The organism is Pseudomonas sp. TH37, from assembly GCF_016650735.1.
GTDB classification, from domain to species: Bacteria; Pseudomonadota; Gammaproteobacteria; order Pseudomonadales; family Pseudomonadaceae; genus Aquipseudomonas; species Aquipseudomonas farris.
Window position 1 is genome coordinate 54,683 of the sequence record NZ_JAEKFD010000009.1, and the last position, 57,671, is coordinate 112,353.

The following is a 57,671-nucleotide window of genomic DNA, read 5'->3' on the forward strand; positions in this document are numbered from 1 at the left end:
GCAACACGCCCAGCACCAGCGGATAGTCCAGCTTGCTCGGCAGCAGGGTGAAGATTACCGCCGCCATCAGCGACCAGTTGAGCGCGCCGAGGGCCAGTTGCAGGACCGCCATGTGCAGCGACGGCAGATTGATTTCCACGCCGCGAATCGACCATTGCCGTCGCCTGGAAAACCGACAGGCGGCCAGATACCCCGCGCTCAACAGCAGCAATAACACGCCCACGCCTTGCAGGGCACCGCTGCTCAGTTTCCAGCCTGGCGGCATTCGCACCAGTCCGCTGCTGAACACTGTGCCGGCAATCACCATGTAGCCGAACCAATTGGTCGCCAGGCTCAGCCCGAGGATTTTCGCGATGTTGCTTTTGCTCACGCCGAGCCGCGAATACAACCGATAACGCATGGCGACCCCGCCGACCCAGGCGCTCAGGTTAAGGTTGAAGGCATAGCTGATGATGCCCACCGGCAGGATCTGCCGCCAAGTCAGGTCCTGCCGGATGTAAGTACGGCCAATCAAGTCGAAACAGGCGTACACCAGAAAACTCATCAACGTCAGTCCGGACGCGATGATCAGTGTGCGCACCTTGAAATCGGCCAGGGTATCGAACACTTCGCCCCATTCGATGCGTTGGGCAAGCATCGTGAACAGCACGATCAACGCCAGAAAAAACAGCATCGTCAGCGGCTTTTTCCAGCGGTGCCAGTGGGATTTTCGCGGTGTGTCGGAGTGAGGGGCAGGCTGCGCATCAGAATGGCTCATGCCTTATCGCTCCCGGTCGGATGGATGAAGGGTTTCAGGCGCGGTTTATGCGCCGGCAGCCAACCGGCCCACGCCGGGAAATGCCGCAGGAAGTGAAACACCAGAAAACCAATGGTCATGTGCCAGACCCGTCCGCGAGGCGCCTTGTCCGCCGACATGACCTTGCAGTGGTTGCTGCTTAATTCGTCGAGACGCTCGAACAAGTCGCGGTTGAAGGCACGGTCGCGGATCAACACGTTGGCCTCCAGGTTCAGCGACAGGCTCAGCGGGTCGAGGTTACTTGAGCCTACGGTGCTCCAATCCTCGTCGACCAGGGCGACTTTGCCATGCAGGGGACGGTCGCAATATTCGTAAATCGCTACCCCGGCCCGCAGCAGATAGTCATAGGTCATGCGCGCGGCGAGCCGGGCCACCCGCAAATCCGGTTGCCCCTGAAGAATCAGGCGCACCTCGACCCCTCGGCGCGCCGCGTTGCGGATCTCCCGCAGCAGCCGATAGCCTGGAAAGAAGTAGGCGTTGGCGATCACCACGCGATGCCGGGCACTGCGCACGACCTGCAAGTACACCTCTTCGATATCGCCCGGGTGTTCGCCGTTGTCGCGATACACCAGCCGTACCTGGCCATCATGATCGCTGACCGCCAGTTCCGCGCGCCTCTGTCTGCGGCGTTGCCACCAGTACTTGGCCCGTGCCGGGCGACCGCTTTGCAGTAAGGCGAAATGATGAATATCGGCCACCGCCGGGCCTTGCACTTCAACCGAATAATCCTGTTTGGCCTCGGGGCCGAAGTCGGCCAAGTGGTCGGCGGAAAAGTTGATTCCGCCGAGGAACGCAATCGTGCCATCGACCACCACAATCTTGCGGTGCAGGCGGCGGAACCAGTTGGTGCGAATGCCAAAGTGACGCGGGGCGGGGTCGAATATTTGCAGGCGCACACCTGCATTACTCAGGGCGGCGAGGAACTCCGTACTCAATTCGCCACAGCCAAAACCGTCGAGGTTGACGGTGATGCGCACGCCGCGTTGAGCCGCTTCAATCAGGATCTGTTGAAGCTCATTGCCGACCTTGTCCTCGAACACAATGAAGGTCTCCAGCAGGATTTCACTCTGGGCCTGGCGCAGCGCTTCAAATACCCGTGGAAAGTATTCCTCACCGTTCTCCAGCAATTCGACGCGATTGTTACCGTGCCAGCCGTATTCGACGCCAACGACCGCCGGCTCACGCACGGGCGGAGGTGTGGAAACGTGTTCGATGGTGGTTTTTTCCATCAATGGGCCGGTCATAGCTCGATCTCCACCGATAGCGGTGCATGGTCGGAAAGGTGTGACCAGGGCCGTGCCGCCAGTACTTGCGGATGGCTGGCCTTGAGGTTGCGCACGTAGATGCGGTCCAGGCGCAACGCCGGTAAACGCGCCGGGAAACTACGCGCCGGTTTGCCATGCAGTTCGGCAAAGACTTCACGCAAGCCGCAGGGCTTGAGCAGCGCATCAGCGCGCAGGCGCCAATCATTGAAGTCGCCGGCGATCACCACCGGGGCATCCTCCGGCAACTCTTCCAAACGTTGGGTCAGCAGCTTGAGTTGTGCCGTGCGGTGACTTTCGCGAAGCCCCAGATGGACGCAAATGGCATGCACTTCCCGGCCATCGCCGGGCATCCGCAGCACGCAATGCAGGATTCCACGGTTCTCATGGCCGTGGATGGAAACGTCGAGGTTGTCGTGACGAATAATCTGGAATTTCGACAACAGCGCATTGCCGTGATCGCCCGCCGGATAGACCGCGTTGCGCCCATAGGCAAATTGCGGCCACAAGGTATCGGCAAGGAATTCGTACTGGGGCATCGCCGGCCAATTGAGGTAGCGCTGCGGGTGATATTCGTGAGTGCCATGCACTTCCTGCAAAAACACCACGTCAGCGGACACACTGCGTACTGCTTCGCGCAACTCGGGCAGGATGAAGCGTCGGTTGAGCGCGGTGAAACCCTTGTGGGTGTTGACCGTCAGCACGGTGAAGCGGCTCACGGCGCTGATGATGGGTTGCTGTTCATCCGTTGTGCCGACCGGTTCGGGAACGCTCATGGCAGCACTCCTTCGGCAACTGGCTCACCGGGGGCGGTGGCAAGGTCCTTGTCGAGATGGAAACGCTCAAGCAGGCGGCGGGCATCGAAGGGCGCCCGGACCTTGATGTCGTTATCGAAATAGCAGAACACTTCCCGGGATCTGCGCGTCTTGGTTTTTTGCCGGGGCGCGATCAATTGCGGATCTGCCGGTTGCTGTCCGTGATACCAGGCATCGATCCGGTCGCCCCAGCGTTTCAGCGCTTGTGGGGTGTAACCGCTGGCGTAGAGCTCTTCGGCACCGTGCAGGCGCAGATAGACGAAATCACTGGTGAGGTCTTCGCGGTACGGCCATTTACCGGCGGTGTCGGCGATGACCAGCGCGGTGTTGTAGCGTTTGAGCAGACGGACAAAGGCGGGATCGACAAAGCTTTCGTGGCGAATTTCCACGGCATGGCGCAGCGGTTTCTTGCCGTAGGCCTTCATGCTGGCGTGACCGTTCAAGCGTGGCTCATGCTGGCGGGCGAGGGCGGCGGCTTGTTCCGTGTCGTGGGGTAATTGTTCGAGAAAGCTTTCGAACAATTCAGGGTCGAATTTGAAGTTGGGCGGAAACTGCCAGAGGATCGGGCCGAGTTTTTCCTTGAGTTCCAGCACCCCGGAGGCAAAGAAATTCGCCAGCGGCTTATGAATGTCCCGCAAGCGCTTGATGTGGGTGATAAAACGCGGCGCCTTGACGCTGAACACGAAGCCCGCTGGGGTTTCGTCGTACCACTGGGCATAACGTTCTGGCCGTTGCAGGGCGTAAAACGATCCATTGATTTCGATGCTGTTCACTGCCCGTGAAGCGAATTGCAATTCGCGCTTCTGGGTCAGCCCCTTCGGGTAGAACTCCCCCCGCCAAGGCGTGTAGCGCCAGCCTGAAATACCAATATGAATCGCCGCCATGTCGCCTCCCGTCTATGTAGCCCTCGGACAGCCTCTGTCTTTTGATGACTGCCGGGTGTACGAGAAAGTTTCGACGGGGGTACGGACGGTAAATCCCAAAAACGCCACACATCAAATAATGTGGGGCTTGCCCGCGATGAGGCCAGAACATTCAACATTGATGTCGACTGTTAGACCGCCATTGTGGGCAAGCCCGCTCCCACAAGGTCCATCAATGACCGGTGGCCATACGGGCCGAACCCTCAGCCGGTTCGGCATACACCGGACCCAACCGGTCAAGACGCCCGCTCCAGGCAGTCAGTCGTCCCGATGGCGAAAGCGCTGAGGGGCAGCGCGAGCAAGGCGATGGGCATGGCTGCAACTCCGGTGGGGATTGATTGATGGAGCGCAGTGTCGGGTTTGGGTCGTGCGGAAAAATACAGGGATGGGTATTTGATATTTGCGTGCTGGTCAAATATCGAGCGGCTGCCCATCAAACCCTGTAGTGAGGGGGCTTGCCCCCGTTGGGCTGCGAAGCGGCCCCAAAACCTGCCGACCAGTTCCTCCTGACCCACCGTATTGGCTGGATTTACGATTGCTTCGCAGCCGAACGGGGGCAAGCCCCCTCGCCACAAAGTATCTGTAGTGTTCGATATCTAATGGTCCAAAACCGAACTTGGCCGCCATTTGCCAATCAGTTCCTTACAGACCCTTGTGAAGGAGCTCCGCGTTTTGTTCAAGTTCAAGACCGCGATACTACTGGGGGCGTTGCTGTTTGTGGGCAGCAACGAACTGGAAGCCGCCACGTTGCCAGGCGTTGCCGCTGCAGCTGAAGAGCCCGCCAAGGCTGAGCCGCTGGTCCAGGGAGGCCTGCTCGGGGCCATCAGCTCCAGCATCGACGACGTTCAGGACAAACTCGATCTCAACCAAAATCTGGTCGACGCCTGGCGTCTGCGCGCCGATCGGGCGGCGGATGAAGTGGACAAACTGGTGAATCAGCCATCGTCCCGTTCTTCCTGGGGCGTGGCCGCTGACTTCCTGTTGTTGTCCGGTGTGTGGCTCGGCACGTTTGCCTTGCTCACGGTGCTCGGCGGCATTCTGGCCAGGCATTTGAACCTGGGCCGGTGGTTGCGAACGCGCGAGCGCAGCCAGGACCTGCTCAAGTATTTGATGCCTTTCACCTTGCCGGCCGTGATCTGTCTGCCGCTGACCCTCTACGTCAGCCATTTTCTGCAAGCTTCGGTCGGTCGCGCCCTGGCGCTGTGTTTCGCCTACGCCACCAGCAGCGGCATTTTCTCGACCTCGATGCTGCTCTGCGTGATCGTCATGTTCAATACCGGTCATAAGCGCCCGGCGGTGCAGATTATCCGTGACTACTGCCCCAGACCGCTGTTCATGATTGGCTTCCTTGCGGCGCTGAGCGATGCCTTGACCAGCCCGCAGATCGCCCGGCAATTGGGCGGCAACATCACCAGCAGCATCGCGGTCTTCACTGGGCTGTTCGCGTCGATCATCTTCGGTTTGCTGGTGATTCGCCTGCGTCGTCCGGTGGCGCATCTGATCCGTAACCGCCCATTGACCCAACGCCTCAAACAGCCCTCATTGCAAGAGTCCCTGCGAATCTTTTCGGGGCTCTGGTACTGGCCGATCCTGCTGATGGTGCTGGTCTCGGCGATCAACCTGATCGGCGTCGGCGAGGACAATCAAAAGGCCCTGCGCTGTGCGTTATTCACCACCGTACTGCTGATTGCGATGGTGTTTCTCAGCACGATTTTCCAGCACTTGTTCAAGACTCGCCGGGCCGAAGCGATCCAGCGCAGCAGTGCTTACAAGGAGCGGTTTCTCAGCTTGCTTCACGCCTTGCTGCGGATCGTCATGGCCGTGGCGTTCATCGAAATCCTCGGGCGAATCTGGGGCGTGTCGCTGTTCGAGTTTGCTGAACGCAACTCCGTGGGCCGAGCGATCAGTAATTCGTTAAGCAGTATCGGCATGATCTTTCTGGTGACGTGGTTGCTCTGGGTGGTGCTCGACACCGCGATTCAGGAAGCCTTGAAACCACCGGTCAGCAAACGCTCGGCGCGCCAGCCGAGCACACGGGTGAAAACCATCCTGCCGCTGCTGCGCAACGCGATCAAAATTATCCTGGTGGTGATTTGCGCGATCACCACCATGGCTAATCTGGGGATCAACGTTGCGCCGCTGCTGGCCGGTGCCGGGGTGGTCGGTCTGGCGATTGGTTTCGGCTCCCAGCAACTGGTGCAGGACGTAATCACCGGATTGTTCATCATCATCGAAGACACTTTGTCGATCGGCGATTGGGTGGTGCTCGATTCCGGCCACGCCGGCACTGTCGAAGGCCTGACCATTCGCACCCTGCGCCTGCGCGACGGCAAGGGCTTTGTGCACTCGGTGCCGTTCGGTCAGATCAAGGCCGTGACCAATCAATCGCGGCAGTTTGCATTTGCATTTTTCTCGGTGCAGTTCACCTACGACACCGATGTCGACAAGGCCATAGAACTGATCCGCGAAGCCGGGGATTCGATTCGTGACGATGCGTTTCTCAAGTACAACCTGCAAGGGCCGCTGGATGTGTTCGGGGTCGACAAAATGGACCTTAACGGCGTGGTGTTGACGGCGCAGTTTCGTACCGTGTCGGGTGGGCAATATGCGGTGAGCCGGGCGTTCAATCAGCGTTTGAAAAAGCTTGTGGATAACAGCCCATGGGTGCATTTCGCGCAGACTTATCCACAGCAGGTTTTGATCCCCAAAAGGCATGTGGATGAGCCAGAAGATGATGGGCCGACGCGGGAGGATTCGCCGGTGTTGTTGCCGGATCAGCCGCGTACCCAATGATTTGTGTTGATGCGGATGGCCCTATCGCGGGCAAGCCCGCTCCCACAGTTTTTTCTGTTGTTCACAAATATTGCATTCACAGAAGATCCCTGTGGGAGCGGGCTTGCCCGCGATGGGGCCGGTCCGGACAACATCAATGCCGGATCAGTTTGCTACGCACCTCGGCATTGGCCTGCTGATCCAGTTCCAGCCAGAACTGCTGCTTGCCGGCGATCTCGGCGGCGGCCGGTATGCCGTCACGATACACCAGTCGATTGCTCGCCAGCGCCGGCACTTTCGCGCCTGGCAACAAGGTGCCGGCGAGGTTCAGTGGATCCACCCCACACACCGCGATCAGACTTCCATCGTGTGGGCGCCGCCTGACTTCGCGCAGCAAGGGAATCGCCTCGGGCAGCGCAAATTGTTCCCCCGCCAGACCACTGACAAACCGCCCGCCACGAATCTCGCCCCGAGCCTCGAGCCGATGGAATGTGCGCAGTAATTCTCGCCAACTCGGCAACCAGTCCGCCTCGCGTTCCAGCAAGCGCCAGAACACCACGCCGTAACGGCGCAGCAAGGTCATGGCGATGTGTTCCAGGGTTTCGCTGGGCGTAGGCGCGGGTCGTTGCTTATCCACAACCGGCGCGGCAGCACCGCGGCGTAGCAAGGCCCAGCGTCCGGCATCGTCCATCCCGCCGACAAACGCTCCGCGCCCGCGTCGGCTGCTGCGATTCTGGCGTTTGCTGGCCGGGGTAATCAGCGCTCGCAGTCCGGCGAAGCTGTCGGCGTTAACCAGCCCGGCACCGACCAGTTCCTGCAAGGCGATTTCCAGTTCTGAGCGCAGCAGATGGGCTTCATGAATCAGCTCATCGAAAAACAGTGCGCCATGTTGACTGAGCGCTTCATGGACCTTTTGTGTTTTGGGCGACAGTTCGCTGACCGGTGTCTGCTCGGTCAAGCTGCTCCACAGCCCGACCTGACTGCGCGGTAGCAATAGAATCGGTGTGCTGCGCAATGCCGTGCTGGCGCTCTTGTTGCGCGTGGTCAGTCGGGTCCAGACCAGTTTGCCGCTGCGGCATAACTCATCCAGCCAGCCTGCCGAATAGTCTTTGATACGTGCCGGTAGAATGTCGCTGTCCCACGCCGAAGCGGCGGCGGGGTAGCCTTCGAACTGGCTGATGATCGCCGGCAACACCGCGCGGCCCTGACCTTGGCTCGCGGTGGAAAGATGCTGCCAGTCGAACAGAAAACGCATGAAATCCTGCAACGCCACCGGCTCGATTTCCCGTCGCAGTCGTTTGACCGTGTAGCGATGAATCCGCGCCAGCAGATGCCGTTCACACCATTCTTCTTCAGGGGCGCCTGGGGTGAATTGTCCGCGCAGTACATAGCCTTCGCGCTCCAGTTGCGCCAAGGCCTGACTGACTTGAATCGCCGGCAGACCGAGCGGTTCGGCAATTGCTTTCAGCGGCAACGGACCAAACGCACTGAGCCGTGCACGAATCAGTTCCAGCACTGCTTCGTCCGGCTCCCAGGTTTCATCGAAACCGGGCAATGCCTCCAACGGTGGAGCCAATGTGGCTTGTGGATAAATCGCCCGCAGGCAGGTCAGCCGTTCCAGCGCCAACCACAGCGATTGCGCGGCGTTGATCTGCAAACGGCTGGCGCGGCCACTGTCGGCCAGGGTATTCAGCCAATCGAGCCAATTCGGGTTGGCTTGAGCCTCGGCATCGGCGATGCACGCCAGGCTCATCAGCGCTTCGTGCATTTCATCAATGCCGGTTGGCGTAGGCCAGGCTTCATCACGCACCGCGGTAATCGCCTCGGCGTCCAGCGCACCGAGATCATCGGTGGACTGCGGATCACTCCAGCGACGGCTGAGCACTGCCTGAGTACGGCGCTCTTCCAGCGGAGCATCGTCGAGAAAGGTGTAGGGGCGGGCGCTGAGAATCTCCGCCGCCAGTGGCGAGGGCGCCGGCAAATCGCGGCTGATCAGGCGGATGTCGCCTTGTTCCATGCGCCGCAACAATGCCAGCCAGCCTTCGCTGTCCATGGCTTCGTGCAGGCAATCGTCGAGGGTTTGTTCCACCAGCGGATGATCGGGAATCTCGCGCTCGCCGGCGAGGTTTTCCACGCAGGCGATCTGATCGGGAAACACGCTGGCAATCAGGTCTTCGCTTTTCATCCGCTGGATCTGCGGCGGTACTTTGCGTCCGCCGCTGTAACGCGGCAGTGCCAAAGCGACCCCTGCGTTCCAGCGCCAGCGCACGCCGAACAGTGGCGCCTCAAGCACCGCTTGAATCAAGGTATGTTCGGCACTGTTGCTGTGCAGATAACGCCAGACGTCCTCCAGTTCGAAGCTGTGACCGGTGGACAGCGACAACACGATGGCGTCCTCGCTGGCTGCGGCTTGCAATTCGAAGTTGAAGGTGCGGCAGAAACGCTTGCGCAGGGCCAGGCCCCAGGCGCGGTTGATGCGGCTGCCGAACGGCGAATGGATGATCAACTGCGTACCGCCGGACTCGTCGAAAAACCGCTCCATCAGCAGCGTGTCTTGCGACGGTAAGGCGCCGAGGGCCTGCCGTGCCCGGGCCAGGTAATCCACCAGTTGCTCGGCACTGGCGAGATTCAAGCCGAGGGTGTCGGTCAGCCAGTCGACGGCCGGCTGCAAGTTGCCGGGCGTGGCGCCGAGTCGCTCATCGAGTTGCGCTTGCAGGCGGGCCACGGCGAATGACAGTTCATCACTGCGCCCGGGTGCTTCACCGAGCCAGAACGGAATGGTTGGCGGTTGTCCCTGAGCGTCTTCGACCCGGACCTTGCCGGTTTCGACCCGCAGGATTCGATACGACGTATTGCCCAACTGAAAGATATCCCCGGCGATGCTTTCCACCGCGAAGTCTTCGTTGACGCTGCCGATGTTCAGCCCTTGAGGCTCCAGCAGAACGCTGTAGTCGGCGTTGTCGGGAATCGTCCCGCCGCTGGTCACGGCGGTCAGCTTGGCGCCTCGACGGCCACGCAGGGTGCGGCTTACGGCGTCCCGGTGCAGGTAAGCGCTGCGAATACCCAGGCGCCCGTTGTAGCCCTCTGCGAGCATTTGCAGCAGTGCCTGATAGTGCTTTTCGTCGAGCGTGGCGTAAGGCGAGGCGTTGCGCAGCATTTCCAGCAGCGCCTGTTCCTGCCATTCCTGGCAGCTGACCTCGGCGATGATCTGCTGGGCCAGCACGTCCAGTGGCGCTTCGGGGATCAGCAACGTGTCGAGTTCACCACGGCGGACGCAATCGAGCAGGGCGGCGCATTCGATCAGGTCGTCGCGGGTGGTGGCGAATAAACGGCCCTTGGGCGTGCCGCCAACTTGGTGCCCGGAGCGGCCGACCCGTTGCAGAAACCCGGCAATCGAGCGAGGTGAAGCGATCTGGCACACCAGGTCGACGTCGCCGATATCGATCCCCAATTCCAGCGAAGCAGTGGCGATCAGCACTTGCAGTTCGCCGCGCTTGAGCCGTTGCTCGGCGTCCAGGCGAAACTCTTTGGCCAGGCTGCCATGGTGGGCCGCTACCGCGTCCTTGCCGAGGCGTTCGCTCAAGTGTCGACTCAGGCGTTCGGCCAGACGCCGGGTGTTGACGAAAATCAGCGTGGTCCGGTGTTCACGGGCGAGGGCGGCGAGTCGGTCATAGACCAGTTCCCAGACGTCGTTGGCCATTACCGCCGACAAGGGCACGGGCGGCACCTCTATATCGAGATCCCGTGGGCGGGCGTGGCCGATGTCGATGATTTCGCAGTCGCGATCACGGCCGACCAAAAAGCGCGAGACCGCTTCGATGGGTTTTTGCGTGGCGGACAGGCCGATACGCACCAGCGGCTGCGAGCAAAGCGCCTGCAAACGCTCCAGGCTCAGGGCCAGGTGGCTACCGCGTTTGCTGGCGGCAATGGCGTGGATTTCGTCGACGATCACCGTGTGGGTGGTGCCGAGCATTTGCCGTCCGGAGTCGGAGCCGAGCAGCACGTAAAGGGATTCCGGGGTGGTCACCAGAATGTGCGGCGCGGTTTTGCGCATGGCCGAGCGATCTTTTTGCGGCGTATCGCCGGTGCGCACGGCGGTGCTGATCGACACGTCGGGCAAGCCCATCACCCGCAACTGTTCGGTAATGCCGGCCAGCGGATTTTGCAGGTTGATCTGGATGTCGTTGGACAGCGCCTTGAGCGGTGAAACGTAGACCACCAGGGTTTCGTCCGGCAGGCCGTCCGGGCTCTCCAGGCCACGATGGACCAGATCGTCGAGCACGGCCAGAAACGCGGTAAGGGTTTTGCCGGAACCGGTGGGCGCGGCGATCAGGGTCGAACGGCGCTGGCGGATCAACGGCCACGCCCGGGCCTGGGCGGCGGTGGCCGTCGCGAAGGTGTTGCTGAACCAGGCGCTGACGGCGGGGTGAAAGCCTGCCAGAGCAGCGTCCGTGGGGATGGGCAGATTCATGTCCTGATTTATGCGGGCGAGTCGGGGAAGATGCAAGTACCGCTCACGACCTTTGCCGGCCTTTAGGGCCCCATCGCGGGCAAGCCCGCTCCCACAGTGTTCTCTGTTGTTCACAAATATTGCATTCACAGAAGATCCCTGTGGGAGCGGGCTTGCCCGCGATGAGGCCAGTAGCAGCACCACAATTCCCAGGGATCTACACTTTACGGATGACGGTTGCGCACTAAACCCGCAAAATGCAACGATTCCGGCAATTATTGAGGACATCGCCTGCGGGCGCTGTCGATAAAGCCATCGTTCCAATCAGACTGGGCCTGCTGACTCTATGCGAATGCGCCTTATGTTACTGGGCGGCGGAAATGCCCTTGGGCAGGCGCTGATTCGCCTCGGTGCGGAGGAAGACATCGGTTTCCTCGCCCCCCGCCCACCGCAAGACGGCTGGGACGCCGCGAGCCTGACGCAACTGCTCGACGATACTCGTCCGGATGCGTTGATCAATCTCGCCTATTACTTTGACTGGTTCCAGGCGGAGGCCGTCAGCGAACAGCGTCTGGCCGGGCAGGAGCGAGCCGTCGAACGGCTGGCCGAGCTGTGCCAGCATCACAACATTGTGCTGCTGCAACCGTCGAGTTATCGCGTGTTCGATGGCTCCCGGGCGACCGCTTACAGCGAAAAAGATGAACCGGTACCGCTGGGCCTGCGTGGTCAGGCCTTGTGGCGAATCGAACAAAGCGTACGGGCCACCTGTCCGCAGCACGTACTGCTGCGTTTCGGCTGGCTGCTCGATGACAGCCCCGACGGTACCCTCGGGCGATTCCTGAGCCGGGCCGAGAAAGCTGAAGAACTGCTGATGGCCGATGACCGCCGCGGTAATCCGACGCCGGTGGACGATGCCGCCCGGGTGATCATTTCGGTGCTCAAGCAACTCGATTGTTCCGCGCCGCTGTGGGGCACTTACCACTACGCCGGGCATGAGGCGACCACGCCGCTGGCACTGGGGCAGGCGATCCTTACCGAAGCACGGGCCCTGCATCCGCTGGCCATTGAAACACCGACCGCCCAGGCTCACGCCGCGCGGCCCGACGCCGCCGAAGAACCGCAACACGCGGTGCTGGCCTGCAAGAAAATTCTGCACACTTTCGGGATCAAGCCTCGCGCCTGGCGCGCGGCACTCCCGGGCTTACTGGATAGGTTTTATCGCCATGGCTGACAGCCCTGTTTTAATCACCGGCGGTGCCGGTTTCATCGGTTCGCACCTGACTGACGCCTTGCTTGCCAAAGGGCATTCGGTGCGCATTCTCGATGACCTCTCTACCGGCAAACGCAGCAACCTGCCGCTGGACAACCCCCTCGTCGAACTGATCGTGGGCGACGTCGCCGATGCCGCTCTGGTGGCGCAGGCAATGGTCGGTTGCAGCGCTGTGGCGCACCTGGCCGCGGTGGCCTCGGTGCAAGCTTCGGTGGATGACCCGGTAAAAACGCATCAGAGCAATTTCATCGGCTCGCTGAATGTCTGCGAAGCCATGCGTCAGACCGGCGTTAAACGAGTGCTGTACGCGTCCAGCGCAGCGGTCTACGGCAACAATGGCGAAGGCGAGTCGATTGACGAAGACACGCCCAAGGCACCGTTGACGCCGTACGCGGCAGACAAGTTGGCGAGCGAGCATTATTTCGATTTCTATCGCCGTCAGCATGGTCTGGAACCGGTGGTTTTTCGCTTCTTCAATATCTTCGGCCCGCGCCAGGATCCATCCTCGCCGTATTCCGGGGTGATCAGTATTTTCAGCGAGCGTGCGCAGAAAGGCTTGCCGATCACCGTGTTCGGCGATGGCGAGCAGACTCGGGATTTTGTCTACGTCGAGGACCTGGTGGACGTGTTGGTGCAAGCCATCGAGAAGCCGCAAGTCGAAGTCGGCGCGGTGAATGTCGGCTGGAATCAGGCTACGACTCTCAAGCAAATACTTGAAGCCCTTGAAGCGGTGGTCGGCAAGCTGCCGCCCGTGAGCTACGGCCCGGCGCGTTCCGGTGATATCCGCCATTCACGCGCGAACAACCGACGTTTGCTGGAGCTGTTTACCTACCCGGAGCAAACACCGATGAGCGTCGGCCTTGCGCGGTTGCTGGGTCACTGAAGTTTTACACTGCCATGAAAAAGGCGCCGTTGAAGGCGCCTTTTTTGTGTGTCGAATATTACGGTTATGGCGGGTGCTGTCCCTGTGGCGAGGGGGCTTGCCCCCGTTGGGTTGCGGAGCAGCCCCACCGCATTTTGACTGACAGTCCTCATCGACTGGATGGCGCCTGCTGCGCAGTCGAACGGGGGCAAGCCCCCTCGCCACAGGAATCGCTTTCGCCATTACAGCGGTGGGTTGCTTAAAACTTGTAACCCAAACCAACCATGTAAATGAACGGGTCCACATCAACGTCGACCTTGGCCCGGGTGCCCGGTGCGACGGCGTTGTTTTCCACGGTCGCGGTGGTGTCGATGTCGATGTAACGTACTTGGGCGTTGATCATTACGTTGTCGGTCAGCATGTAGTCGGCACCGATCTGCCAGGCCAGACCCCAGGAGTTATCCGCCTTGAAGTTGCTGAAGCCATTGGCGGCGGCTTCGCTGCCGACGTGCTCGTCGTAGATCCAGGTGTAGTTGATACCGCCGCCGATGTACGGCTGGAACGCGGACTTGGCGTCCAGCGGGTAGTAGACCAGGCTCAGGGTTGGCGGCAGGTGTTTCAGGGTGCCGAGTTTGCCGTTGGCGGCGCCGAGGGCGGTGCCTTTGAGCTTCACGTCATGCTCGAACGGCGAGGCCGCGAGCAATTCGATCCCCAGGTTATTGGTGATCATGTAGGCGAAGTTCAGGCCCAGTTGCGTGTCGCTGCTCATGGTGGCCTTGCCACCCAGATCGGCGCCCTTCAACGGGCCTTGATCGACCTTGACGCTGGAGCTGTCGGCTTCCGGGTTGACGGTGATCGCACCTGCCCGAACGATGATGTCACCGGCGGTGTGAGCATGGGCGAGCGGGGCTGCGAGCGCGAGGGCGAACAGCGAAGCGCAGAGCAAGGACTTGTGCATGGAAGCTCCAAAGGACGTCAAAAATGTTCGATGTCCAATGGTAGGGATCCAACTGATAGGGTCTTTTGATTCAGCTCAATGAAACAGTGATGGGCCGGATTTTTGCGGAACCTTTGATGGCCTCATCGCGGGCAAGCCCGCTCCCACAGTGATCTCTGTTGTTCACAAATACTGCATTCACAGAAGATCCCCTGTGGGAGCGGGCTTGCCCGCGATGGCAATTTTGTTGGCGACACATAACCACCGGATTTACTCCGGCAGCTCATACACATAAATCTTGTCCGCCTCCATCTGATACCCGGCATCCGCCAACTCGCTGGTGGATGCCTTGACCTGCAATGCGCCTTCGATCCAGTACGGTTGATACAGCTCATCAAGCTTCACGCCGACTTCGCTTTTGACATGCACGATCTGGTTCGACGGAGGCGGCGGTACGTGGATGCAGGCGCCGAAATACGGCACCAGCAGAAACTCCGTGGTGCGGCCTTCTTCACTCACTTCCAGCGGCACGATGTACCCCGGCAAACGAATATTCTTGCCGTCGAGGCTCTTCACCACCGGCGCGTTCGGCATGTCCTGCTTGGCCGCTGGAGCCGATTCTGCGGATAACGCATCGCTCATCTTCGACAGGTCATGCAGCGGCGTCATGTTCGGCACTTCTGGCGCGGCATCCGGCGGGATCATTTCCGACCAGGTCAGGTCTTTCGGCTCGGCCGCCCACAACGGAAGGGCAACCAGCATCAATAGCGCAAGTACAGCGCGGGGCATCATTAATGTCCTCATAGACGGATCGACAGGCCATCGGCCAAGGATTGGCGATACGCGCGCCAGGCCGGCACGCTGCCCATCAGCAGCGCGGCGATCAGGATGCCACCGAGTAGCGTCCATTCATATTCACTCGGCCAGGCCAGCGGCAAGTACAAGCCATAATTCGCCTGCACGTAACCCTGCGCCACAACGATGCACACGTACAGCAGCGCCACACCGGTAATCACTCCGAACAACGCCAGGGCAAAGGCTTCCAGCACCAACAAGGTCGCGATGTGCCACGGCCGAGCGCCGACCGAACGCAGAATCGCCATCTCACGGCGCCGCTCATTGAGGCTGGTGAGGATCGCCGTGAGCATGCCGATCAACCCGGTGAGCACCACGAACAGCGAGACGACGAACAAGGCTTTTTCCGCCGTACTCATCAAACTCCACAGCTCTTGCAATGCCACACCCGGCAGGATCGCCAGCATCGGTTCGCCACGGAATTCGTTGATCTCCCGTTGCAGTGCAAACGTCGAAATCTTGCTGTTGAGGCCGAGCATGAACGCGGTGATCGCTTGCGGCGTCAGGTCCATGTTGCGCGCCTGATCGGCACTGATTCGGCCGTTACCACGTGCCGGCACGCCGTTGTGCCAGTCGATGTGGATGGCTTCCATCCCGCCGAGGCTGATGTGCAGCGTGCGGTCCACCGGGGTACCGGTACGTTTGAGAATGCCGACCACGGTGAATGGCTTGTCGTCGTGTTTGACCAGGCTGATCACCGCCACGCCATGGGCCAGCACCAGTTTGTCGCCGAGCTTGTAATGCAGCGCATCGGCCACTTCGGCGCCGAGCACCACTTCGAACGGATCGCTGGCGAAAGCGCGGCCGTCGGCCAGTTCGAGGTGCTGTTGATGGCCGTACTGGTAGTGCTCGAAGTACGCCTCGGTGGTGCCCATCACCCGATATCCGCGATGGGAATCGCCGAGGGACATCGGGATCGCCCACTTCACTTTCGGGTTGTTGGCGAAATGTTCAAAGCTGTCCCAGCGGATGTTGTTGGTGGCGTTGCCGATGCGGAACACCGAATACAACAGCAGGTTCACCGAACCGGAACGCGCGCCAACGATCAGGTCGGTGCCGCTGATGGTGCTGGCGAAACTGGCCTTGGCTTCGGTGCGCACCCGCTCCACGGCCAGCAACAGGCAGACCGACAGGGCGATGGCGAATGCGGTAAGGATCGCGGTGAAGCGACGGTTAGCCAGACTGGCCATGGCTAGACGAAACAAATACATCTCAGACCTCGGACGGGGTGGCGGCGCGATTGAGATCGGCCAGCGACAGGTGGCGATCGAACAGCGGCGCGAGACTCTGGTCATGGCTGACAAACAACAGGCTCGACCCGGCTTCGCGGCATTCGGCGAACAGCAGGCGAATGAAGTTCTCGCGGGCGTCGTAGTCCAGCGCCGAGGTCGGTTCGTCGGCGATTACCAGTTCCGGCTGACCAATCAACGCACGCGCGGCGGCGACCCGTTGCTGCTGGCCGATGGACAGCGAATCGGCGCGGCGGCTGAGCAGGCTTTGATCGGTCAAACCCAGGTGGGCGAGCAGGGTGGCTGCCGCCTGATCGACACTGCCGTGACGCTGTTTCGCCCGTTCGGCCCGCAGCTTGGAGAAGTGACAGGGCAGCTCAACGTTCTCACGCACTGAGAGAAATGGCAGCAAGTTGAACTGCTGGAAGATGTAGCCGGTGTGATCGACGCGGAAGTGGTCGCGTGCGCCGGCAGAGAGCTCTGTCAGCTCCTGGCCGAGCAGGCGAATGCTGCCGTGATCAGGCTTTTGCACGCCACCAAGCAGGCCCAGCAGGGTGGTCTTGCCGCTGCCGCTGGGGCCTTTGAGGAACAGGGTTTCACCTGGCATGAGGCGAAACGCCGGGATGTCCAGCAGCGGCGGATGACCGGGCCAGCTGAAGTCCAGGTCGGACAGTTCGATGAGTGCTTGGGTCATAGCGCCAATTTCATGGGTTTTGGGTACTTGTCTCAATGTCACACTCAACACAAACCCCCGGTGGGAGCGAGCCTGCTCGCGATGAGGCCGTCACCTTCAACATAGATGTCGACTGTTCGGCCGCTATCGCGAGCAGGTTCGCTCCCACGGGGGATCTTCGGTGAATTCAGAATTTCAGGGCGGCAGCCTTGGCCGTCACTTCAACCCCTTGCTGCCCGCTCGGGCTGATCAGTTGTACCTGAATTTTCTGGGTGGCCGGGAATGTGTTGAAGATATTCGCCAAATCCAGGGTCTTCAGCGCGCCCGGGGTCGAGCAGCTGAATTGGTAATGGGCATGGATCTCGCTGTGATCTTGGTGATGTTCGTGACCGTCATTGGCGTCTTCTTCGTCATGGTCATCGGCATCTGGCTTGTCACCGAACAGCGGGCTTTCCAGTTCCTGAGTCGCGACCACGCAACCGGCGGCTTTCGGCAGGTTGAACAGCACCAACGGTTTTTCCAGCTGCGCGCGGACGGCGGCGACTTTGGCCTTGTCGGCGTCGGTGGTGGCGGCGTGTTCGAAACCCACCAGGTTCATCGCCGGGCTTTCCAGTTCAAGTTCCAGAGTCTGGCCATCCAGCGCCGCGTTCAGGCGACCGACGCCATGTTCGTGGGCGCTGAGGCTGCCGTGTTCATCATGATCGTGATCATGCTCGACCGCCGCATGGGCGACAGCCAGCGGCAACAAGGCAAACGGCAAAGCGAGCAGCAGACGGCGCATGGCGGGTCTCCGAAAAGTAAAATGAAAAATTTGTTATGTAATCTTATAACGAAAGCGTCGAGAGTTTGACCGTCTGCTTGGCGTTGCGCAAGAGCCATGGGAGCATGCGAGTCAGGTATGTGCAGGAGCAGACTTATGTTGCGAATACGCGGAAGCATCGGCGACTGGCCGGTGGATTTGACCCTGGAACTGGATGAGGGCGACTGGGCGCAGCTTGGTGCGCAGTTGCAGGCAGCAAAGCCCGAGGCGAGTGCTACGCCCGCCAAACCGGTGAATCAGGACGATGCGCTGTGGCAGATCGCCCAAGAGCTGCTGCGCAAGGCCGGGCAATTGAGCGGGCCGGATCTGCTGGAGCAGCTGGAAGGGCTGACCGGCAGCGCTGCGGTGGGCAAACGCTTGTTGGTGCGCTTGCGCCACTGCGCAAACGTCAAAGTGGTGAGCGGCGGGGATACGCCGCTGTACCACTGGATTGAGCCAGCGTAGGAATCGGGTTCACACGGCTGGATCGAGTAAGCCGCAAAAAGATCGCAGCCTGCGACAGCTCCTACACGGGATTTGTATTCCCCCTGTAGGAGCTGCCGAAGGCTGCGATCTTTTGATTTTAATAAAGCGCAGCAAACAACTTGCGACGGTACGTGGTCACCAGCGGGTGATCGTTGCCGAGCAGTTCGAACACCTGCAGCAAGGTCTTGTGCGGCAAGCCTTCGCTGTAGCTGCGATTGCGGATGAACAGTTTCAGCAAGGCATCCAGCGCCGCGTCGTATTGCTGACGGGCCAGTTGCTGGATCGCCAGTTGATAGACCGCCTCATCATCCTGCGGATTTTTCGCCAGACGCGCTTTCAGGTCTGCCGCATCCGGCAAATCCCTGGCCTGACCGAGAAACTGAATCTGCGCCTTGGCGCCGGCCAACGCAGCCTTGTGCTCATCGGTCTTGACCGCGTCGAGCACGATTTGCGCTTCACCCAGCTCGCCGCGCTCAGTCAGGCAGCGGGCGTAGAGGATCAGCGCCTTGGCGTTGGTGTTGTCTTCAGTCAGCAGTACTTTGAGCGTGGCTTCGGCGTCGGCATAGCGGCCGTCATCGAACAGCGCCTGAGCCTGTTCGAACGGGTCGGCCGCAGCGGGCGGCGGCATTTGCACGTGGGGTTCGAGCATCGTGCGCACAGCCGATTCCGGTTGTGCACCGGCAAAACCGTCCACCGGCTGACCGTCCTTGAACAGCACCACCGTCGGCAGGCTGCGAATGCCGAAGCGCGCAACAATGTCCTGCTCGATGTCGCAGTTGACCTTGGCCAGCAGCAACTCGCCCTGATAGCTCTCGGCGATGGTTTGCAGCATCGGCATCAAGGCCTTGCACGGCGCACACCATTCGGCCCAGAAATCCACCAGCACCGGTTTGTGAAAAGAGTTCTCGATCACCGACTGGTCGAAATCGGCAGTCGTGGCGTCGAAAATGTACGGCGTTTCCTGACTCATGGGGGATCTCGTAAAAGCGTGAATGTGGTCACTATAAGGCTTGGTGGGGGGTGGCTGAAAGCGGGGTGGCCATTGAGTGATGTGTTGCCTGACGGGACGCCTTCGCGGGCTTGCCCGCGAAGCTTTTAGCTAACCACGCCGCGCGTGATAAAGACTCACATACCGAAACTCTTCAGGTTCGGCCAGATCCGGCAAGGTCATCGCTTCCAGCATTTCAAGGCGCTGATACAACGGATGGCGAAAATCCCTCACGCGCGAATCCGCCACCAACGCTTCCCGGCCACGGCTGAGAAACTCGTCGAGCAACGGCAGGTTTGCCCGGTCGTACAACACATCGGCCACCAGAATCAGATCAAACCGATCGGCCTCGGCGAAAAAGTCTGTCGAGTAGCTGAGTTGCACGCCATTGAGTTCGGCATTCGCTCGACACGCGGCAATCGCCAGCGGGTCCAGGTCACAGGCCACCACTTCCAGTGCCCCGGCTTTCACCGCCGCAATCCCGGCTATCCCAGAGCCGGCGCCGAAATCCAGCACCCGTTTACCTTCGACCCATTGCGGGTGCTCGGCGAGATAGCGAGCCACGGCCAGCCCACTGGCCCAGCAGAAACTCCAGTACGGCGGCTCGTGGAGAATCCGCCGGGTTTCTTCCGGGCTGAAGGCACGGTCCATGTTATCGCCGTCGATCAGCCAGAGTTTCAGTTCGGTGCCCGGTAACTCACAGGCTACAAGCTGTGCGTCGCCGAGCAGTTCACCTAACGCCTGTTGCAGGTCGAGCGGTGCAATCATGGTGCTTTGACGAATTGCAGCTGACCCAATACCTGGGTGGTTGGCTGTGTGATCATTTGCGCCGGCAGATGCAGAATCAACTGTCCGGACTGGCTGGCGCGGCCGCGAAGCTCGACGCGGGCACCGGTTGGAAAGGTTTCAGGGTTGAAGCGCAGGCGAAACGGCAACGCCTGATTGGTGCCGATCAGGTTGGAACTGGCGAGCAATAGTTGCGGACGATCCTTTTCGTCGACCACCAGCAACGCCAGTTCGACTTCGGCACCGGCCGGCACGCCCTGCAGGGTGCCGCTCAATTCACGTTGATAAGCCGGCAGGGGGCCGAGCTCGGCCGACGCCTTGGCTTTCTTCTGCGCCTGTTGCGGTGCAGGGCCGGGCGTTGGCGGCTGGGGCTTGGGCGCATCGCTGCCACAGGCCACCAACAGGCTGAAAAGACTGAGCAAAATGAGGGGTCGTAAAGACATTGGCGGCTCCAGCAAGCGAAATCCATATACAGCCAGTCTGTATACCGCAAACCCTATGGCTTGTCTTGCCACGGGGATGCGCTACCATGGCCCTCCCATTTTTTGTTGCCTGCCACCATGCACTGTCCCTTCTGCGGTGCCAACGACACCAAGGTCATCGACTCGCGTCTGGTCGCCGAGGGCGAACAGGTGCGCCGCCGGCGTGAATGCCTGGCCTGCGGCGAACGTTTCACGACGTTCGAAACCGCTGAACTGGTGTTGCCGCGCCTGATCAAAACCGACGGCAGTCGCCAGCCGTTCGACGAAGAAAAACTCCGTGCCGGCATGCAGCGGGCGCTGGAGAAGCGCCCGGTGAGTGTCGAGCGCCTCGAATCGTCGCTGGTGCACATCAAACACAAGCTGCGCGCCACCGGCGAGCGCGAGGTCAAATCCCTCGTGGTTGGCGAACTGGTGATGGCCGAGCTGAAGAAGCTTGATGAAGTCGCCTATATCCGCTTCGCTTCGGTGTACCGACGCTTCCAGGACCTCAACGAGTTCCGCGAAGAGATCGATCGCCTCGCCCGTGAGCCGGTGAAAGAATGACCACACCTCCCGAACAAGCCATCCTCGACGCGCATTACATGGCCCGGGCTCTGGAACTGGCGCGCAAAGGTCATTACACGACGCACCCCAACCCTCGTGTTGGCTGCGTGGTGGTGCGTGACGGGCAGATTGTCGGCGAAGGCTGGCATGTGCGCACCGGCGAACCGCACGCCGAAGTCCACGCCCTGCGCGCCGCTGGCGACAAGGCGCGGGGCGCCACGGCTTACGTGACCCTCGAACCTTGCAGCCACCACGGCCGCACGCCGCCTTGCGCCGATGCGCTGGTGAATGCCGGTGTGGCGCGTGTCGTTGCGGCGATGCAGGACCCGAACCCGGAAGTCGCCGGTCGTGGTCTGCAGCGCCTGGCCCAGGCCGGTATCGCCACTGAAAGCGGCGTGCTGGAAGGCGAGGCGCGCAAGCTCAATAAAGGCTTCCTAAAACGCATGGAACACGGCTTGCCGTTTGTGCGGGTCAAGTTGGCGATGAGCCTCGACGGTCGCACGGCGATGGAGAGCGGCGAGAGCCAGTGGATCACAGGTACAGCGGCGCGTTCGGCGGTACAGCGTTTGCGCGCCGAGGCCAGCGTGGTGCTGACCGGCGCCGACACGGTACTGGCGGACAATGCGCGCTTGACCGTACGTGCCGACGAGTTGGGTCTGGACGCTGAACAAACCGCGTTGGCCATGAGCCGTCCGCCGCTTCGCGTGCTGATCGACGGTCGCCTGCGGGTGCCGCTGAATGCACCGTTCTTCAAGGCGGGTCCGGCACTGGTCGCCACGTGTGTCGCGGTGGAAGAACAGTACGCCAACGGCCCGGAATGCCTGATCGTGCCGGGCGATGATGGCCAGGTCGATCTGCATCAGTTACTGGTCGAACTCGCCAACCGTGGCGTCAATGACGTGCTGGTTGAAGCCGGCCCGCGACTGGCTGGCGCGTTTGCCCAGCTCGGGTTGGTGGATGAGTTCCAGATCTTCATCGCCGGCAAGTTTCTCGGCTCCTCGGCCCGACCGTTACTGGACTGGCCACTGGCGCAGATGAAAGACGCCCCCGAGCTCAAAATCACTGAAATTCGTGCGGTTGGCGATGACTGGCGAGTCACTGCCATCCCTGCGCCATCGGCGAGCGTATAATTCCCGGCCATTGCTCTAGCGCTGGCCCTGTTCTCGAGGAGGACTCCATGTTTACCGGCATCATCGAATCCATCGGCAGTATTCGCGCATTGACCCCAAAAGGCGGAGATGTGCGGGTTTACGTAGAAACCGGCAAGCTCGACCTGAGCGACGTCAAGCTGGGCGACAGCATTGCCGTCAATGGCGTGTGCCTGACCGCGGTTGAATTGCCGGGCAATGGCTTTGCGGCAGACGTCAGTCGCGAAACCCTCGACTGCACCGCAATGAATGACCTCAAAAGCGGCAGCCCGGTCAACCTGGAAAAAGCCCTGACCCCGACCACCCGTCTCGGCGGGCATCTGGTCAGCGGTCACGTCGATGGCGTAGGCGAAGTGGTTGCCCGCACCGAAAATGCCCGCGCCGTGGAATTTCGCATCCGTGCCCCGAAAGACTTGGCCAAGTACATCGCCCATAAAGGCTCGATCACCGTCGACGGCACCAGCCTGACCGTGAACGCAGTCGATGGCGCCGAGTTCTTGCTGACCATCATTCCGCACACCCTGAGCGAAACCATCATGGCGTCGTACCAGCCAGGTCGCCGGGTGAATCTGGAAGTCGACTTGCTGGCACGTTATCTGGAACGCCTGTTGTTGGGCGATAAGGCCGCAGAGTCTGACTCTTCGCAAAGGCCGTCCAGTAACATCACCGAAAGCTTTCTGGCCGCCAACGGCTACCTCAAATCCTGACCCAAGGGGGTGCCTTGTGGCGCTCAATAGCATCGAAGAACTGGTTGAAGACATCCGCCAAGGCAAGATGGTCATCCTCATGGATGACGAAGACCGCGAGAACGAAGGCGACCTGATCATGGCCGCCGAGTGCTGCCAGCCTGAACACATCAACTTCATGGCCAAGCACGCCCGTGGCCTGATCTGCATGCCGATGAGCCGCGAGCGCTGCGAACTGCTCAAGCTGCCGTTGATGGCGCCACGCAACGGTTCCGGTTTCGGCACCAAGTTCACCGTGTCCATCGAAGCTGCCGAAGGCGTGACCACCGGTATCTCCGCGGCCGACCGTGCGCGCACCGTGCAAGCCGCTGCCGCCAAAGACGCCAAGGCTGAAGACATCGTCAGCCCCGGCCACATCTTCCCGCTGATGGCCCAGGCCGGCGGTACGCTGGCCCGCGCCGGTCACACCGAAGCTGCCTGCGACCTGGCGCGCATGGCCGGTTTCGAGCCGAGCGGTGTGATCTGCGAAGTGATGAACGACGACGGCACCATGTCCCGTCGCGCCGAACTCGAAGCGTTTGCCGCTGAACACAACATCAAGATCGGCACCATCGCCGACCTGATTCACTACCGGATGATCCACGAACGTACCGTTCAGCGGATTGCCGAGCAGCCGCTGGACAGCGAATTGGGCCAGTTCAACCTGGTGACCTATCGTGATTCGGTAGAAGGCGACGTGCACATGGCCCTGACCCTGGGCACCGTGTGCGCCGAAGAGCCGACGCTGGTCCGGGTGCACAACATGGACCCGCTGCGTGACCTGTTGATGGTCAAGCAACCGGGCCGCTGGAGCCTGCGCGCCGCCATGGCTGCGGTTGCCGAGGCTGGCAGCGGCGTGGTGCTGTTGCTCGGTCACCCGCTCGATGGCGACGTATTGCTGGCGCACATTCGCGAAACCGCGGATCACAGCGCAGTGAAAAAACCGACCACCTACAGCATCGTCGGTGCCGGTTCGCAGATCCTTCGGGACCTGGGCGTGCGTAAAATGCGCCTGATGAGTGCGCCGATGAAATTTAATGCGATATCCGGTTTCGATCTGGAAGTTGTAGAATACGTGCCCTCCGAATAATGACCGGCAATTTGCGGGCCTGTATTCGCGGTTAACACATCACTGAGGGACGCGTAGAAAACGCGTCCCGGCTCTTTAAGAGATCTAACGAATGACCCTGAAGACCATCGAAGGTACCTTCATCGCCCCTAAAGGCCGCTACGCTTTGGTAGTGGGCCGTTTCAACAGCTTCGTCGTTGAAAGCCTGGTCAGCGGTGCAGTTGATGCCCTGGTTCGCCATGGCGTGAGCGAAAGCGACATCACCATCATCCGTGCGCCTGGCGCCTTCGAAATCCCGCTGGTTGCGCAGAAAGTCGCTCAGAAGGGCGAGTTCGCGGCAATCATCGCCTTGGGCGCAGTCATTCGTGGCGGTACTCCGCACTTCGAATACGTGGCTGGCGAATGCACCAAGGGCCTGGCCCAGGTGTCCATGGAGTTCGGCGTACCGGTCGCTTTCGGCGTACTGACCGTTGATTCCATCGAACAAGCCATCGAACGTTCCGGCACCAAGGCCGGTAACAAAGGTGCTGAAGCTGCCCTGTCCGCCCTGGAAATGGTCAGCCTGCTGGCGCAGTTGGAGGCCAAGTGATTAGCGACGATAGCGATCGTTTCAACCCGCGCGATCCAAAGCCTGCGGATGCCGGCAAGCCATCGAAAAGCGTCAAGCGTCGCGAAGCACGTCAGCTCGCGACTCAGGCGCTGTACCAATGGCATATGGCCAAGCAATCGCTGAACGAGATCGAAGCGCAGTTCCGGGTCGATAACGATTTCAGCGATGTCGATGGCGCCTACTTCCGTGAAATCCTGCATGGGGTTCCGGCTCAGAAGGACCGGATCGACGCCGCACTGGCGCCATGCCTGGACATCACCATCGAAGAGCTGGACCCGGTTGAACTGGCGGTTCTGCGCCTGTCCACCTGGGAGCTGCTTGAGCGCGTTGATGTGCCGTACCGCGTTGTGATCAACGAAGGTATCGAACTGGCCAAGGTCTTCGGTTCCACCGACGGCCACAAGTTCGTCAACGGCGTGCTCGACAAGCTGGCCCCGCGTCTGCGTGAAGCTGAAGTGAAGGCGTTCAAGCGCTGATCGGCGCTTGAGTTTGCGATGGGCGAGTTTGAGCTGATCCGCAATTTCTTCGCCGCCGCGCCTTGTGCGCAAGGCGGCGAAGGCGTTGCCCTCGGGATCGGCGACGACTGCGCCTTGCTGGCTGTTCCCCCCGGGGAGCAGTTGGCGATTTCCACCGACACACTCGTGGCCGGTGTGCATTTCGCAGACCCCTGCGACCCGTTTCTGCTCGGTCAGCGCTCGCTGGCTGTGGCTGTCAGTGATCTGGCCGCCATGGGCGCCACTCCCATTGCCTTTACCCTTGCCCTGACCTTGCCGACGGTGACCACCGATTGGCTGGAAGCCTTCGCTCGTGGTTTGAACCTCATGGCGCAAAATTGCGGTGTGGCGCTGGTGGGTGGAGATACCACCCGCGGGCCGTTGAGCCTGACCATGACTGTGTTCGGTCGAGTGCCGGCCGGTTTGGCGTTGACCCGCAGCGGCGCACAGCCGGGCGATTTGCTCTGCGTGGGCGGTGAGCTGGGGAACGGTGCGGGCGCATTGCCGCTGGTGCTCGGTCAGCGAATGGCTGACCCGGCCATCGCTGATCCGTTGCGTGCCCATTACTGGTCGCCGCAACCGCAGCTGGGTCTGGGCATGGCGTTGCGCGGCAGAGCCACAGCGGCGCTGGACATCTCCGACGGCCTGCTCGCCGACTGCGGGCACATTGCCCTGGCGTCGAAAGTCGGGGTTCAGGTAGAGCGCAGTAAGCTGCCGTTGTCGAAGGCGCTGCTGGCCTTCCTCGGTCAGTCTGGCGCTGAGCAAGCCGCTCTGAGCGGCGGTGACGATTACGTGCTGGCCTTCACCTTGCCGCCCGCCGAGTTGCCATCGTTGCTGGCGGACGGCTGGCCGATCCATGTGCTTGGGCGGGTCGTAGCAGGGCAGGGCGTGACACTGCTGGATGCCGACGGACACGACATCACCCCGCCAATCCGGGGTTATCAACATTTTCGGGAGACACCGTGACAGATCATCCCAAACAGGTCCCGGCGGAGTTCGTACCGCCGTCGGTCTGGCGCAATCCTTGGCATTTCCTGGCGTTCGGCTTCGGCTCGGGCACCCTGCCAAAAGCGCCGGGCACCTGGGGTTCGTTAGTGGCGCTACCCTTCATTCCGTTGTGGCAGATGCTGCCCGACTGGGGCTACTGGCTGATGCTCGGCATCACCATGCTGTTCGGCTTCTGGCTGTGCGGCAAGGTCGCCGATGATTTGCGCGTGCACGACCACGAAGGCATCGTCTGGGACGAAATGGTCGGGATGTGGATCACCCTGTGGCTGGTGCCGGAAGGTTGGTATTGGTTGCTGGCGGGGTTCCTGATGTTCCGCTTCTTCGACATCCTCAAACCTTGGCCGATTCATTGGATCGACCGGCATGTGCACGGTGGTGTCGGGATCATGCTCGACGACGTGCTGGCAGGCGTATTTGCGTGGTTGGCGATGCAAGGGCTGGTGTGGTTTTTCGTCTGAGGCGTCAAGTGGGAAAACCGGGGATGGCGCGACGCGGGTTGCTGCTGATGGTTTTCGCGGTGTTTTGCTCGCTCGCCCGGGCGGAGGATGCACCGACGCCGTCCGTGATTCATCTGGCCAGCGAAGCCTGGGAAGACTATACCGCCGCCGATGGTCATGGCTTGGGCTGGGACGTGTTGCGCAAAGTGTTCGAGCCGGCGGGCGTCAAACTGGATATTCGAACCGAACCTTATACGCGCGCCATGGGCCTGGCACAGCGTGGCGAAGTGGACGCTTGTGTCGGTTCTTATCGGGAGGAGGCGAGCGATCTGCTTTATCCGCGCTGGAATTTCGATACCGATCACATCTACGCATTGGGCCTGGCCAGCAATCCGGCACCGACCCTGGATACCTTGGGCGACTACCGATTGGCGTGGGTGCGCGGCTACAAATATCAGGCTTATCTGCCCAATGTGCAGCGCTATAACGAAGTCGTGCGGCGTACCGGGATTCTGCCAATGCTGACCCACAACCGCGCTGATTACTACGTCGACGCGCTGACCGAAGTCGATTACGTCGTTAGCCGAGCCCAAGACCCATCGCAGTTTCGTCGCACGCATATTGCGGAATTACCGCTGTTTCTGTGCTTTGCCGATACACCTCGGGCCCGCACGTTGATGGCGCTGTTCGATCAGCGCATGGAAGTGCTGGTAAAAAACGGCCAGTTGAAACCGATCTTTGCAAAGTGGAAACAGCCGTACCCGTTTGGCACAGACTGAATACGGTCAATGTGGGAGCAACTGTCTTGATGACCTTTATTTTGAAGGCATATTGATAGACAGCTGAACTCCCACAGCTTTAGGCCATGCGATGCCCTACAGGAACACCGCGACCCGTTTAGGCCAAGGGTTCTTTCCACTCAGTTCGGTCTCGGATCATGGCGTTCAGCCGTATCAACAACACGCGCATACAGGCGATGAGCGCTACTTTTGCGCATTTGCCCTTATGACGCAGTGCGTCATACCGCGCTTTGAACTCAGGCTGTCGCTGAATCACCACCCAGCACGCCATGTACATCGCCCGACGCGCAGCAAACCTGCCACCGCCAATGTGGCGGGGGCCTTCATGTTTGCCGCTGTCGTCGTTGTAGGGGGCTATGCCTGCCAGCGCTGCGATCTCGTGCCGTCCAACCTCGCCCAGCTCAGGTAAATAGGCCATCAAGCTGGCTGCCGTCACGAGCCCTATACCCTTGACCGAACACAAACGGGCCGTTTTATCACTGTCCAGGTCTTTAGCAGTTTGACGGATCAACCTTTCTATCGACTTTATTGCTTGGCATAAATAGTCGATATGACTTCGCAGACAGGGTTTTACCGTGTCAGCAGAGGCTGTTTTGAGGCGCCGTAAATCGTCGCCATGTTGCTGAACAAAGTTTTCACGTTGCTGTACCAGCGCACGTAAATTGTCCTGTTCAGGGCTGGTGATTCGGTTGCTTGGCGACTTTATGACTTCGGCAAACTGCGCGAGCAGCCGCGCATCTATCGGGTCGGTTTTAGCGCGCTGCCCCATGGCCTTGGCAAAGTCTCTGGCTCGGCGAGGGTTGATCCGCAAGACTTCGAAGCCGGCAGCCTGAAGCGCTTTCATGACCTCTCGCTCATAGCCGCCGGTGGCTTCCAGCAATACGCGGCTGACCTGGTAGCGCTTTAACCAATCAATCAGCCCAAGGAAGTCACTGGCGGTATTGAGGTAACTGGCGCCAATGTCTTGCGGGTTAATCCAAATTTCAAGGGTATCTTTGGAAACATCGATGCCTGCGCAGGAAAACATAGCCGAACCCTCTTACACTCAAAGGTGAGAGCGCTCTGGCTGGGCACCACGCTTGTAATGTTCGAGGTCGGCTCGTTCAACTGTTCGGGCTCAATAACCAGAGCGGAGAGGTGAATGGCAGCATGGGCTCCCACACGTGCTTTAAGCACTCCGGGCATTCAGCTTGCCACTCACCGCTCTCACCCTCAGTCTAATTCCTGCCCAAGACACAAGCGGGCTTGCCCGCGAAAGCGGTATATCAGGCTACTCATATGTTGAATGTGAGTCCGCTTTCGCGAGCAAGCCCGCTCCCACAGGGTCGTTGGCTTGGTCTCTTGATCAAACATTTTGATCGTTATGCCCCATAATTCAGCCTAAGCGTCTGCAGGAACGTGCTGTTACAATGCCGCCTCTGCGAATCTTCAGTACTTATAGATCAGGAGCACACCGGTGCCTGTCGTTTTTGTCGCCGCTTCCAAGCTGCCAACGCCTTTTGCGCAATTCACCATGCATGGCTTTCTCGATGAAGAGAACGGGCGCGAGCACGTAGTACTGAGCCTGGGTGAGTTCGCCGACGGTGCTCCGGTACTCGGCCGGCTGCACTCCGAATGCCTGACCGGCGATGCCTTGTTCAGCCAGCGCTGCGACTGCGGTTCGCAACTCGAGGCAGCCTTGCAGGCAATCGCCCGTGAAGGCCGTGGCGTGTTGCTCTACTTGCGTCAGGAAGGTCGCGGCATTGGCCTGTTGAACAAGATCCGCGCCTATGAATTGCAGGACGGCGGTGCCGATACTGTTGAAGCCAACGAGCGTCTGGGTTTCGCCGCCGATCAGCGCGACTACGCCATGTGCCTGCCGATGCTGGAGCACCTGGGCGTGAAGTCCCTGCGTCTGATGACCAACAATCCACGCAAGGTCAAAGCCTTGACCGACATGGGCATCGTGGTTGCCGAGCGCGTGCCGCTGCACACCGGGCACAACCCGCACAACAAACTCTATCTGGCGACCAAGGCCAGCAAGCTCGACCATATGATGGGCAACGAACATCAGGGCGAGGTTGACCGGGCGTGACCCGCGGTCAGGTACGGCGGCGACTGTCCGTCAACTGGTGGCAATACCTGGCGCTGGCCTTGGTGCCACTGTTCGTGATCAATGGTGTATTCGGCCAAAGCGAGGCGATTCTGCCGGTGCTGGCCATGCCGTTGTTCATCGCCGGTGTGGCCTCGATGTTTGTCAGCCTGAAGTTCTTTGGCGGCTACAAGCACGCACTGATCGCCACCCAGAAAGCCCTCGATACCCCTGAAGAACCCGATGCCTGGATCGCCTTGGCCGCGAAACGCCGTGCCGCGTTTCTGGTCGCCGGCCTGCCCGCCTGGATCGGTGCGCTGGCGGTATTCGTCGGTCTTGAAGCTGTGCCACTGGTGCTGCTGGCGCTGTCGACTGCGGTGCTGTTCTACCTCTACCGTATCCCGCGTCAACTCGGCTGATGCGCAGCGTCTGGCTGGCGGTGTTGCTGCTGGCCGTCAGCGGTTCGGCGACTGCGGTCGAGCGGGTTGTCAGTCTGGCACCGTCGCTTTCTGAAATTGTCATTGAGCTGAACTCGGCTGACCTGCTGGTCGGTGTGCTGGATGCCGGCGAACGTCCCGCTGAACTCAAAGACATTCCTTCTGTTGGCAGCTACGGTCAGTTGGACATGGAACGACTGCTCAGCCTCAAACCCGATCTGTTGCTGCTCTGGCCGGGCAGTGTGGGGCCGGCTCAGCGTGAGCAGCTAAAGCGGCTGAACATTCCCACCTATGTCGCCGAACCTCACAACCTCGAACAACTTGCCGCCCAGATTGAAGTGATCGCTACGCAGCTCGGCAGAGCGGAGCGTGGCGTTTCATTGGCCGAAAATCTGCGTCAACGACTCGATTCCCTGCGCCAGCGCTATCGAAGGGATGAGCCGTTACGGGTGTTTTATCAAGTCTGGGACCGGCCGCTGTACACCGTGGGCGGTGGGCAGATCATCAGTGATGCGCTGGAGGTGTGCGGGGCGCGCAATGTGTTTGCCGACCTGACGCAGCCTGCTCCGCAGGTCAGTGTGGAGGCGGTGCTGCAGCGCAATCCTGAGGTGATTCTGGCCAGTGATCAGGCGCAGCTCGATGCGTGGAAGACCTGGCCTCAGGTGACGGCGGTGGCGCAGGGGCAATTGCTGCCGGTGACGGACAAAGGCCTGGAGCGGCCGAGTGGGCAGATGATCGAAGCGACTGCCAAGTTGTGCCAGTTGATCGCGCCCGACCATTAAGACCGAAGTGCATTCATCGCGGGCAAGCCCGCTCCCACAGGTTCAGTGTGATCCCTGTGGGAGCGGGCTTGCCCGCGATGAGGCCGGTTCAAACACCACAATCTCTGGTCAAAACCCCGGCGTCCAGGTCACCCCGAACATCCACGCCCGGCCTTCTTCGCGATACCCATACTGACTGCCGTCGTGGCTGTACAACGCCCGGCTGTAGCCCTTGTCCAGCAGGTTGTCGACCTTCAATTCCAGCTTGATCTCGCGATTCAGCGCCCAACTGCTACGCAACCCCAACAACGCATACCCGCCTAACGGCTGCTGGTTGTTCTCGTCGTCATAACTGCTGCTCACCGCTTGCCAACTGGCCCCGAGGCCGAGCCGGTTGAACTGCCGATCCAGATCCAGGCTCAAAGTCCGCCGTGCACGGCGGGCGAGGGTGTGACCGCTGTCGCGATCCCGTGGGTCGATGATCGCCACGCCGAGGTTGCTCTGCCAGCCGAACAGCTCTTGTTTCAAGGCCGCTTCAAAACCGTTGATGCGCGCCGAAGCGACGTTCGCCGGACGATTGTTGCTGCCGAAAATAATCGCGTCTTCCAGATCGGTGCGGTACAGCGAAGCTTCCAGGCGACTGGTTTCTGTCAGCTGACTGCGCCATTGCAGCTCATAACTTTTCGAGGTTTCGGGCTTCAGGTCCGGATTGCTGAAGTCCGGGTAGTACAGATCGTTGAAGGTCGGCGCGCGGAAGCCTTCACTGTAGGTCAACAGCAGATCGTTGTCCGGGTTCAGCGGCAGGGTGAGCGTGCCGCTCCAGCTGTTCTGGCTACCGAACTGCTGGTTCTGGTCGCGACGCAGGCCCAGTTCGGTAGAGAAGCTGTCCGCCTGATAGCGATGCTGGATAAACGCTGCGCGGTTCCAGCGGCTGTCTTCGTCGAACGCTGTGCTGCTGTTGATTCGGTCTTCGTACCAGTCGCCGCCGAGGATCAGGCTGTTGCGCTCATCCAGGGTCAGGTCGTTCTGCCAGTTCACCGAATCGCGGTAAGTGTTGAACACGCTGCGCTCGTCGCTGAGCTTGTCGAGCGTCTTCTCGCGGTTTTCGCTGTGTCCGAACTCGACGCGGGTTTTCCATTGGTCATTGATCCGCGCGTCGACATAACTGCTGACGCTGCTCACAGAGAACTCGCTGTAGGGCTGCTGCTGGAGCGATTCGAAGGTGTTCATGTCGAAGCGGCCGAACGGGTTGTCGAACGCGCTTTTGCCTTGGTTGTCCAGCAGGTTGGCGCCGACTTCGATGTCATCGGTGAGGGCGTGACTCAGGCTTAAGCTGACTGATTTATTGCGGTATTCATCGTGATCGCCATCACTGGGATAAGACTGGTGGGTGCGATTGATGCCTGCCGTTTCATCAAGGCTGGCACCGAGATTGAAGCGTGTCTGCGCGTTGCCGCCGGACAATCCGAGGCTGCGCTCCCAGGTCTGGTTGCTGCCAACCCCAACGTGCATGCGTGGTTGCAGGCCTTGTTCGTCGCCACGGCGGGTGAAGATCTGGATCACCCCGCCAATCGCATCGCTGCCGTAAATCACCGAGCGGGAGCCACGCAGCACTTCCACGCGCTCGACCTGTTCGATGTTGATGTGTTGCAGGTTGCTGTCGCCGGAGGTCGAGTTGCCGATGCGCTGGCCGTCGACCAGCACCAGGCTTTGCGCCGACTTGGTACCACGAATGTAGACCCCCGGCAGACTGCCGCGCCCACCGGTTTGCCCGACCTGCACGCCCGGTACGCGGCGCAGCAGGTCAGTGACACTGCTCGGTTGCAGACGATCGATGTCTTCGCGGGTGAACACCGTGTTGGCAGCGCTGCTGTCGTTGCGCGCTTCGACCTGACGGTTGGCGCTGATCAGTACGTCCGGCAGTTTCAGGGCCTGGTCGCGTTCGAAGGTGTCGGCCAAGAGTTGGCCGGCCGGCAGGAGGGTCAGCATCAGGGCAAAAGGGGAGAGTTTCATGAGCAGTCCGTTGACACACTTTAAAGCGAACACATTCTGAAGGTTGCATAAAACCAATGTGGGAGCGGGCTTGCCCGCGATGACGGTGTGTCAGTCAATGAATAAGTTGACTGTCATTCCGCTATCGCGGGCAAGCCCGCTCCCACAGGGTTTTGCGTATGCCTAATGTTTAGATATTCAGCAGTTGCAAGCGCTGACGCACTGCTTCTTCGATCCCAACCTCATCCAGCCCACACTCCGCCAGCATTTGCGCAGGCTTGGCGTGCTCGACGTAGATGTCCGGCAAGCCCAGATGCAGCACCGACTTGAGGATGTTTTCGCGGGCAAGGAACTCGCTGACCGCGCCACCGGCACCGCCCATGATTGCGTTCTCTTCGATGGTCACCAGCAGTTCGTGACTGCCAGCGATTTCGCGAACCAGTGCTTCGTCGAGCGGTTTGACGAAACGCATGTCGACCACGGTCGCATCCAGTTTCTCGGCGACTTTCAGTGCCTCGGCCAATTGCACGCCGAACACCAGCAGGGCGACTTTGCTGCCCTGACGGCGAACGACACCCTTGCCGATTTCAATCGGTTCGAGGTCTTTCGCGATCGGCGCATTCGGGCCGGTGCCGCGCGGATAACGCACCGCCGCCGGGCCGTTGTACAGGTGGCCGGTGCTGAGCATTTTGCGCAGTTCGTTTTCGTCGCTCGGGGTCATCACCAGCATGCCGGGGATGCAACGCAGGAACGACAGGTCGAAGCTACCCGCGTGCGTCGGGCCGTCTTCACCCACCAGGCCAGCGCGGTCGATGGCGAACAGAACGTCGAGGTTTTGCACTGCTACGTCATGAATCAGTTGGTCGTAAGCGCGTTGCAGGAACGTCGAATAGATCGCCACCACCGGTTTGGCGCCTTCGCAGGCCATACCGGCGGCGAGGGTCACGGCGTGTTGCTCGGCAATCGCCACGTCGAAATAACGCTCCGGGAAGCGCTCGCTGAAGGCCACCAGATCGGAGCCTTCCTTCATCGCCGGGGTAATCCCGACCAGACGCGGATCGACCGTGGCCATGTCGCACAGCCATTCACCGAACACACCGGAATACTTCGGCCCGCCGGCTTTCTTCGGCGCCGCGGCTGGAGCATCCACAGGTTCGAGTTTGGTGATGGCGTGGTAACCGATCGGGTCGACTTCCGCCGGAGCGAAGCCTTTGCCTTTCTTGGTGACCACGTGCAGGAATTGCGGGCCTTTCAGATCACGCATGTTGCGCAGGGTGGCGATCAGGGTCGGCAGGTCGTGGCCATCGATCGGGCCGATGTAGTTCCAGCCCAGCTCTTCGAACAGCGTGCCGGGGACCAGCATGCCTTTGGCATATTCTTCGGTACGACGGGCGATTTCCCAGGCGCCAGGCAGGCGCGACAGGACCTTTTTGCTGCCTTCGCGCATGCTCGCGTAAGTGCGGCTGGAAAGGATTTTCGCCAGATAGTTCGACAGCCCGCCGACGTTGCGCGAGATCGACATGTCGTTGTCGTTGAGGATCACCAGCATGTTGGCGTCCACTTCCGGCGCGTGGTTCAGCGCCTCGAAGGCCATGCCCGCGGTCAGTGCGCCGTCGCCGATCACTGCAATCGCCTTGCGATCACTGTGTTGCAGGCGGGCGGCAATCGCCATGCCCAGCGCTGCGCTGATCGACGTGCTGGAGTGGCCAACGCCAAAGGTGTCGTACTCACTCTCGGAACGACGCGGGAAGGCGGCAACGCCGTCCTTCTGGCGCAGGGTACCCATGCGCTCGCGACGGCCGGTGAGGATTTTGTGCGGGTAGGCCTGATGACCCACGTCCCACACCAACCGGTCATCCGGGGTGTCGAAGACGTAATGCAACGCGATAGTCAGCTCGATGACGCCGAGGCCGGCACCGAAATGCCCACCGGTCTGACCGACCGTGTAGAGCAATTCCAGGCGCAACTCATCAGCCAGGGTTTCCAGCTCGGCTTCGCCTAACCGGCGCAGGCCGTCCGGCGTGTTGGCACGGTCGAGCAGGGGCGTGGTCGGGCGCTTGCGGGGAATCTCATGAAACGTCGTGGGCATCAGGCGAATCGTTATAGGTATAAAAGATGCGGCAGTTTACCTGATGCATCGCCCCCTGCCCACGCGTTGGTTTTTTTTGGCGGATACGCCGTCAGCTGCGGCGATCGACGATGTACCGGGCCAGATCGCGCAATGGCTCGGCCGCCGCGTCAAACGGTCGCAGCGCGTGCAGGGCCTGGTCGCGCAGTTCCAGGGCATAGGCCTTGGCCGCGTCGAGACCGAGCAGGGCCGGGTAGGTCGGCTTGTCCCGGGCGATATCGGCGCCCTGGCGTTTGCCGAGGGTTTCGGTGTCACTTTCGACGTCAAGAATGTCGTCCTGGACCTGAAATGCCAGGCCAATGGCCTGTGCATAACTCTGCAGGGACTTCAGTTCGTCCTTCGCGGCATGACCGCTGGCCAGGGCACCGAGCTTGACGCTGACTTCAATCAAAGCGCCGGTCTTGCGCCGATGCATGTATTCAAGGGCTTTTTGATCGAGCTTCAGGCCCACCGAGCCGAGATCGATGGCTTGCCCGCCGACCATGCCCGCCGGGCCTGCCGCCAACGCCAGGGCGCTGACCATTTGCAGACGGGTTTCGGCGTCGCAACTGCTCAGGCGCGGGTCGAGCAGGGCGCTGAAGGCCAGACTCTGCAAGCCGTCACCAGCGAGGATTGCACAGGCTTCATCGAATTTTTTATGCGTAGTCGGCTGGCCGCGACGCAGATCGTCGTCGTCCATGGCCGGCAAATCATCGTGCACCAGCGAATAGGCGTGGATCAGCTCCACTGCACAGGCCGCGCCGTTGGCTTGCTCGGCCTTGCCACCCAGCGCCTCACACGCGGCGTAGGCCAGCAACGGACGCACACGTTTGCCGCCGTTCATCACGCTGTAGCGCATGGCTTCGTAGAGGCGGGCAAGTTCCGGGCCTGGCGCGTTGAACAGGGTTTCCAGTGCTGCATTGACGCGGGCCTGGCTGGTCGCCGAATACGCCGCAATCATTCTGGCTGATCCGCGTCGAAGGGTTCCTCGGCCAGCTCACCATCACGCTCGAGCAGCACTTGAACCTTCTGCTCGGCCTGAGCCAGCGCCGCCTGGCAATCGCGGGTCAGCCCGATGCCCTGCTCGAAAGCGGTCAGCGAGTCTTCCAGCGACAATTCGCCGTTCTCCAGACGCTCCACCAGCGTTTGCAGGTCAGCGAGAGATTGTTCGAAATCCAGTGCAGCTTTTTTGCGGGCCATGGCGGCTATTTCCGGTTGACGTTAAACCGGCGCGACACTAGCAGACATAGGGGCTATGGGCAAATGAGCGGGGTGTTTTGGCCAACGCGTTTTGGGCGTCAATGCGACCGTTGTGGTGAGGGGGCTTGTCCTAAAGCCGGCAAGTTAAACCATTTCAGCAGCGACGCACTCCTTGTAGCAGCTGCCGAAGGCTGCGTTCGGCTGCGAAGCAGTCGTAAAATCAGAGATTGCGGTACGTCAGGCATACGGCATTAGCCGGATTCACGACTGCTACGCAGCCGAACGCAGGCTTCGCCAGCTGCTACAGATCGCATTACGGCTTAACTCGCCGGCATTAGGGCAGCGCAGTGTCGATCATGATTAATGTGTTGAGTCATCGGGATAGCTGATTTGATATCGAGTACTGCGCCCGCCGCCGGGCAGGCGTTTCAGGCAGCCCTTCTCCAGCAGTTCGGCCAGATGACGGGTTGCGGTGGCTTTGGAAACCTTTGCCACTGCCTGGTATTGAGCGGCGCTGATGCCATTATCGAAACCTCGTTCCCCGCCATCGAGCAAGCGATTCAGTACTTTGGACTGCTCGGCCGACAGTTCAGATTCCCGATGCGCCTGCCAGAAACGCGCCTTGCCCAGTACCGACTCGATCCGCGTCATGGCTTGCTGCAAACTGCGCAACAAGGTTTGCAGGAACCACTCCAGCCACTCGGTGATATCCAGCGTGGCTTTCTGGCTGGTTTCCAGCACTCGGTAATAGCCTGAACGATCATCCAGAATACTCGCCGACATGGCGTAGAAACGGATGGCCTGAACCTCACCCTGAGCCAGGGCCAGATCAGTGATCGTTCGCGTCAGGCGACCGTTGCCATCGTCGAAAGGATGCAACGTCACGAACCAGAAATGCGCGACGCCGGCCCGCAGCAAAGGGTCGAGGCCGACCTGATTTCGGCTGGCTTCAAACCAGGTCAGGAAGGTATCGAGTTGTCGTTCAAGACCAAGGCGAGGTGGCGCTTCGAAGTGAACGGTCGGCCTGTCGAGTCGCCCTGAAACCACTTGCATGGGCTCGTCGCCGCGCAGGGCACCGACACGGATCGACCGGGCGGCGAAATCAGTGTCTTGCTCAGGAAACAGCCATTTATGCCAATCCAGCAATCGCACCAATGTCAGTGGTTCAGCGAAATGCCGGGTCGCGTCGAGCATCAATTGCGCAAGGCCCTCACTGCGCTGGCTCACCTTATCGCCATCGACCAGGTCCAACCCCAACCGTCGCGCCAGAGAAGAGCGTACGGAGCCAACATTCAGTTGTTCACCCTCGATAGCGGACGAGGTCACGATGTTCTGCAACAACGCATCCAGTTCGTTTTGCGCGCTCAACGAACTGCCTACCGAACTGGCCATCCCCATCAACCGACCCTGCGCCTGAACGCAGTCGCGCAGAAGTGGCGCCAAGCGCTCGGCTTGCCATTGGAAATTCGGCCAATCAGGCTGCTGCCAGATCCAGTGAGGTGCCATGGAGTCGGTACTCTTGGAATGAGTGAGCCGATTAAAAATGCTATTCGGCTCATATAGTGAGCCGAATATGACGCCTATTCGGCTCACCGTCCAGTTGTCGGACAGCATGTGGCCTCACGTGCGGCTGCGATCGAATCGCGCAGCAAGTCAATTGGTTGTTCAGGTTTTATTTTTAGGCATTAAAAAGCCGGCTTGTGGTTAGCTTTTTATCCGTGTAGGTATTTGAAAATAAATAATTTATGGCTTTTATAAAGCCTTCGGTTCCCCCATTTATTCCCCCACTTTTTAGCGTTTTTTTCTGATTTTTTTCCGGCAAAGACCGGCTTTCTTAAGCCGTTTTTACTTCGCTTTTGCTGCCCAAGTCGGTCGACTATCTATTCCCTGGCCATCAAGTAGATGGAAACGAGTGTTTTTGTACACGAGCCCTATATACCAAGCTCCGGCATAGCGGTGCGATCAGAGATCGCTTACTGGGTTGATATATTCAGCACCTGACCTATCCGAGCCCGTCTGCGGATGAAAATGATGTCCTTCTGATGTCAATAGAAGGTGTTTGGGTTATGTTACTCGCTGGTGAAGTGAAGGCAGCCAGGGAATCAGTGATGACGGATCGACAATCAAACTTCTCTCATCTGGTCACGCTGAGTCCAGAGCTGGCAAAGCTTGGCTCCCGTTCAGAGCAGTATTTCAAGGACGACCCTAACACGAGCTTGATCAAATCTCGCCAGTTTGCAGAGCTTTTAGCTCAAGAGACGGCAGCTCGCCTTGGAAAGCTAAAAGAAGATTCTGAACAGACCCAAATGGAGTTGCTCCTGCAGCTCGGTCGGTTAGGCGTGCCACGCCAAGTTCTCGATCTATTCCACGTCGTTCGCAAGCTTGGCAATCAAGCTAACCACCGTTTTGCCGATGATCTACGTATGGCCCTTCAATCGCTGAAGTTTGCTGCGGAGCTAGGAGTTTGGTTCCAACGGACGTTCGGTCGTGATGATTACAAATCAGGTGTTTTCCTGATCCCTGAAGTGCCGCAGACAGTTCCAGATGACGTCCAGGCAGAGCTGTCTAACCTCCGAGAGCAAAAAAAGCAGTTCAATGTCCAGCTAGCGGCCGTTCAATCTGAGGCAGAGCAGGCAAGCCAGCGTGCTGAAACGATGCAGACGATTGCCCTTCGTGCGGAAGAGGATGCTCAGCTCTGGGCGTTACTAGCGACCGAAGAAGAGTCCAGCAAGCAGCAACTGCAAGCAAAACTGGCAAGTTTGCAGGCACTTGGTACCGTTAGTGACTCTCTGCTTTACATCCAACGGGCTGTCCAGGCTTCCGCTAAGGTCCAAATGGACGAATCTGCGACTCGAGTACTCATTGATGCTCAGCTCGCCGCAGCCGGTTGGGAGGTAGATACCGTCAACCTGCGTTACAGCAAGGGAGCTCGCCCGCAGGCCGGCCACTACCGAGCGATTGCTGAGTGGCCAACCGACAACGGCCCAGCAGATTACGCGTTGTTCCATGGCCTAGAGTTACTGGCTGTGGTCGAAGCGAAGCGCGAGAGCCGTAATGTGTCCGGCGATATTGATCAAGCTAAGCGCTACGCTCGAGGCGTCAACGCTTTTGACTGCAAGCTGGCCGGCGGTCCCTGGGGTGAGTTCAAGGTGCCTTTCGTTTTCGCCAGCAATGGGCGGCCCTACTTGAAACAGCTAGAACACTTGTCCGGCATCTGGTTCTGCGACGTGCGCCAAATCACTAATCTGCGCCGCGCATTGGATGGATGGTATAGCCCCCAAGGTTTGAAAGAGCTGCTCAAGCAGGACATTCCTCAAGCCGAAATCGAGCTTGAGCAGATGCCCTTCAACTTCGGTTTCGATTTGCGTAGCTACCAGCGAAAGGCTATCGAAGCTGTGGAAGACAGTCTGCGTCAGGGCAACCGCTATTGCCTCCTAGCTATGGCCACCGGTACCGGTAAGACTAAGACCTGCATTGCTTTGATCTATCGCCTGCTCAAGACTCGCCGTTTCCGCCGCGTGCTATTCCTTGTCGATCGCGCGGCATTAGGGGAGCAGGCCTCAAACAGTTTTAAGGACACTCGCGTCGAAAGTTTGCAGACCTTTGCCGATACCTTCGGTATCAAGGAAATCGACGATGCGGTGACCGATCCGGAAACCTGCGTGCACATCGCTACGGTGCAGGGCATGGTCAGTCGCGTCCTCGCCAACGAACCGGGTAAGGTGCCGCCAGTCGATGCTTACGACTGTGTAATTATTGATGAATGCCACCGTGGCTACCTTCTCGATCGCGAGCTGTCGGAAACAGAGTTCAGCTTCCGAGACCAGCAGGATTACATCTCCAAGTATCGCAAAGTGGTCGAGCATTTCGACGCTGTGCGTATCGGTATGACCGCAACACCGGCCCTGCACACTTCGGAGATCTTTGGTCACCCAGTTTACTTCTACAGCTACCGCGAGGCGGTGTTAGATGGTGTGTTGGTCGACTATGACCCACCTCTGGTGATCCAAACTGAGCTTTCTCAAAGCGGTATTCACTGGAAGGCTGGCGAAAAACTCGAGGTCTACCGCACTGATACCCGCGAAATTACCCTGTTTGACACCCCGGACGAACTGTCCTTTGATGTGGCCGAGTTTAACAAAAAGGTCATTACGGCATCGTTTAACGAGGTTGTTTGTGGTGAACTAGTTAACCATATCAATCCCTTTGGTCCTGACAAGACTTTGATCTTCTGCGTGACCGATGAGCATGCAGATTTGGTAGTGGATCGCTTGAAAAAGGCCATGGTTCAGCGCTACCCAGGAGAAATCAGCGATGATCATATCCGCAAGATCACTGGCAAGTCGGATAAACCTCTGCAGCAAATCCGCAACTTTCGAAACGAGCGTCTACCAGCCATAGCCGTTACCGTCGATCTGCTCACCACCGGCATCGATGTGCCGTCCATCTGCAATCTGGTTTTCCTACGTAAGGTCAACAGCCGGATTCTCTTCGAGCAAATGCTCGGCCGTGCCACGCGCCGTTGCGAGGCGATAAACAAGGAGGAGTTCCGTGTTTTCGATGCAGTGGGTACTTACAGCGACATGTTACAGAGCACCAGCATGCGTCCAGTGGTGGTCAATCCGAATATTAGCTTTGCCCAGCTTAGCGAGGAAATGCGCGAACAACAGGATGAGCAGGCCCAGGGATTGATCCGCGATCAGTTCCTCGCCAAGTTCCAGCGTAAGGCTCGCCATCTGGACCCGCGCCAGCAGAGCTTACTGCGGGATGGCGCTGGAATGACGCCCGAGGAATTCGGCAGTTTCCTTAGGCAAACCTCATTGCCCGAGATCGCCCGCTGGTTCTGCGACAACTCCTGGGTGGGTGAGCTGCTGGATGCCAAATCGGAGAAGTTGCGCGAGGGTATTCCAGTGTCTCAGCACCTGGATCAGGTGGTGGAGGTGGCACCGTTTTTTGGCGAGCCGGAGGATTATCTGGAGCGTTTCGCCAGCTATCTCAAGGAGCACGGCAACGAAATTCCGGCATTGCTCGCGGTGCTGCAACGTCCGCGGGAGCTTACCAGGGCTGACCTGAAGAAACTGGCGGTGACCCTAGACTTGGCTGGTTTCGGTGAGCGCTCTCTGGGCACAGCCTGGGCGCAACATAGCAACGAGTCCATTGCTGCTGGAATCATCGGTTTTATTCGGCAGGCCGCCTTGGGCGATCCGCTGGTACCGTTCGAGCATCGTGTCGACCAGGCGCTCAATCGTATTCGTCAACGTCACCCGGAGTTCAGTACCCTGCAAAAGCAATGGTTGGACAAGCTAGGTAAGCAGCTCAAGCGCAACATAGTGCTCGATCGCGAGGTATTAGACAGCGGGCCTTTGGCTGAAGAGGGCGGCTTTGGTCGTATCGACCGCTTCTTCGACGGTCAGTTGCAGGAACTGCTGGCCGAACTGAACGAGGCTGTTTGGGCGCGCGAAGCCTGACCGTGATATAAGGCGCACCATTGCGGGTCCGCCCGATTTTTTTCTTATGCCCGATCGGGCCCAGTTGTAGAGAGCCCTATGAGCCAAGTGACCCACGACATCGTCCAGAAACTATGGAATCTTTGCCATGTCCTGCGTAGCGATGGTGTCACCTATCACCAGTATGTTACTGAGCTGACCTATCTACTTTTCCTCAAAATGGCTAAGGAAACCGGTCGCGAAGACCAGTTGCCCGAAGGCTATCGCTGGGATGACCTGGAAACAGCTGCTGCCCGAGCCGACCTGGATTTCTATCGTGCTCTACTGGCTCACTTAGGCAGCAAGGAAAGTCAAGGCAGTGCTATAACCCGGCAGATTTTCGCCAGCGCCGGTTCCTTTATCCGCAAGCCGACCACGCTTACCAGTCTGGTAAAGGCCATCGACGATCTGGATTGGTACTCTGCCCGAAAAGAAGGTCTGGGTGACCTCTACGAGGGGCTACTGGAGAGAAACGCCGGGGAGGTCAAGTCCGGGGCCGGACAGTATTTTACCCCGCGCCCTTTGATCGACAGCATCGTTACCTGCATTAAACCGCGGCTGTTCGAGGTCATTCAAGACCCGGCCGCGGGAACCGGCGGCTTCCTTATCGCCGCCAACCACTACCTGGCCGAGCACGCCGACCTCAGCGGGCTCAGTGTCGAGGAGTTCCAACGCTATCGACGCCAGTTTCACGGTATCGAGCTGGTGTTGGATACTCACCGCCTGGCGTTGATGAACCTGATGCTGCATAACCTGCAGTCCGACGGAGAAACCGGGGTGCGCTTCGGCGATACCCTGTCGCCGGATGGCGAGAATCTTCCAGCCGCCAATCTGATCCTCAGTAACCCACCCTTTGGTACATCCAAGGGTGGTGGTTTGCCGACACGTACTGATTTGCGATACCCAACTGGCAACAAGCAGCTAGCCTTTCTTCAGCACATTTACCGCGGCCTTAAACCCGGTGGCCGCGCAGCCGTTGTGTTGCCGGACAATGTGCTGTTCGAGGCCGGCATGGGTGCCGATATCCGTCGCGATCTGATGGACAAATGTAACCTGCACACAATTTTGCGGCTCCCTACTGGAATCTTCTATGCCCAGGGGGTGAAAACCAATGTGTTGTTCTTTCAGAAGGGCAGTCCAAGTGACTCGCGGCAAGATACAGGTTGTACCCAGCGTGTGTGGATCTACGATATGCGCAGCAATATGCCCAGTTTCGGCAAACGTACGCCCTTCGGGGCTGTGCAGCTTAGGCCGTTCGAGGAGGCCTATGGTGATGACCCTAACGGCAACAGTCCACGGGCCGAGAACGTAGAAGGCATTGGCGAGCTGAGTCGCTTCCGCTGCTTTACCCGTGAGCAGATCCGCGAGCGCGGCGACTCTCTTGATATCAACTGGTTGAAGAGCGCCGACAGCCTTGACGCCAATGACCTGCCTGCCCCGGAAGTACTTGCCGGCGAAGCCATGGCGGAATTGACCGAAGCCCTGCATGAGCTGGATGAGTTGATGAAAGCGCTGGGCGCAGGCGATGAAGTCATCGCGCAGAAGCAGCTGCTTGCGGAAATGCTAGGGTTGGAGATGGTGGAGGTTGAGGCGAATGAGTAAGTTGCCGGAAGGTTGGACTGAATGCCTACTTGAGGATCTGCTTGCTTCACTTGACGACGGAAAGATACTTCATCAAGGCTGGAGTCCTCAGTGCGAGGGAGTTCCTGCACCTAACGGGGAATGGGGTGTTCTGAAAACGACAGCCGTCCAAGATGGCTATTTTCTTGAGTTTGAAAACAAAAAGCTGCCAATGCATCTTCAGTCGAAACCGGAACTGGAGGTAAAAGCTGGTGATCTTTTGATGACTTGCGCAGGGCCCCGAAATAGATGTGGTGTCATATGTCACGTTTTGAATGTTCGTGAAAAGCTAATTTTTTCTGGAAAAATTTATCGTTTTAGGCCAGATCCAAAGTTCGTTGATCCTAAATTTTTGTCTTATTTGCTAAGGACCTCTGAACTAAAAGAGAAAATTGATGGAATAAAGACAGGTATAAGTGATAGCGGCATGAATATGACCCGCGAGCGCTTTTTCTCTCTAAATGTTCGGCTTGCTCCGGTCAACGAACAAGCCCGTATCGCTCATAAACTCGATGAGTTGCTGGCCCAGGTTGTTACTCTTAAGTCTCGTCTCGATGCTATCCCTTTAATGCTTAAACGCTTCCGTCAATCCGTTCTTGCCGCCGCCGTTTCTGGGCACCTCACAGAAGACTGGGATAGAGTTCATAGTGCTAGCCCAGATATTGTGCTGAACACTAAGGCACACGGCGTGAGGCATGATGAGTTGGAGTCGGCTGAACAGATTCTGGGGAAACCATTACCTGAGTTCTGGCCTAAATATGCATTAGAACAACTTGTTGATCCGATTCGAGGAATACCGTATGGGATCGTTCAGACAGGGAGTGCTGTAGAACAAGGTGTTCCAACTGTTCGGTGTGGTGATGTAAAGAAACTGTTTGTTGATACTTCAAATTTGAAGGTCGTCTCTATTGAAATTGAGCGAGAATATCAACGAACACGCCTCAAAGGCGGAGAAGTATTGCTTGCAATACGCGGGTCGGTAGGAAATGTTAGTGTCGCACCTCAGTCGCTGCGTGGCTGTAATATAAGCCGTGAAGTCGCTATGATTCCAACATTAAACTCGGTTGTTCCTTTTTATCTTGCCTGCCTTCTTCAGAGTCCCATCGGTCAGCAATTGTTAGTTGGGAAAGTGCGTGGTGTTGCACAAAAGGGAATTAACCTGGCGGATGTAAGAAGGCTGATTGTAGCCTTACCCCCATTTGAAGAACAAATCGAAATAGTCCGCCGTGTTGAGCAACTGTTTGCCTTTGCCGACCAACTGGAAGCCAAGGTGGCCAGCGCTAAGGCACGGGTTGATCTGTTAGCCCAGAGCATTTTGGCCAAGGCATTCTGTGGCGAGTTGGTTCCGCAAGACCCCAACGACGAACCAGCCAGCGTACTGCTGGAACGCATCCGCACTCAGCGAGCGGGGCAGCCTAAGGTGCGCCGTGGTCGAAAGTCCGTAGAGGTAAGTTGATCTAGACCGCCCCATGGGGTAAACGGGAGAGTAAAATCGATGGCCATATGGCTGGTGCGGGCGGGCTCTACTGGGGAGTTCGAGGATAAGTTTATCGGTGAGGGCCGTGTATACCTGACCTGGGATAGGTTGGATGCGGATTTGAGTGGTCTCAAGCAGCGCGAGCACGTACAGGCGCTCTTGACCGAGCGGTACCCTGATGCCAAGGCCAAAACCCTGCAGAACTGGAGCAGTCAGATTTGGCCCTTTGCTCAACGCATGCAGATAGGTGATTGGGTAGTATTGCCGCTCAAAACCCAGCCGGTTGTCTATATCGGAGAGATTGTTGGAGACTACCAGTTTGCGGGCGAAGGCCCGACCCCATTCTTCCACTGGCGTACGGTGAGTTGGATTGGTGAGGCGATTCCTCGCTCGTATTTCTCCCAAGACCTGCTCTACAGCTTTGGCGCTTTCATGACCATCTGCCGCGTCCAGCGCAATAATGCCGAGGCGCGACTCAAGTCCATGGGGAGCAATGGTTGGCAGCCAGAGACTCTGCAGCAACTGGTCAAGGATGTCACTACAGCTTCTGACGAGGCTGCGGTGGAGCAGGCAGAAACCGACTTGGAGCGAACCGGCAAAGACCATATTGTACGGCTGATCGAGGGGCGCTTCAAAGGCCATCGTCTAACCACTTTAGTTGCTGCCATTCTAAGGGCTCAAGGCTTCAGCGTTTGGCAGAGTCCGGAAGGGGCCGACGGCGGTGTGGATATCCTGGCCAGCAGCGGGGTGATGGGATTTGGAGAGCAGACTATCTGTGTCGAGGTGAAGTCCGGCACCGGCTTGGTCGATCGGCCTACGGTGGACAAGTTGCTGGGGTCCATGAGCAAGTTCAACGCCAGCCAGGGCCTGTTCGTGGCGTGGGGTGGCTACCGCAGCAATGTACAGAAGGAACTGGCTTCTAGCTTCTTCCGCCTGCGCCTGTGGAATCAGAACGACCTTCTGGAGCAGTTGTTCCTGAATTACGATCGGCTGGACGAAAGCATCAAGTCTGAACTACCGCTCAAACGTATCTGGACGGTTGCACTTACCGAAGATGCTTGACCGGTAGTCAGGAGAGTTGCGGCTGGTGGCATCATCCAATGCCAGTTCGATGAACTGAACCTCCGCTACACGTACATCCTCCACTACATTCGCTTGACCGAGGGCGACCATTGGCGGTGCCGTGTGGCTCTCTACCTCTTTAGCCGAAATGCTGCTTTGCTTGTTTTTTATAAATAAGCTACGTGCCGTGATTCGTTGGATCAGCTGCACCTGTCACCGTCTTGGCATTCCAAGCAGAAGGGAAATATGTGGCGATATAGATGAAACTCTATATTGTCGTCCATGATCTTCCTGTTCGAATTGCTATCAGCTGGAAAGTCAATCGATAGTAGTACTGTGTTCCCTCTGCGCGTTTTCCCAAGTAATGGTTCAAAAACCAAATCACATGCTTTTGTTTCCACGTCCATGGATTCTCTAGTTTCCAGCGATGGTAAATCGCCGCCTGGATAATTCTGGCTTGCCGAAGATGCCGGTAGCGCGTGGCATATGAGCCTGTCAGCACCCCGCTTAGAAATAGTTCGATGCCAACTTTCTTGCTCATCTCTGGCCCCCAATGTAAGCGGAGACAACATCGATACGGTTGTGTCCTAGTTCATGACTGATCTGCTGTCGGGCATTCCGGTCTAGGGCTCGGTCTTGTAGGTAACCGTCGCCGCCGTTAGTTGGGGCTGGGTACCCGGTGATCTGCTCATAACGCTCACAGGCATAAGCCGCACGCAACTCGTGAAAACCCTTGAGGTCGAGTTCGTGTAGGAGATCTCTTGCTGGACGTACCGTTTGCCGCATGAACTGTATGTAGCTTTCATTACGAGCCAGCAGATTGCGGCTTCCGATAGGGGATGTGCTGCGGGCGATTTTGATCGCAACTCTGACTTGCTCTGTCGCGGGAATCCATCGTGGGGCCGATGCACCTGATCGGCCACCTTTGGTCCCATCTTGAATGTTGATCCGGCCGAGTCGTTCGGCTTCCCGTTGCAACCTGGGCAGGTCGGCCAAGATCGCTTCGCGCAAACGCATGCCAGTTTCGCGGGCCAAGTGAATGATGGCGCAGACGCGATGGTGTGCCTGATTGCGGAGTGCCTGAGTAATGCGCTCAATCTGCTGCCGATCCTGCCCTTGAGGCGCGAAGGTGCGGGTCGTCGAGCGCTGCTGCCCTAATGCCTGGCTGGGACTGGGGATTTTCACATACTGATCACCGCGCAGCGCCGCCAGCGTTCGGTTGACGCTGGACAACCGGTTTTGCGCGGTGGCGATGCGGAGGTCGCCGTGGTCGATTTGCTGGCGAAGGTACTGGGCATAGTCGAGTAGCGTCTGCCGATCGATTTGCCGCGCATCGTTGTAGCCAGGGCCTTGCTCGGACCGGCACCACTTAACGAACGCCAGCCAACGATCACTGTGGGCTTTGACCGTGGCGAAATGGCCGCCGCCGAACAGATCCTTGAGCGCCTGCGGACCGGCTTAGCTCAGTTGGCGACCATAACCAAAGTTGCGACCGTCACGCCTGCCGACCAGGGCCATCCTGGAGCTCCTTCGCCTGTTGGCGTAGGTAAGCCAATAGCTCGCGCCACTGGCCGTTCACGGGGGGAAGTTGGCCCCAGTCACTGGGACGAAAACACAGCCGGTTGTCCAGGCAGAACAACTCGGCACCTTCCTGGTGTAGGCGCTCAATCAGGTCGCTGATGTGTGAGTTTTTGGCGACAGCGGCGACAGCGGCGACAAGCCCTGTGGTACCTGGCGTGGAGCGTGGCGACAATGTGGCGACAGTGGTGGCGACAAGTTGTAAATGATGAGCGTTTTTCGCCTGGGCGCGCCGGTTGCGTAGGGCTTCATTGAGTCGAAACATGGCGCACCTCGAAGTGGTGGCCGTCGGTGCCCAGCCATTGATGAGTGATCAACTCGACCAGCAGGGCCAACGTGTGATCGCTGCTTTTGCGCGCGAAGCGCGGGCCGTTGCGTAACAGATCTCGAACCGTGAAAGGTGGCCACTGTTTTTCCTGCAGCCAGCGCAGCAGCCGATCGGCTTCTTCCCGCTGGGTGTTGATCGGCTTCTGCTCAGTCAGCCGTTGGATCTCGGTCAGGTAGTAATCCATCAGCGAGGAAGCGCGCCGGATGTGGGTAACTTCGATCATTTCGCGGTCTTCCAATACCGCAAAGACGCCGGCGATCCGTAGCAGATTGTCCGCGGCCTTGGAGGCGCTGGGTCGCACGTTGGCCAGTTCGTCGAACTCGCCGAGTTGGGCTTCGATAGTGTCATGCAGGTTGATCCAGGTTTGCCGGGCCAGGCTTCTCAGGGGCAGGGCTTTGGGGTGTAACGCGCCATCGCTGCCGATTGCCCAGGGACGTTGCAGCAGGTCGGTGATTCGTTGGGTGTAGCGTTTGAGACTGATGTCTTTGGTGAGATCCACCGGCTGATAAAAACGCTGTCCGGCCAAGCTCTGTGGCCAGGTGATCAGGCAACGGGCGAAGATGCCTTGGCCGTTGAGCAACGGATCCTTGAGCAGTTGTCCCGCCAAGTAAGGTTGCAGCATCAAATGCAGACTCAAGCGCCGGTCATAGGCGCGCAGGCTTTCTCCGACCATGGAACGAGAGCGATCGATGGGGTTACCGTCCCACAGCGAGGACAGAGTGGTCACGGCCTTGAGGCGGTTGTCCCGGCTCATAGTGCTGCTGCCGAGGAATTGGCCGCCCTCATCGCTGAACAGCCCCATGCTGGGCAGACCCAAACACAGGCTTTTGGTCAGGGCCTCGATAGTCGGTTCACTGCTGATCAGTCTTGGTGCTACGGGCTCTGGCTCTATCTGGATTGGCGTGTCGGTGTGGCTATCGATCGTTGCCATCTGCTTCTGAGATTGCACCAGCGTGGCGCGGTAGCGACTGAGTTTTTCGCGGTAGGCCTGCCACTGCAGGCGTTCCCATTCGCGGGCTGGCTGCAAGGCCAGCTTATCCACCGCCGTCTTGCGATCACCGGAAGCCGCAATAGTGAGTAGGTACAGCGACAGCGGATAGACCCGGCCATCCAGCTGCACATTGGCATGCCCCTGCGTGGCCAAGGCCGAGGTCGCGAGCACCGATTGCGCGGCCATGGCCTGCGGCACACCCATCACCTCGGCCATGCGTTCGACGGCCGGCCCCAGCAGATCACCGAGGGCAGTCACCGGATAATCCAAGGGCGCCTGGCTGGTCTCCAGCAAGGGTTGCGGCGGCAAGCTCCAGGTTGATTGCAGCATCACCTTTCTCCTGTTCAGCAGTTGTTTCCCTCACGTTCCCGCCACGGATGTTGAGTGTTATCAGGGATAAAGGCCCCTGCGACCTGTGAGGGTGTTCACTGACGCGGAACGGACGGCTCTGTACGACCAAGAGCGCGGGCACTTCCCATCGATCTGGCCTCCTGAACGCATCCGAAGATGCGGGCGGGTGGAGGCTGCACCGGCTGACGAGTCCGGTGCCGCGAGATCGTGGGCGGAAAAAAGCATCAACGTTGCGAGCGGGGCATGCCTGACTGTCAGTCAGGTGCAGCCTGTCCTGGGCTGCTGCACCGTCGCCAGGGTTAATGCGAGACGTGTCGAATCGATTTTGTCACACCGATTGTCACGCGGTGAGTTGCCGCAGAGCCCGATCAGACGTGGGCTGCAGCAGGGTGAGGAGCGCCCGTCTCTTTCCGGGAGAAAGAGACGGGGCGCAGTCTGGCGCAGCGAGATGAGCCAAGGGAGGAGGTTGCTGCAGGGCAGAAGTGACGAAGCAGGCAGTCTGCGGCGCAGACGCTTTGGAACAGTGGGCATCCATCACAACTGTGTTGTGATCGTGCGAGCCACCGGACGCTGATCGCACTTAGGGAGAACCACCACGCAGTGGCGTAACCTTGAAGGTCCTGGTTACCTGGGCCGGTGCTGTCAACGACAGCGATCCGTGCACCAGTAACTACGCCTGTGAATAAAGTCGGTCAAGCCTTTAATCGACGCAGGCGACAAAAGTGGCGACTGTCGCCACCGGTGTCGCCAGCCTCAAAGCCACGGCTGACGGGATTTGTCGCCGCTGTCGCCGCTGTCGCCAGTATCCTTAACAATTAGCAGTTCGCCGGTAGGAGAAGTGGAAGGTCAACCCACCGCCGTCGTTCCTATGAATCCCACGGAGATGCGAGGAATGCATAGCGCTTGAATGTCGTGGTGATCTTGATCTTGCTAGGCTAAATCTCCGGCACGCGGCGTGAGCAAGCTCACTTGGCCGGAGCTTTTTGAGTAAAACGCACAGGGTCAGACGTGTCTGGCCCTGTGATTCTCATGCTTCAAAGCGGGTGGATGTGGGAGGTGGAGAAGACTGCAATTGCACCAGTCGTTGCTGCAAACGTAACAAGAAGCCTGCTTCGAAGGAGTCCTGGCAATCGCCCGCCCAATGTCTTTTACGGTGGTGGGAAAAGGCCCACCACAGGGGAAGCGACGATGAGTCCTCCAGCCACTCTTCTGCACATCGCACGCCGTCTTCGATCATGGGGGCGTAGTCGCTACCCCAAGGCGTTCGGATGCCGGGTCTGCCATCTGCTGCGGGAATCGAGTAGTACTCTTTATGTTTTCGCCTCGCGCGTTCGGGAGGGCGTCCCAACAAGCGTTGGAGGGCCATGTCATACAGCACGGCCGCATCGTCGAGCAATTCAACCGCCAAATCCTCCTGTCCTGTGGCATGTAGGATTAGGCTTTGAGCACCATTGAGGCGAAAGGAGGCAGATCGGCGCAATGTCAAAGCCGCCTCTTCTTGGCTTAACGATGAGGTATCGATGGTTTTGGGTTTGGGCAGGCTGCTCAGGAGAGAGTGATCAATCATGGGGATGTCCTCCCCAATGGATCGCAGCGATGATTAACAACAGGTGGTGCGCGGGCGTAAAAGGGGGATAGGCCATTTTCCTTATCTCCTCGGACAAGTAAATACTGCCATCAGCCGTTGTCACGCGGTTGGGTGGCAGACCGTACGGGGGTGACAAACCGGCGTCCGAGGGAACCGGCCAGGCCTAAGCCTGCCCCGCACGATCTGCCATAGAAAAGCAGCAGCTAAGCCTGTGTGAGCACTTACTACTAGCTATGACGCCATGCGCCTCGAACATTTCAGGTTGTCACACCCGGCCACGGGATAGACCGCGGCGGTAAAAGCCTAATCGGTAAACGTTACGGAAACAAGGATCGAGGTGAAGGGTGTAATGTCGATTCTCTTGCCAAGCATGTCGTGCTAGAAGTTCACACTCCCAAAAAGGTTTAGCTGCCTAACATTGGAAGAGATGCGAGCCTGTCGAAACTCGGAGCGTGGCGAGCGGGACTCCCTGCCTCATAGCCATTGTGTTCAGCTGGATCAGCCAGGCCCATTGCCCCAGAATCAACTCAGAATTCCCACATTCGACCAGGTATGGCTATGAAATTGTCATGGAGCGTATTCCCCTTACTTGCAACAGCGGTATCGGTTCCGGCCTTCGCAGCTGACCAGGTCGAGTGTAAGCAGATCGGTCAACAGATGGTCGTCACGACGAAGGCAGGCGCCGCGGTTTACGCCATCAATGGAACGGCCAGATCCATGGCAAGGGAACAGGGATGGATTGACGGTAAGTCGAACTATGAGCCAGCTGAGATGACCAGACTTCTTCAGCAAGGCTTGGCCAACTGTGCATCCAATTCATCAGTTGAACAGTCTGCCTCTCTATCTGCTGCTCCTACCACCACCGAAATCCAACCCTCTAGCCAGAATTCCCCCATGACGACCGACGTGTTTATCAGCGCCGCGGTCGCAGGTGATATTCCCACGCTGAAGCGCTACATCGATGCAGGCTTTGACGTGAATGCAAAGGGCACGGGTGTGCCGGCGCTAGGCATCGAAGGAAGCCCAGCGATAAACGGGGCGGCTGCCAGCGGCCAATGTGCTGCTCTGGACTTCCTGCTTGCGGCCGGGGCCAAGGCCGATCTAAAGGAGAAAAGGGTTGGGGACACCCCGCTGAGCAGTGCCGCCCAGAAGGGGGCGCCCCGGTGTGTCCGTTCACTGCTTGCAAAGGGTGCCCGGGTAGATATCCGGACTGAGGCAGGCGGCGATACTCCGTTGATCCTGGCTGCCTATTATGGCCATCTTGAAGTTGCGAAGCTCCTGGTGGAGCACGGGGCGAGCCTGAAGCTGAAGAACAAAGACGGTGATACCCCATACCGCGCTGCTGTAGTCATGGGAAATAATCAAGTTGCGCAGTATCTGAAGTCCAAGGGAGGAAACTGATCTGGTCCATTTAGGTGGCCGGTCATGGATGAAGATCTCAGGCACGCTACAGGGCAATGACGTCACGAGACCTGGATCACGATGTCAGCGCCACCGATGCGAAACACCACCCAGTACATCGCTGGAGGAGCTCAAATGAGTAGATGTCCTGACGGTGAAAGGTACAGATGTATCCTACGGCGCCCGAGAGGCATCACCCCAAAACAGAAGTTGGCACTCGCTGTCTGAGCTCTACTTTTGGCAAACACTAGAAATGGGGAGATTACTCCTCCTCAGTTCTTTTTTTATCGGGCATTACGTTCTACAACTCGCATGCCACAGGCCATAGCAGGATCAGGTCGGTGAGTAATGGCTTGCGAAATGGCAGATTAAGTGTGTCGACGGCAGCGATGGCATGGTGCCGAGCCTTATCCAACCATAGCTCTATTGCTTCGGGCGCAATGGCGATCGAATCGGGTTGTAGTTCGCCTGACCCCGATTTCAATCCATTCAATATCTCCAGCACCTCCTCATCCCGCACCAAGCGCAGGCTTCCGTTGCTGTTGGCGGTGACGCCCGCTACGACCTGACGCACCTGCCCGGTCTGGCTAGTGATTGCATCCTGAAACCGGAAGAGGGCTAGCGGTGCGAGTCCTTCATCAATCAAGGCCAAAGCAACTTCCCATTCAATGGCCTGCGCGACGGCTTGATCGAAGACCTGATGCCCAACACCGACAATTTTTTTTGCTTCGTCACTGTCACGGGGATTTCGATGAAAGATCAGCCCTTCATAGCGGGAGCGGATACCCGGCGCTTTCTGCCAGGCGTCGGGCGTGATGAAGCTGAATACCCCATCTTCTCGATCGGGTCGCCGACGATTGCGCACCAACATGCTGTGGAAGAAGGGGATCAGGTCCGGAAGATCCTTTTTTGGTACATCATCGAGCTGAGAGAGATCGAAACTTTGGCAGTGCCCCACAAGATCCGTGACAGTGGAGATTGCCGAACGCCCACCAAGGCTGCGAGCCTTTTCATCAAACCAGTCCGCGAACCGATCAGAAGTAACTTGCTGTCCTTCTGTGAACAACTCGTTGAAGAAACGCGGTCCCGCCATACCGAGAACCATCTGCATCAAATCCTCCGGCTCGTCCATGGCGTGCCCCAGGGCCTCCATGATGTGCGTGATCTTCTGCTCCAATTTGCCCCAGATCCGCGACTCCACTGTCCCCGGGTTACGGATGGTCACAACCTCCACGGGATGACGCTGACCATAGCGGTTGAGCCTGCCCACCCTTTGGTGCAGCCTCATTGGGTTCCAGGGTAGGTCCACATGGATCAGCGTGTAGCACTGCTCTTGAAGGTCGATGCCTTCCCCCCCGGCTTCGGTGGAAACTAGAAAGCGGATGTGCCCCCGATTGAAGGCATCAGCGGTGTCCTCACGGCGGCCTGTTAGAGCCACTTCTCGTCCAGATGGCAGGCGCACTCCCTCTAGCCGATCATCACCATTGATGAAGCCAACGGTATTCTCGCCAAAGCGCGCTATCAGGGTGGAGATCATCAGGGCTTGAGTGGCCTTGTATTCGGTAAACAATAGGATCGATCGCTCCGCAAACTTTTCCTCGATGATTGTTCCGATCCGCAGGATTTTGCTCTCGTTGACGATTGCCGTTGCCGCATCAAGCAACGCCTCCAAGTGCGGGATCTCGTCCTCCATGAGCTTGAACTTGGCCTGACTCATCCAGCTATTGAGAGCCTCAAGCAGGTCCGCGTCTTCCTCCTCATCAGCCTTCGTGAAGTCGACCTGCTCAGCGCGCATTTGCGCAATATCCTTGCGAATACGAACCAGCCGCGTGCGTAGGGCCGCGCGGATCGCCGCCACCGAGCTGGAGGCTATTTTCTGCATGGCGATCAGTACCAGCGTAACCTGGTTGCGGCCGGTCTTGTCCAGTCCAGAGGCATAAGCATTGCCGGCCAAGATGAAGCGGGTTAGAAGCTGATAAAACGCCGCCTCATTCTCGCCATAGCTATAAGTTTCGGGGTGTTGTGTCACCGGCTGGAACAGGCGCTTGCCCGCCATGTCTGTAACCTTTTGCTTGAAGTTGCGGATTAGTACTTGGCGTAGCAGATGCAGTTGCTCCTTCTCAGGCCGTAGAGGGCTGAACGAATCCGGGCGTAGGAGCGACATCAGTGACCAGAAGCCATAAGGCTTTCCACGATGGGGCGTACCGCTGAAAAACAGGCAGGACTCCACCTTTTCTTCCGCAACCAGTTTCTCCACCAGTTGGTAACCTAGGGTCTTGCCAGTCTGTTCGTCGGCATTGAGATGATGAGCTTCGTCGACGATCAGCATGTCCCAGCGTGGTGCATCCAGCAGCCGCTCGTGGCGACCCTTGCGGTCGCTACGCAGGGTAGGCAGTGAGGCGACGATCTGATTATGGGTACTCCAGAAATCGGCCCGGGGGGTGTCAACCTCCGGCCGGTACATGCCCAATCGGATATCAAACAGGGTGCGCAGTCGGTATTGCCATTGCTCCACTAAGGACGCTGGGGTCAGGATTAATAGGCGCCTCACCTGGCCGCTGGCCAGCAGCGGCCAGAGGATAAGTCCCGCCTCAATCGTTTTACCCAGGCCCACGTCGTCGGCAATCAGCAGGCGGATTGGCCATTGCCGCAATGCTCGATGGCAAACCCAGAGCTGATGGGGCAACAGGTCAATGCGCGAGCGGGAGAACACCCCCCAAGAGTCATTCAGCGAACGGATGGCGGTAGCCTGGGCTTTGAGCACGACGTCGAGCGAAGGGGACCACTGCCCCATGCGCACCGCCTCCACCAGTCCGATGCGGCGAGTGAGGAAGGTGGCCTCACAGGACTCAATATGGTCGCCGAAGCGGACGATGACCGTCTCGCCCTGGTCCAGAATTACGCTGCCTGTGCCGAAGCGGGGGTGCTGGACCTGCTGGTCTTTCGAAAACATGATGTGCCTCGCACTCCGTCCTAATTGAACAACTTGGATTGCAGATCGTCGTTTTCGGCGATGATGCGCAGAGGGATGTCATAGAAGTCGCCGAAGGTGGCCCGCTCCGCTCCGAGGTGCTCGCGGAGGAGTTTGTAGATATCTTCCGATGTGCAGATCTGATGGTCGAAAGACCCGAACAAAATTTTGATGCGCTCGATCGGTGCGTAGGCGTGCGGGATAGCAAGAGGGGTGTGGATGACTCCATGGTGGAGCAACTCGCGCATCACCAAGTGAGCGCCGACCTTCAAGGTGCGGTTGATAGGCGGGGCGTCGATACCACCACCTTGATATAAGGCATTCGCCCTAGGTGTCCGCAGTTGCTCCAGTGAGAAGGGCTTAGTGTACTTATCTACAGATTTGAACAATTCAACATAATCATCCAGCCAACGGGCAAGCCGGTAGAGCTTCGGGAATTGACCGATCCACAGGAGCCACTTCTCATCGTCATGTTGGCTCTCAGCATAATCCTCGATGATCCACATCCAGTCGTCCGGCTGCTCCTTGGGGTTCCTCTCCGCAAAAATTTTCCACCAGCCGCGTTGCTGACAATGGTCAATGAACCCGCGATGCTGCTTTTTGCCAGTTTGGCCGATGCTTTGAAAAGCCCCGAGAGCGAAAAGGGTCAGCCAAGAGGAACGGTCAAAACGTCCGGTCTCCGGATTTTCTTGCAGATCAACGGTCCCGCAGGGATAGAGGTCCTTGTGATAATTCGATCCGTAGGAGGCCGCGCCATCTGAGGAGGACCACCAATCGTGTATCCGCACAAGGGCAGTAGGCAGGTCGATGGACGAGCGAAATGCCTTCTTGGGCTTATCCCAATCGTCTAAGACGACACGAGCGATCTGCTCGTCGGTGGCTAGAAAGCGGTTCAGCACATCGCGTTCGTCTTGCTGCAACATTCTCAACGAGGTCTCGTCATTGAGTACATCAGCCAACCAGCCCTGGCCACGCACCTTCTGACTGACCTCTATTCGAAGATTGCCTTTGCAGAGGTAGATCAATGCGGCTCTTTTTGTCTCCTCATCTTCGGGTGAAAGTACCCACTTCGCCATATCTTCGGCCGGTGCCGCCATGCCTCCACGACAAAGGCGGAAGAACTCCAGCTCCACGGCTGTGGCATCCTCGTCACTGAAATAGTAGTCCTTGTGCAGACGTAATTGCGATGGTGCGAGATTGTGGCGCAGTGACTCCTCCTGTTCGATGAGACTGCCATCGTTGGCGAGCAGGCGTCCAACCTCTGCCCAACTGTTAGCCTGGGTGCGGAACTGGAGCTTTTGCAGACGTTCCCTCAACCCACGGGAGTCTGACTCGGATGCGATCGAATCCCGAGAAATGATGTGCCCCAGTACCAGGGCGTCTTCTGGCTCAACACGGGGTGGATCGAGTAGTCCGACAAGCGCTGTCACCCCTAAAGTTGCAGGCTTGGCCATCGTCCCTTGCTTGAGGATGGTGCCGATCTCCCGCGACACCAAGCTGATGGCGGGGTACCGTTGGTTGAAACGCTTCCAGTCAAATAAGAGTGCCAACACCTCTGGCGTGACCAGTTCGTCCGCCATCTCGTAGCGGATATCCTGCGCAGAAATAAGCCTTTGGGCTGGGATCGGCAGGCCGTTGGGGATTGCCTCCGGCATATCACTGAGGCATTTCAACAAGTCCAAGGCCACGGCACGGGTCAACTCGACCGCAGCATCGTGGGGGCGGTTGAGCCAGCCTTGGGTCAGCAACCTCCATAGGCTGATCCAAAAGCCGTGGCTAGTGAGATCTGCCGCCAGTCGCAGTCGCTCGCGCATCGCCGGCCAATTTGTCCCCGCTTCGTCGAGGAGCCGGCTCAGGGTCTCCCCCGCTTGCCGCCCAATGTTCCTGGCGAGGGTCTTGTTGCTGTCGCTGTTGCCGGCCAGTCGCCCCCGACCGGCGTCCAGATCAAAGGCTCCGTTGACCGCGAAGCCCAAGTAAGCTTGCTCGCGCGTGGGTGCCGTGACCCAGAGAGCCGGCAGATCCTTGGGCAGTGGTCTGCAGCCGACGGGGCCGAGGGCCAGAAGCACGCTGCCGTATGTGCCTCGCAGGCACAGGGCGTCTGTATTCGTGCCCCATGCCTTGTCACTCACTGCGAGTTGGCCGTGCTCCAGCCCAGGGACGACCTCACCCGGGGTCCATTCAAACTCTTCCTTTTCAGCTCGGTTAATGACGATGAATCGGATAGTCTGGCCGAACACGCACGAGAGTCCGGCAAGCCGCCGAAAGCGCTGCAGGATCTTGTCTGGTTGCATCTCTGGCAGCAGTGGCAACTCGATTAGGGTGCCTGGCAGCCGTTGATCGAGGCTGTGCCGGGCCAGACATTCCCGGGCAGAACCGGCTGCCTCCCAGGGTTGAGGCAGGATGCCGGCGACCACCTCTACCGCCATACGGCCGCTGACAATGCGCGGCCGGTCGCAGGCCAGTAGTACGCTCTTGAAGCCCAGACCGAATTTGCCGGTGACCCCTTGAGATTTCTGCTTGTCCGAGGCTGAGAGGATGAGCATCTTTTCCAGGTCGTGGCCATAGCCGCGGGCGTCGCCACCGAAGCCCACAGGTCCTCTAGCATTGATGGGTCGCCCCCAATGCATGAAGCGCAGCGTATCGCCGTCTACTTCGACTATCAGTCGGCGGGAGGCGTCCGGGATTTCAATGCCCTCGGCGGGATAGGCCACGATCTGCCCGAGTTCCATGACGGCATCGTCGGCATTCTGGAACAGCTCGAAGGGGATGCTAGTCGAATCGTACTGGTAATCCTCGAGCTTACTCCGTACACCATGCAGCACGGTGGTCTGTATCTCCCGATCCTTTCCGATGAGTTCCGCCAGGGACTCCATGGCCTTGCGCTGGGCTGCCCGCGCTTCGGGTGCATCCCTTTGATCTGCTTCGGCTTCGGCTATCTTTGTGCGTTCGATATCACAGGCACGTAGTGCTGTCTTGATCGCTTCGCTGCCTACCGACAACTGTCGTAGATAGAAGTGGAGCGAATCCAGAA

Annotated in this window: 44 protein-coding genes and 1 pseudogene (2 of these 45 running past the window's edge); 21 read left to right on the plus strand and 24 right to left on the minus strand. The window is 58.9% G+C overall.

What is annotated here, in order from left to right:
- The 4 genes in view from JFU11_RS21410 to JFU11_RS21425 are tightly spaced (each overlapping or abutting the next) and all read right to left on the minus strand, a layout consistent with a single transcriptional unit that may run on beyond the window.
- Positions 1–757: the 5' portion of a lysylphosphatidylglycerol synthase domain-containing protein gene (locus tag JFU11_RS21410; protein WP_123720579.1), read on the minus strand. 230 nt of this gene lie to the left of the window's left edge; 757 of the gene's 987 nt are visible here — the first part of the coding sequence; the start codon lies at positions 755–757; its stop codon lies off the left edge, out of view.
- Entirely contained in the window at positions 754–2,040 is a 1,287-nt protein-coding gene (gene clsB, locus JFU11_RS21415; RefSeq protein ID WP_201062033.1) for a cardiolipin synthase ClsB, read from the minus strand. The genes JFU11_RS21410 and clsB overlap by 4 nt, the downstream gene beginning before the upstream one ends.
- The gene (locus tag JFU11_RS21420; RefSeq protein ID WP_123720577.1) at positions 2,037–2,834 is read right to left on the minus strand and encodes an endonuclease/exonuclease/phosphatase family protein; all 798 of its coding nucleotides are present in this window, start codon (positions 2,832–2,834) and stop codon (positions 2,037–2,039) included. Before JFU11_RS21420 ends, clsB begins: the two co-directional genes overlap by 4 nt.
- A complete protein-coding gene (locus JFU11_RS21425) occupies positions 2,831–3,757 on the minus strand; it encodes a DUF72 domain-containing protein (protein ID WP_123720576.1) in 927 nt (308 codons plus the stop codon). The genes JFU11_RS21420 and JFU11_RS21425 overlap by 4 nt, the downstream gene beginning before the upstream one ends.
- Before the next feature lie 711 nt (positions 3,758–4,468).
- Between JFU11_RS21425 and JFU11_RS21430 the strand changes: the two genes are divergently transcribed.
- Positions 4,469–6,589 carry a mechanosensitive ion channel domain-containing protein gene (locus JFU11_RS21430; protein WP_201062034.1) on the plus strand — a complete coding sequence of 707 codons (2,121 nt, stop codon included), beginning with the start codon at positions 4,469–4,471 and terminating at the stop codon, positions 6,587–6,589.
- A gap of 133 nt (positions 6,590–6,722) precedes the next feature.
- On the opposite strand, the gene JFU11_RS21435 is transcribed toward JFU11_RS21430, so the two are convergent.
- Complete coding sequence (locus JFU11_RS21435; protein WP_201062035.1) at positions 6,723–11,039, minus strand: DEAD/DEAH box helicase; 4,317 nt, start codon at positions 11,037–11,039, stop codon at positions 6,723–6,725.
- Between the two features lie 325 nt (positions 11,040–11,364).
- Between JFU11_RS21435 and JFU11_RS21440 the strand changes: the two genes are divergently transcribed.
- Both JFU11_RS21440 and JFU11_RS21445 read left to right on the plus strand, forming a co-directional pair.
- A complete protein-coding gene (locus tag JFU11_RS21440) occupies positions 11,365–12,249 on the plus strand; it encodes a sugar nucleotide-binding protein (RefSeq protein ID WP_123720572.1) in 885 nt (294 codons plus the stop codon).
- A complete protein-coding gene (locus JFU11_RS21445; protein WP_123720571.1) occupies positions 12,242–13,171 on the plus strand; it encodes an NAD-dependent epimerase/dehydratase family protein in 930 nt (309 codons plus the stop codon). Before JFU11_RS21440 ends, JFU11_RS21445 begins: the two co-directional genes overlap by 8 nt.
- A gap of 238 nt (positions 13,172–13,409) precedes the next feature.
- Here the strand turns inward: JFU11_RS21445 and JFU11_RS21450 are convergent, their stop codons facing one another.
- The 5 genes from JFU11_RS21450 to JFU11_RS21470 form a co-directional block, all read right to left on the minus strand.
- Complete coding sequence (locus tag JFU11_RS21450; protein WP_123720570.1) at positions 13,410–14,108, minus strand: OmpW family outer membrane protein; 699 nt, start codon at positions 14,106–14,108, stop codon at positions 13,410–13,412.
- Between the two features lie 249 nt (positions 14,109–14,357).
- Positions 14,358–14,876 carry a DUF3299 domain-containing protein gene (locus JFU11_RS21455; protein WP_123720598.1) on the minus strand — a complete coding sequence of 173 codons (519 nt, stop codon included), beginning with the start codon at positions 14,874–14,876 and terminating at the stop codon, positions 14,358–14,360.
- Between the two features lie 11 nt (positions 14,877–14,887).
- Positions 14,888–16,153, minus strand: coding sequence for an ABC transporter permease (locus tag JFU11_RS21460; protein ID WP_201062037.1), 1,266 nt, complete (start codon positions 16,151–16,153; stop codon positions 14,888–14,890).
- 1 nt (position 16,154) lies between these two features.
- Complete coding sequence (locus JFU11_RS21465) at positions 16,155–16,865, minus strand: ABC transporter ATP-binding protein (RefSeq protein WP_201062038.1); 711 nt, start codon at positions 16,863–16,865, stop codon at positions 16,155–16,157.
- 166 nt (positions 16,866–17,031) lie between these two features.
- Positions 17,032–17,625 carry a DUF2796 domain-containing protein gene (locus tag JFU11_RS21470; RefSeq protein WP_201062039.1) on the minus strand — a complete coding sequence of 198 codons (594 nt, stop codon included), beginning with the start codon at positions 17,623–17,625 and terminating at the stop codon, positions 17,032–17,034.
- Positions 17,626–17,760: 135 nt separating this feature from the next.
- Between JFU11_RS21470 and JFU11_RS21475 the strand changes: the two genes are divergently transcribed.
- Positions 17,761–18,108: a hypothetical protein gene (locus JFU11_RS21475; RefSeq protein WP_201062040.1), complete on the plus strand. Its 348-nt coding sequence runs from the start codon at positions 17,761–17,763 to the stop codon at positions 18,106–18,108.
- Positions 18,109–18,226: 118 nt separating this feature from the next.
- On the opposite strand, the gene trxA is transcribed toward JFU11_RS21475, so the two are convergent.
- The 3 genes from trxA to JFU11_RS21490 form a co-directional block, all read right to left on the minus strand.
- The gene (gene trxA / locus JFU11_RS21480) at positions 18,227–19,099 is read right to left on the minus strand and encodes a thioredoxin (protein WP_201062041.1); all 873 of its coding nucleotides are present in this window, start codon (positions 19,097–19,099) and stop codon (positions 18,227–18,229) included.
- A gap of 129 nt (positions 19,100–19,228) precedes the next feature.
- On the minus strand, positions 19,229–19,885 hold the full coding sequence (locus tag JFU11_RS21485) for a 50S ribosomal protein L11 methyltransferase (protein WP_123720564.1): 657 nt from the start codon (positions 19,883–19,885) through the stop codon (positions 19,229–19,231).
- Entirely contained in the window at positions 19,882–20,346 is a 465-nt protein-coding gene (locus JFU11_RS21490) for a YbaY family lipoprotein (RefSeq protein WP_201062042.1), read from the minus strand. The genes JFU11_RS21485 and JFU11_RS21490 overlap by 4 nt, the downstream gene beginning before the upstream one ends.
- A gap of 117 nt (positions 20,347–20,463) precedes the next feature.
- Here JFU11_RS21490 and nrdR point away from each other — a divergent pair, with 117 nt between their 5' ends.
- From nrdR to JFU11_RS21535, 9 genes are all read left to right on the plus strand, one after another.
- Entirely contained in the window at positions 20,464–20,928 is a 465-nt protein-coding gene (gene nrdR, locus JFU11_RS21495; RefSeq protein ID WP_007906838.1) for a transcriptional regulator NrdR, read from the plus strand.
- Positions 20,925–22,058 (plus strand): bifunctional diaminohydroxyphosphoribosylaminopyrimidine deaminase/5-amino-6-(5-phosphoribosylamino)uracil reductase RibD, encoded by a 1,134-nt coding sequence (gene ribD, locus JFU11_RS21500; protein WP_201062043.1) that lies wholly within the window; start codon positions 20,925–20,927, stop codon positions 22,056–22,058. Before nrdR ends, ribD begins: the two co-directional genes overlap by 4 nt.
- 47 nt (positions 22,059–22,105) lie before the next feature.
- Entirely contained in the window at positions 22,106–22,783 is a 678-nt protein-coding gene (locus JFU11_RS21505; RefSeq protein WP_123720561.1) for a riboflavin synthase, read from the plus strand.
- Between the two features lie 16 nt (positions 22,784–22,799).
- Entirely contained in the window at positions 22,800–23,891 is a 1,092-nt protein-coding gene (gene ribBA, locus JFU11_RS21510; RefSeq protein ID WP_007906834.1) for a bifunctional 3,4-dihydroxy-2-butanone-4-phosphate synthase/GTP cyclohydrolase II, read from the plus strand.
- A 91-nt stretch (positions 23,892–23,982) separates the two neighbouring features.
- Positions 23,983–24,459: a 6,7-dimethyl-8-ribityllumazine synthase gene (gene ribE, locus JFU11_RS21515; protein WP_003228649.1), complete on the plus strand. Its 477-nt coding sequence runs from the start codon at positions 23,983–23,985 to the stop codon at positions 24,457–24,459.
- Positions 24,456–24,956: a transcription antitermination factor NusB gene (gene nusB, locus JFU11_RS21520; protein ID WP_038981348.1), complete on the plus strand. Its 501-nt coding sequence runs from the start codon at positions 24,456–24,458 to the stop codon at positions 24,954–24,956. The genes ribE and nusB overlap by 4 nt, the downstream gene beginning before the upstream one ends.
- Positions 24,957–24,974: 18 nt before the next feature.
- Positions 24,975–25,940 carry a thiamine-phosphate kinase gene (gene thiL, locus JFU11_RS21525; protein ID WP_123720560.1) on the plus strand — a complete coding sequence of 322 codons (966 nt, stop codon included), beginning with the start codon at positions 24,975–24,977 and terminating at the stop codon, positions 25,938–25,940.
- The gene (locus tag JFU11_RS21530; RefSeq protein WP_008073949.1) at positions 25,937–26,440 is read left to right on the plus strand and encodes a phosphatidylglycerophosphatase A; all 504 of its coding nucleotides are present in this window, start codon (positions 25,937–25,939) and stop codon (positions 26,438–26,440) included. Before thiL ends, JFU11_RS21530 begins: the two co-directional genes overlap by 4 nt.
- Positions 26,441–26,463: 23 nt before the next feature.
- Entirely contained in the window at positions 26,464–27,198 is a 735-nt protein-coding gene (locus JFU11_RS21535; protein WP_201062044.1) for a transporter substrate-binding domain-containing protein, read from the plus strand.
- 118 nt (positions 27,199–27,316) lie between these two features.
- Here the strand turns inward: JFU11_RS21535 and JFU11_RS21540 are convergent, their stop codons facing one another.
- Positions 27,317–28,246, minus strand: coding sequence for a transposase (locus tag JFU11_RS21540; RefSeq protein WP_123719003.1), 930 nt, complete (start codon positions 28,244–28,246; stop codon positions 27,317–27,319).
- Between the two features lie 429 nt (positions 28,247–28,675).
- Here JFU11_RS21540 and ribA point away from each other — a divergent pair, with 429 nt between their 5' ends.
- Genes ribA through JFU11_RS21555 form a run of 3 tightly spaced genes read left to right on the plus strand, consistent with a single transcriptional unit; the run spans position 28,676 to position 30,509 of the window.
- On the plus strand, positions 28,676–29,293 hold the full coding sequence (gene ribA / locus JFU11_RS21545; RefSeq protein ID WP_007906827.1) for a GTP cyclohydrolase II: 618 nt from the start codon (positions 28,676–28,678) through the stop codon (positions 29,291–29,293).
- A complete protein-coding gene (locus JFU11_RS21550; RefSeq protein ID WP_052967081.1) occupies positions 29,290–29,709 on the plus strand; it encodes a hypothetical protein in 420 nt (139 codons plus the stop codon). The genes ribA and JFU11_RS21550 overlap by 4 nt, the downstream gene beginning before the upstream one ends.
- Positions 29,709–30,509: a cobalamin-binding protein gene (locus tag JFU11_RS21555; RefSeq protein WP_201062045.1), complete on the plus strand. Its 801-nt coding sequence runs from the start codon at positions 29,709–29,711 to the stop codon at positions 30,507–30,509. The genes JFU11_RS21550 and JFU11_RS21555 overlap by 1 nt, the downstream gene beginning before the upstream one ends.
- Positions 30,510–30,617: 108 nt before the next feature.
- Here the strand turns inward: JFU11_RS21555 and JFU11_RS21560 are convergent, their stop codons facing one another.
- The 5 genes from JFU11_RS21560 to JFU11_RS21580 all read right to left on the minus strand — a co-directional run bounded on the left by JFU11_RS21560 (position 30,618) and on the right by JFU11_RS21580 (position 37,293).
- Complete coding sequence (locus JFU11_RS21560; protein WP_201062046.1) at positions 30,618–32,501, minus strand: TonB-dependent receptor; 1,884 nt, start codon at positions 32,499–32,501, stop codon at positions 30,618–30,620.
- Positions 32,502–32,670: 169 nt separating this feature from the next.
- A complete protein-coding gene (dxs, locus tag JFU11_RS21565; RefSeq protein ID WP_201062047.1) occupies positions 32,671–34,569 on the minus strand; it encodes a 1-deoxy-D-xylulose-5-phosphate synthase in 1,899 nt (632 codons plus the stop codon).
- Positions 34,570–34,660: 91 nt separating this feature from the next.
- Positions 34,661–35,548: a farnesyl diphosphate synthase gene (locus JFU11_RS21570; protein ID WP_201062048.1), complete on the minus strand. Its 888-nt coding sequence runs from the start codon at positions 35,546–35,548 to the stop codon at positions 34,661–34,663.
- On the minus strand, positions 35,545–35,787 hold the full coding sequence (locus tag JFU11_RS21575; protein WP_007894317.1) for an exodeoxyribonuclease VII small subunit: 243 nt from the start codon (positions 35,785–35,787) through the stop codon (positions 35,545–35,547). Before JFU11_RS21575 ends, JFU11_RS21570 begins: the two co-directional genes overlap by 4 nt.
- 360 nt (positions 35,788–36,147) lie before the next feature.
- The gene (locus tag JFU11_RS21580) at positions 36,148–37,293 is read right to left on the minus strand and encodes a Fic family protein (protein WP_201062049.1); all 1,146 of its coding nucleotides are present in this window, start codon (positions 37,291–37,293) and stop codon (positions 36,148–36,150) included.
- 536 nt (positions 37,294–37,829) lie between these two features.
- Between JFU11_RS21580 and hsdR the strand changes: the two genes are divergently transcribed.
- The 4 genes from hsdR to JFU11_RS21600 all read left to right on the plus strand — a co-directional run bounded on the left by hsdR (position 37,830) and on the right by JFU11_RS21600 (position 45,432).
- Positions 37,830–41,255 (plus strand): type I restriction-modification system endonuclease, encoded by a 3,426-nt coding sequence (gene hsdR / locus JFU11_RS21585; protein WP_201062050.1) that lies wholly within the window; start codon positions 37,830–37,832, stop codon positions 41,253–41,255.
- Between the two features lie 78 nt (positions 41,256–41,333).
- Positions 41,334–42,875, plus strand: coding sequence for an N-6 DNA methylase (locus tag JFU11_RS21590; protein ID WP_201062051.1), 1,542 nt, complete (start codon positions 41,334–41,336; stop codon positions 42,873–42,875).
- Positions 42,868–44,349, plus strand: coding sequence for a restriction endonuclease subunit S (locus JFU11_RS21595; protein ID WP_201062052.1), 1,482 nt, complete (start codon positions 42,868–42,870; stop codon positions 44,347–44,349). The genes JFU11_RS21590 and JFU11_RS21595 overlap by 8 nt, the downstream gene beginning before the upstream one ends.
- Positions 44,350–44,388: 39 nt before the next feature.
- A complete protein-coding gene (locus tag JFU11_RS21600) occupies positions 44,389–45,432 on the plus strand; it encodes a restriction endonuclease (protein WP_201062053.1) in 1,044 nt (347 codons plus the stop codon).
- Positions 45,433–45,969: 537 nt separating this feature from the next.
- Here the strand turns inward: JFU11_RS21600 and JFU11_RS21605 are convergent.
- From JFU11_RS21605 to JFU11_RS21615, 3 genes and pseudogenes are all read right to left on the minus strand, one after another.
- Positions 45,970–46,950: pseudogene (locus JFU11_RS21605) on the minus strand (integrase domain-containing protein).
- Between the two features lie 308 nt (positions 46,951–47,258).
- The gene (locus tag JFU11_RS21610) at positions 47,259–48,659 is read right to left on the minus strand and encodes a YfjI family protein (protein WP_201062055.1); all 1,401 of its coding nucleotides are present in this window, start codon (positions 48,657–48,659) and stop codon (positions 47,259–47,261) included.
- A gap of 1,048 nt (positions 48,660–49,707) precedes the next feature.
- Positions 49,708–50,247: a LasR-specific antiactivator QslA gene (locus JFU11_RS21615; RefSeq protein ID WP_201062056.1), complete on the minus strand. Its 540-nt coding sequence runs from the start codon at positions 50,245–50,247 to the stop codon at positions 49,708–49,710.
- Positions 50,248–50,826: 579 nt separating this feature from the next.
- Here JFU11_RS21615 and JFU11_RS21620 point away from each other — a divergent pair.
- Entirely contained in the window at positions 50,827–51,669 is an 843-nt protein-coding gene (locus JFU11_RS21620; RefSeq protein WP_201062057.1) for an ankyrin repeat domain-containing protein, read from the plus strand.
- 301 nt (positions 51,670–51,970) lie between these two features.
- Here JFU11_RS21620 and JFU11_RS21625 read toward each other — a convergent pair whose 3' ends face one another.
- Positions 51,971–54,622, minus strand: coding sequence for a DEAD/DEAH box helicase (locus tag JFU11_RS21625; RefSeq protein WP_201062058.1), 2,652 nt, complete (start codon positions 54,620–54,622; stop codon positions 51,971–51,973).
- Between the two features lie 20 nt (positions 54,623–54,642).
- Positions 54,643–57,671, minus strand: the final stretch of a protein-coding gene (locus JFU11_RS21630) for a hypothetical protein (protein WP_201062059.1). 4,489 nt of this gene lie beyond the right edge of the window; 3,029 of the gene's 7,518 nt are visible here — the last part of the coding sequence; its start codon lies off the right edge, out of view — the gene reads right to left on this strand; it ends in the stop codon at positions 54,643–54,645.

Excerpts from the sequence above, each read along its gene's own strand:
- clsB (WP_201062033.1), bottom strand. The coding sequence starts at position 2,040 with ATGACCGGCCCATTGATGGAAAAAACCACCATCGAACACGTTTCCACA.
- JFU11_RS21420 (WP_123720577.1), bottom strand. The coding sequence starts at position 2,834 with ATGAGCGTTCCCGAACCGGTCGGCACAACGGATGAACAGCAACCCATC.
- JFU11_RS21425 (WP_123720576.1), bottom strand. The coding sequence starts at position 3,757 with ATGGCGGCGATTCATATTGGTATTTCAGGCTGGCGCTACACGCCTTGG.
- JFU11_RS21435 (WP_201062035.1), bottom strand. The coding sequence starts at position 11,039 with ATGAATCTGCCCATCCCCACGGACGCTGCTCTGGCAGGCTTTCACCCC.
- JFU11_RS21440 (WP_123720572.1), top strand. The coding sequence starts at position 11,365 with ATGCGAATGCGCCTTATGTTACTGGGCGGCGGAAATGCCCTTGGGCAG.
- JFU11_RS21445 (WP_123720571.1), top strand. The coding sequence starts at position 12,242 with ATGGCTGACAGCCCTGTTTTAATCACCGGCGGTGCCGGTTTCATCGGT.
- JFU11_RS21450 (WP_123720570.1), bottom strand. The coding sequence starts at position 14,108 with ATGCACAAGTCCTTGCTCTGCGCTTCGCTGTTCGCCCTCGCGCTCGCA.
- JFU11_RS21455 (WP_123720598.1), bottom strand. The coding sequence starts at position 14,876 with ATGCCCCGCGCTGTACTTGCGCTATTGATGCTGGTTGCCCTTCCGTTG.
- JFU11_RS21460 (WP_201062037.1), bottom strand. The coding sequence starts at position 16,153 with ATGTATTTGTTTCGTCTAGCCATGGCCAGTCTGGCTAACCGTCGCTTC.
- JFU11_RS21465 (WP_201062038.1), bottom strand. The coding sequence starts at position 16,865 with ATGACCCAAGCACTCATCGAACTGTCCGACCTGGACTTCAGCTGGCCC.
- JFU11_RS21470 (WP_201062039.1), bottom strand. The coding sequence starts at position 17,625 with ATGCGCCGTCTGCTGCTCGCTTTGCCGTTTGCCTTGTTGCCGCTGGCT.
- JFU11_RS21475 (WP_201062040.1), top strand. The coding sequence starts at position 17,761 with ATGTTGCGAATACGCGGAAGCATCGGCGACTGGCCGGTGGATTTGACC.
- trxA (WP_201062041.1), bottom strand. The coding sequence starts at position 19,099 with ATGAGTCAGGAAACGCCGTACATTTTCGACGCCACGACTGCCGATTTC.
- JFU11_RS21485 (WP_123720564.1), bottom strand. The coding sequence starts at position 19,885 with ATGATTGCACCGCTCGACCTGCAACAGGCGTTAGGTGAACTGCTCGGC.
- JFU11_RS21490 (WP_201062042.1), bottom strand. The coding sequence starts at position 20,346 with ATGTCTTTACGACCCCTCATTTTGCTCAGTCTTTTCAGCCTGTTGGTG.
- nrdR (WP_007906838.1), top strand. The coding sequence starts at position 20,464 with ATGCACTGTCCCTTCTGCGGTGCCAACGACACCAAGGTCATCGACTCG.
- ribD (WP_201062043.1), top strand. The coding sequence starts at position 20,925 with ATGACCACACCTCCCGAACAAGCCATCCTCGACGCGCATTACATGGCC.
- JFU11_RS21505 (WP_123720561.1), top strand. The coding sequence starts at position 22,106 with ATGTTTACCGGCATCATCGAATCCATCGGCAGTATTCGCGCATTGACC.
- ribE (WP_003228649.1), top strand. The coding sequence starts at position 23,983 with ATGACCCTGAAGACCATCGAAGGTACCTTCATCGCCCCTAAAGGCCGC.
- thiL (WP_123720560.1), top strand. The coding sequence starts at position 24,975 with ATGGGCGAGTTTGAGCTGATCCGCAATTTCTTCGCCGCCGCGCCTTGT.
- JFU11_RS21535 (WP_201062044.1), top strand. The coding sequence starts at position 26,464 with ATGGCGCGACGCGGGTTGCTGCTGATGGTTTTCGCGGTGTTTTGCTCG.
- JFU11_RS21540 (WP_123719003.1), bottom strand. The coding sequence starts at position 28,246 with ATGTTTTCCTGCGCAGGCATCGATGTTTCCAAAGATACCCTTGAAATT.
- JFU11_RS21555 (WP_201062045.1), top strand. The coding sequence starts at position 29,709 with ATGCGCAGCGTCTGGCTGGCGGTGTTGCTGCTGGCCGTCAGCGGTTCG.
- JFU11_RS21560 (WP_201062046.1), bottom strand. The coding sequence starts at position 32,501 with ATGAAACTCTCCCCTTTTGCCCTGATGCTGACCCTCCTGCCGGCCGGC.
- dxs (WP_201062047.1), bottom strand. The coding sequence starts at position 34,569 with ATGCCCACGACGTTTCATGAGATTCCCCGCAAGCGCCCGACCACGCCC.
- JFU11_RS21570 (WP_201062048.1), bottom strand. The coding sequence starts at position 35,548 with ATGATTGCGGCGTATTCGGCGACCAGCCAGGCCCGCGTCAATGCAGCA.
- JFU11_RS21575 (WP_007894317.1), bottom strand. The coding sequence starts at position 35,787 with ATGGCCCGCAAAAAAGCTGCACTGGATTTCGAACAATCTCTCGCTGAC.
- JFU11_RS21580 (WP_201062049.1), bottom strand. The coding sequence starts at position 37,293 with ATGGCACCTCACTGGATCTGGCAGCAGCCTGATTGGCCGAATTTCCAA.
- hsdR (WP_201062050.1), top strand. The coding sequence starts at position 37,830 with ATGTCAATAGAAGGTGTTTGGGTTATGTTACTCGCTGGTGAAGTGAAG.
- JFU11_RS21590 (WP_201062051.1), top strand. The coding sequence starts at position 41,334 with ATGAGCCAAGTGACCCACGACATCGTCCAGAAACTATGGAATCTTTGC.
- JFU11_RS21595 (WP_201062052.1), top strand. The coding sequence starts at position 42,868 with ATGAGTAAGTTGCCGGAAGGTTGGACTGAATGCCTACTTGAGGATCTG.
- JFU11_RS21600 (WP_201062053.1), top strand. The coding sequence starts at position 44,389 with ATGGCCATATGGCTGGTGCGGGCGGGCTCTACTGGGGAGTTCGAGGAT.
- JFU11_RS21610 (WP_201062055.1), bottom strand. The coding sequence starts at position 48,659 with ATGCTGCAATCAACCTGGAGCTTGCCGCCGCAACCCTTGCTGGAGACC.
- JFU11_RS21615 (WP_201062056.1), bottom strand. The coding sequence starts at position 50,247 with ATGATTGATCACTCTCTCCTGAGCAGCCTGCCCAAACCCAAAACCATC.
- JFU11_RS21620 (WP_201062057.1), top strand. The coding sequence starts at position 50,827 with ATGAAATTGTCATGGAGCGTATTCCCCTTACTTGCAACAGCGGTATCG.
- JFU11_RS21625 (WP_201062058.1), bottom strand. The coding sequence starts at position 54,622 with ATGTTTTCGAAAGACCAGCAGGTCCAGCACCCCCGCTTCGGCACAGGC.